The organism is Deltaproteobacteria bacterium (genome assembly GCA_019308905.1).
Lineage (GTDB): Bacteria > Desulfobacterota > BSN033 > WVXP01 > WVXP01 > JAFDHF01.
Map to the genome: position 1 here is coordinate 1 of JAFDHF010000031.1, position 43,317 is coordinate 43,317.

At 56.9% G+C, this 43,317-nt stretch carries 36 protein-coding genes and 1 pseudogene; 18 read left to right on the forward strand and 19 right to left on the reverse strand.

Translation table 11 applies throughout. The features are described 5' to 3' along the window. The first annotated feature begins 774 nt into the window (after positions 1-774). On the forward strand, positions 775-939 hold the full coding sequence (locus JRJ26_11260; GenBank protein MBW2058063.1) for a hypothetical protein: 165 nt from the start codon (positions 775-777) through the stop codon (positions 937-939). 922 nt (positions 940-1,861) lie between these two features. Here JRJ26_11260 and JRJ26_11265 read toward each other — a convergent pair. The 6 genes from JRJ26_11265 to JRJ26_11290 form a co-directional block, all read right to left on the reverse strand. After that, a complete protein-coding gene (locus tag JRJ26_11265; protein ID MBW2058064.1) occupies positions 1,862-3,019 on the reverse strand; it encodes a cysteine desulfurase in 1,158 nt (385 codons plus the stop codon). Between the two features lie 243 nt (positions 3,020-3,262). Then, positions 3,263-4,105, reverse strand: a complete 843-nt coding sequence (locus JRJ26_11270; protein ID MBW2058065.1) for a sterol desaturase family protein — start codon at positions 4,103-4,105, stop codon at positions 3,263-3,265. Positions 4,106-4,129: 24 nt separating this feature from the next. After that, positions 4,130-6,439 carry a cadmium-translocating P-type ATPase gene (gene cadA / locus JRJ26_11275; protein MBW2058066.1) on the reverse strand — a complete coding sequence of 770 codons (2,310 nt, stop codon included), beginning with the start codon at positions 6,437-6,439 and terminating at the stop codon, positions 4,130-4,132. Positions 6,440-7,013: 574 nt separating this feature from the next. Further along, complete coding sequence (locus JRJ26_11280; protein MBW2058067.1) at positions 7,014-7,421, reverse strand: DUF302 domain-containing protein; 408 nt, start codon at positions 7,419-7,421, stop codon at positions 7,014-7,016. A gap of 14 nt (positions 7,422-7,435) precedes the next feature. Beyond that, positions 7,436-7,669 (reverse strand): SHOCT domain-containing protein, encoded by a 234-nt coding sequence (locus tag JRJ26_11285; GenBank protein MBW2058068.1) that lies wholly within the window; start codon positions 7,667-7,669, stop codon positions 7,436-7,438. Between the two features lie 206 nt (positions 7,670-7,875). Continuing rightward, positions 7,876-8,064, reverse strand: a complete 189-nt coding sequence (locus tag JRJ26_11290) for an SHOCT domain-containing protein (protein MBW2058069.1) — start codon at positions 8,062-8,064, stop codon at positions 7,876-7,878. 306 nt (positions 8,065-8,370) lie between these two features. Here JRJ26_11290 and JRJ26_11295 point away from each other — a divergent pair, with 306 nt between their 5' ends. The 10 genes from JRJ26_11295 to JRJ26_11340 all read left to right on the forward strand — a co-directional run bounded on the left by JRJ26_11295 (position 8,371) and on the right by JRJ26_11340 (position 21,937). Continuing rightward, a complete protein-coding gene (locus JRJ26_11295; GenBank protein ID MBW2058070.1) occupies positions 8,371-11,166 on the forward strand; it encodes a heavy metal translocating P-type ATPase in 2,796 nt (931 codons plus the stop codon). Positions 11,167-11,191: 25 nt separating this feature from the next. Then, positions 11,192-12,133, forward strand: coding sequence for a cysteine synthase A (cysK, locus tag JRJ26_11300; GenBank protein ID MBW2058071.1), 942 nt, complete (start codon positions 11,192-11,194; stop codon positions 12,131-12,133). Positions 12,134-12,235: 102 nt separating this feature from the next. Then, positions 12,236-12,400, forward strand: coding sequence for a YHS domain-containing protein (locus tag JRJ26_11305; protein ID MBW2058072.1), 165 nt, complete (start codon positions 12,236-12,238; stop codon positions 12,398-12,400). 90 nt (positions 12,401-12,490) lie between these two features. Continuing rightward, a complete protein-coding gene (locus JRJ26_11310) occupies positions 12,491-13,132 on the forward strand; it encodes a hypothetical protein (protein MBW2058073.1) in 642 nt (213 codons plus the stop codon). Between the two features lie 274 nt (positions 13,133-13,406). Next, on the forward strand, positions 13,407-13,856 hold the full coding sequence (locus tag JRJ26_11315) for a carboxymuconolactone decarboxylase family protein (GenBank protein ID MBW2058074.1): 450 nt from the start codon (positions 13,407-13,409) through the stop codon (positions 13,854-13,856). A 270-nt stretch (positions 13,857-14,126) separates the two neighbouring features. Continuing rightward, positions 14,127-15,473: a TolC family protein gene (locus tag JRJ26_11320; protein MBW2058075.1), complete on the forward strand. Its 1,347-nt coding sequence runs from the start codon at positions 14,127-14,129 to the stop codon at positions 15,471-15,473. Next, positions 15,448-16,758, forward strand: a complete 1,311-nt coding sequence (locus JRJ26_11325; GenBank protein MBW2058076.1) for an efflux RND transporter periplasmic adaptor subunit — start codon at positions 15,448-15,450, stop codon at positions 16,756-16,758. The genes JRJ26_11320 and JRJ26_11325 overlap by 26 nt, the downstream gene beginning before the upstream one ends. 99 nt (positions 16,759-16,857) lie before the next feature. Beyond that, a complete protein-coding gene (locus JRJ26_11330) occupies positions 16,858-20,127 on the forward strand; it encodes an efflux RND transporter permease subunit (protein ID MBW2058077.1) in 3,270 nt (1,089 codons plus the stop codon). Between the two features lie 184 nt (positions 20,128-20,311). Further along, on the forward strand, positions 20,312-21,352 hold the full coding sequence (locus tag JRJ26_11335) for a formylglycine-generating enzyme family protein (protein MBW2058078.1): 1,041 nt from the start codon (positions 20,312-20,314) through the stop codon (positions 21,350-21,352). Positions 21,353-21,424: 72 nt separating this feature from the next. Then, on the forward strand, positions 21,425-21,937 hold the full coding sequence (locus JRJ26_11340) for a cytochrome c (protein MBW2058079.1): 513 nt from the start codon (positions 21,425-21,427) through the stop codon (positions 21,935-21,937). Between the two features lie 55 nt (positions 21,938-21,992). Here JRJ26_11340 and JRJ26_11345 read toward each other — a convergent pair whose 3' ends face one another. From JRJ26_11345 to JRJ26_11365, 5 genes are read right to left on the reverse strand one after another with little or no spacing between them, the layout of a single operon-like run. Next, complete coding sequence (locus JRJ26_11345; protein MBW2058080.1) at positions 21,993-23,726, reverse strand: ABC transporter ATP-binding protein; 1,734 nt, start codon at positions 23,724-23,726, stop codon at positions 21,993-21,995. Further along, the gene (locus JRJ26_11350; protein ID MBW2058081.1) at positions 23,719-24,564 is read right to left on the reverse strand and encodes an ABC transporter permease; all 846 of its coding nucleotides are present in this window, start codon (positions 24,562-24,564) and stop codon (positions 23,719-23,721) included. Before JRJ26_11350 ends, JRJ26_11345 begins: the two co-directional genes overlap by 8 nt. Beyond that, the gene (locus JRJ26_11355) at positions 24,548-25,522 is read right to left on the reverse strand and encodes an ABC transporter permease (GenBank protein MBW2058082.1); all 975 of its coding nucleotides are present in this window, start codon (positions 25,520-25,522) and stop codon (positions 24,548-24,550) included. The genes JRJ26_11350 and JRJ26_11355 overlap by 17 nt, the downstream gene beginning before the upstream one ends. Positions 25,523-25,548: 26 nt before the next feature. Continuing rightward, entirely contained in the window at positions 25,549-27,108 is a 1,560-nt protein-coding gene (locus tag JRJ26_11360; GenBank protein MBW2058083.1) for an ABC transporter substrate-binding protein, read from the reverse strand. Further along, complete coding sequence (locus JRJ26_11365; protein MBW2058084.1) at positions 27,101-27,760, reverse strand: formylmethanofuran dehydrogenase; 660 nt, start codon at positions 27,758-27,760, stop codon at positions 27,101-27,103. The genes JRJ26_11360 and JRJ26_11365 overlap by 8 nt, the downstream gene beginning before the upstream one ends. A 305-nt stretch (positions 27,761-28,065) precedes the next feature. On the opposite strand from JRJ26_11365, the pseudogene mtbB reads away from it, so the two are divergent. After that, a pseudogene (gene mtbB / locus JRJ26_11370) lies at positions 28,066-29,457 on the forward strand ([dimethylamine--corrinoid protein] Co-methyltransferase). Here the strand turns inward: mtbB and ribD are convergent. From ribD to JRJ26_11385, 3 genes are all read right to left on the reverse strand, one after another. Then, entirely contained in the window at positions 29,454-30,578 is a 1,125-nt protein-coding gene (gene ribD, locus JRJ26_11375; protein MBW2058085.1) for a bifunctional diaminohydroxyphosphoribosylaminopyrimidine deaminase/5-amino-6-(5-phosphoribosylamino)uracil reductase RibD, read from the reverse strand. The pseudogene mtbB and the gene ribD overlap by 4 nt on opposite strands. 247 nt (positions 30,579-30,825) lie before the next feature. Further along, positions 30,826-31,962, reverse strand: coding sequence for an MFS transporter (locus JRJ26_11380; protein ID MBW2058086.1), 1,137 nt, complete (start codon positions 31,960-31,962; stop codon positions 30,826-30,828). A gap of 256 nt (positions 31,963-32,218) precedes the next feature. Beyond that, positions 32,219-32,512, reverse strand: a complete 294-nt coding sequence (locus tag JRJ26_11385) for a PxxKW family cysteine-rich protein (protein ID MBW2058087.1) — start codon at positions 32,510-32,512, stop codon at positions 32,219-32,221. A 570-nt stretch (positions 32,513-33,082) separates the two neighbouring features. Between JRJ26_11385 and JRJ26_11390 the strand changes: the two genes are divergently transcribed. From JRJ26_11390 to JRJ26_11415, 6 genes are all read left to right on the forward strand, one after another. Continuing rightward, complete coding sequence (locus JRJ26_11390; GenBank protein MBW2058088.1) at positions 33,083-33,676, forward strand: helix-turn-helix domain-containing protein; 594 nt, start codon at positions 33,083-33,085, stop codon at positions 33,674-33,676. A 64-nt stretch (positions 33,677-33,740) separates the two neighbouring features. Continuing rightward, positions 33,741-36,080 carry a xanthine dehydrogenase family protein molybdopterin-binding subunit gene (locus JRJ26_11395; GenBank protein ID MBW2058089.1) on the forward strand — a complete coding sequence of 780 codons (2,340 nt, stop codon included), beginning with the start codon at positions 33,741-33,743 and terminating at the stop codon, positions 36,078-36,080. Positions 36,081-36,094: 14 nt separating this feature from the next. Then, entirely contained in the window at positions 36,095-36,991 is an 897-nt protein-coding gene (locus JRJ26_11400) for a xanthine dehydrogenase family protein subunit M (GenBank protein ID MBW2058090.1), read from the forward strand. Next, positions 36,958-37,470, forward strand: a complete 513-nt coding sequence (locus tag JRJ26_11405; protein MBW2058091.1) for a (2Fe-2S)-binding protein — start codon at positions 36,958-36,960, stop codon at positions 37,468-37,470. Before JRJ26_11400 ends, JRJ26_11405 begins: the two co-directional genes overlap by 34 nt. Positions 37,471-37,840: 370 nt before the next feature. After that, positions 37,841-39,181, forward strand: a complete 1,341-nt coding sequence (locus JRJ26_11410; protein MBW2058092.1) for an aspartate aminotransferase family protein — start codon at positions 37,841-37,843, stop codon at positions 39,179-39,181. 2 nt (positions 39,182-39,183) lie between these two features. Beyond that, positions 39,184-39,432 (forward strand): hypothetical protein, encoded by a 249-nt coding sequence (locus tag JRJ26_11415; GenBank protein ID MBW2058093.1) that lies wholly within the window; start codon positions 39,184-39,186, stop codon positions 39,430-39,432. Between the two features lie 79 nt (positions 39,433-39,511). On the opposite strand, the gene JRJ26_11420 is transcribed toward JRJ26_11415, so the two are convergent. From JRJ26_11420 to JRJ26_11440, 5 genes are all read right to left on the reverse strand, one after another. After that, on the reverse strand, positions 39,512-40,243 hold the full coding sequence (locus tag JRJ26_11420; GenBank protein MBW2058094.1) for an ABC transporter ATP-binding protein: 732 nt from the start codon (positions 40,241-40,243) through the stop codon (positions 39,512-39,514). Then, positions 40,236-41,009, reverse strand: a complete 774-nt coding sequence (locus JRJ26_11425; protein ID MBW2058095.1) for an ABC transporter ATP-binding protein — start codon at positions 41,007-41,009, stop codon at positions 40,236-40,238. The genes JRJ26_11420 and JRJ26_11425 overlap by 8 nt, the downstream gene beginning before the upstream one ends. Positions 41,010-41,037: 28 nt before the next feature. After that, entirely contained in the window at positions 41,038-41,985 is a 948-nt protein-coding gene (locus JRJ26_11430; protein ID MBW2058096.1) for a branched-chain amino acid ABC transporter permease, read from the reverse strand. 7 nt (positions 41,986-41,992) lie between these two features. Continuing rightward, complete coding sequence (locus JRJ26_11435) at positions 41,993-42,871, reverse strand: branched-chain amino acid ABC transporter permease (protein ID MBW2058097.1); 879 nt, start codon at positions 42,869-42,871, stop codon at positions 41,993-41,995. A 54-nt stretch (positions 42,872-42,925) separates the two neighbouring features. After that, positions 42,926-43,317, reverse strand: a 392-nt coding sequence (locus JRJ26_11440; GenBank protein ID MBW2058098.1) for a 4Fe-4S dicluster domain-containing protein, incomplete at its 5' end; no start/stop codon positions are given.

Below are 43,317 nucleotides of genomic sequence, written 5' to 3' on the forward strand. Positions count from 1 at the left end.
GACCGCATCGCTGACCTGATGGTAAAATTCAGTAGACGGGCGCTGATCGAATATCTGAACGGAACTACGGGCGAAGTCATGTTGACGGTGACGGGTGAAGTGGATGGGGCCCTTTTTGAGGCCGGCGATACGATCAGGGTCAAGGCGAGAGGCAGAAAAAGGAGATGCAGGAAAACGGAAAGAAGTGAACCAAACCCGGCGAAGAACCTGAAAATATGCATCAGTCAACGACAAAGAGCATAGGCAACGCAGCGGATAGTCGTGGCTTTTGTGAATACAATATGCTGCAGGTACCCGAATTGATTGAGATAAGAAATGGGACTGAGGTTCTAGAGCGGCTTGGTATTTCGTCCTAGAATCACGGTGTATCTTAGGAAAATTGAAGGGTCATATCTCTTTTTGCATCCCCGGGATTTGGTCCCACAGATCCATGCTCTGCAGTTTGGCTGTCTTACGGACTCCTGCCGGCTGCCTCTGGTGGAATCTTCTCTTCAAAATGGGCTAGACTAAGATCAGGGATCCAGGAACCGGAGGCAGACTCTGTCTTCGTTGTTTTCTCGATTGGTCAGTGCCCGGTGTTTCTCTTGGGGCTTATTTTCGTCATGGCTCCGGGATTATTGGTCAGTACCGGTCCCGGGATGAGAGGCTCTCTCTGGCTGTTAACCGGATCGAGTGGGGAGATGTTACGAAACGGCATTAGTCAATAGGCTTTTGGAGACTAAGCTCGGTCCATTCGAAAAAAACCGCGGCAAATAAGGTTAAATGGAGGGCCTCGTGGAGGAGATAAGGAAAGAAGATGGGACCAAGGAGTATGTCTGTGGAAGATGCGGATTTGTTTACAGGGAAAAGGAATGGGCCGAAAAATGCGAGGCTTGGTGCTCCGCGCATCAGGCATGCAACCTCGACATTACAGGGCACGCAGTCAAGGCCGATTCGTGACGTAAGCTCCAGACAGGATAGCTCAACCGGATTGGATTCAGAGCCGAAGCCGTTGAGCAGTTACCCGGGCGGGGCATTGTGGGGAGTAGTTGGGGGGCTCGGGTGAAACAGAGAATCGAAGTTGCTGAAAGGGGTAATCCCATGGCAGAGGAGTATGATCTCATAGTGATCGGGACAGGGTCGGCCGGGTGGCAGGAGGGAACGAGGTAGGCCGGATCCGGATTCCTTATTGATTCGAGATTGCCGTCAACGCCCGCCTGATCCGCTCCCGGGTCTCCGGGGAAAGTATAGGGTGGGAAAATGGCTCTGGAGGTTCGATTACCTCAGTGTGATAACGTACCGCCTCTCTCATCAGAAGCATCCGGCAAGGAGCCGGTGCCTGTTTTGGGTGGGTGGTTTCTTGCCGTCTCTAGAAGTGGTAACAGACGGCATCTTAACAAAAAGATCGTGGCCGAAGGGATTACCAGCCATTGAAGGACGGGAGTGAGGCCCACCCTGACCAATGGGATAACGGGCATCGATTCATTATAGCCCCAGGATCTAAAAATCTGAACATTCGTCAACTCGCTGAACAGTGTGTAAATCACTCCGATCATCACAAAGCCGGCAAAATTCCTCATGTTCAATTCAAGGAACCATCTACGGTTCCGAGCCATCAAGGAGACAAGCCAGAAAGATGCGAGAGTGATCATGACATCTCCAAAGGTGCAATGAAGCCATCCGTATAGCATGGCATTAAAATCAGAATCCTTCAATGTATAGAAATACGTATGGACAACCTCCCAAGAGAAATTCAGGAAAAAGGACAAGAACAAGAGACCTGTCTCTGGTACGCGAGAAAACCGGAATCGTCTCAAAGTAAGCCCTCTGGCTCCCTTTCCGATGCGATAGCTATGCCATGTAGCAGATCCGGTTCAATTGTTCAGAACACCGCCGAAGGTGTCTTCTTTTTTTCCAGGAGCGATGCCACATAATCGATTTCTTCTTCGGTTGTGTCCCGTCCCAGGCTGAAACGGATGGCCCCCATGCCGACTCGAGGGTCGAGCCCCATGGCTTTCAGCACAGGAGAGAGTTCAACTGAGCCCTCGTGACAGGCGGAACCCGTGGAGGCGGCCACCCCGGTAAGCCCGGCCAGAATTTCTGCACCGACCCGACCGGCGAAGCCTACGTTGAGCGTGTTTGGAAGTCGTTCGGTCGGGTGACCATTGAGAACCACACCCGCCCCGAACATTTCCTGAATACGGCTCCAAAAAAGGTCTCTAAGAGATCTTACGGAACCCATTCCGACCCAATTTTCGGCAAGCTCACAGGCCCTTCCGAGCCCCACAATCAGAAGCACGTTCTCGGTTCCCGCGCGCCGTCCTCCCTCGTGGCCTGCCCCGTGGATCAGAGGTTCAATCTGCGTCCCTTTGCGGACATAGAGCGCCCCGACTCCTTTTGGCCCGTAAACCTTGTGCCCCGCCACCGAAAGGAGGTCAACACCGAGATCATCCACGTTCACCGGTATCTTGCCCACGGATTGGGCCGCGTCTGTGTGGAAGAGGATGCCATGGCTCCGGACGATTTCCGAAATCTCACGGATCGGCTGAACCGTGCCCACCTCGTTGTTGGCATGCATGACGCTCACAAGAATCGTCTGAGGCGTTAGGGCGCGCCTGACATGTTGGGGGTCAACACGCCCAAAACGATCGACTGGCAGGTATGTTGCTCTTGCACCAAGCTTCTCCAGAAACCGGCACGGATTTATGACGGCCGGATGTTCCACCTGGGTTGTGATGATGTGGTTCCCTCGACTCTGGTTGGCGTAAAAGACCCCCTTGATGGCGTGGTTGTTGGATTCACTTCCCCCACTGGTAAAGACCACCTCTGTGAGATCGCACCCCAAAAGCCGCGCTACTTGCATACGAGCATTTTCGACGGCCTCTTTTGCGCGCTCCGAGGCCCAGTGTTGGCTCGAAGGGTTCCCGAAGTCGTTCACAAGAAACGGCCGCATGGCATCGCCCACTTCCGGGGCAATGGGGGTGCTGGCATTGCAATCCAAATATACCTTTGCAGTATGAATTTGACCTGGTGGGTTCATCAATCCCTCGCTTTTACTCTTTTCGGGTGAGAAGCTCCTTAACTACGTGTTGAAAACAAGCCCCTTGTGGTTGGATTCTTTGCCGTCCCATTTTAGTGTACCTGAAGGAATATTCACCTGTTTTTTTTCATAGGGCCGAGGGAAAAACACCCATAGGCTCGTCACGGCTGGGCAACGGCGTTATCCTCTTGAAAAGCGGAACAATTGTAAGGTTAACAACATGCAAGACTGCTTTTCCATCCTCTATCTGCCTCCCCCGAGAGGCTCTCTGCCCTGGCGGTTGAGGGTATACTCGCCGGGTTTGCCGGTGAACGGGAGAGCCAGCATCCAGGGCAGGGTCAGGCGCCTGGCGTCGCGGAATTGAGAAAGGCCGATAGTCATGCCCTCGTGTCCCCGGGCAGGCTGGTCCCGGTACGTTCCCATCAGACGATCCCACCAGGGCAGGTTGAAACCGAAGTTACTGTTGGTTTCTCGTATCGCCACGGAATGATGGACCCGGTGCATGTCAGGGGTGACGACCAGGAGCCTGAGCCTTTGATCAACCCCTCGGGGAAGGCTGATATTACCGTGATTGAACATTGACGTTCCGTTCAGAAGTACCTCGAAGATGAGTACCGCCGCGGCAGGCGGACCCAATACGACTACTGTGGCGAGTTTGATCCCCAGGGATAGGATGATTTCGATTGGATGGAAGCGCAGCCCTGTAGTCACGTCAAAATCCAGGTCCGCATGATGCATCATGTGCAGGCGCCACAGCACCGGGACCGCATGAAACATCACGTGCTGGAGATAGATGACAAGATCCAGCACTGCCACTCCGGCGACTATTTCGAGCCAGTGGGGCAGGCCCGTATTGTTCAACGCTCCCCACCCTCTTTGCTCAGCCACCAGGGCCATGCCCACGGGCACTACTGGAAACAGTAGACGCACCACCAGAGAATTGAGAAAGGTAACGGCCAGGTTACCGGACCATCGCATGCCCTTGGAGGTGGTCAGGGTGCGCCGGGGTGCAAGCAATTCCCAGATAGCCACCCCAACAAAGATCCCGGAGAAAAAGGCAAGTCGTACCAAGACCTCGCTGTTCATGATCGTGTTCCTTCCTCGCAAAGTCTATACAGGCTTGATCCGGCGCTGTTTTGGAGCCATAAGCCGGAGTCCGTTGAAGATCACCAGAAGCGAAGCCCCCATATCCGCCCCAACTGCCATCCACAAGGTGGCCAACCCGGGAATGGCAAGACCGATGAAAACCGCCTTTGTCAGAAGTGCGAGGGTGATGTTCTGTTTTATGATGCCCAGTGTCTTCCTGCTCAGCCGGATCACAAAGGGCAGCCTGGAGAGATCGTCGGTCATGAGCGCGATGTCTGCCGTCTCCAGGGCCGTGTCCGTTCCGATCGTTCCCATGGCGATCCCCACGCTTGCGACTGCCATGGAGGGTGCATCGTTGACCCCGTCGCCCACCATGGCGACCTTGCCGTACCTTTCCATCAGATCCCTCACGATCGACGCCTTGTCCTCGGGCAGCAGCTCCGCATGGTATTCGTCGATAGGAAGGGATGCCTTGATGGCTTCGGCCGTTGCCCTGCTGTCGCCGGTGAGCATGACGACTTTCTCCACCCCCTCGGCCTTGAGCTGCTCGATGGCCGAGGGGCTTTCGGCCCGGACCTGGTCGGCAATGGCGATGATCCCCAGCGCCCGGTCTTCGCTGGCCAGGATAACGGCTGTCTTCTTCTGCCTTTCGAGATCGAGTAACCTTGATTCGATCTCAAGACTGCATTTTCCGAGCTCCTCGCAGAGACGGTGGCTGCCTATGTAGAAGGTCTTTCCCCCCACTCTTGCCTTTGCTCCCTTGCCGGTAATGGATTGGAAGCCGGTGGCCTTCGGGTACTCTAGGCCCCTTCGCCCTGCTTCTTCGACAATGGCCAGGCCCAGAGGATGTTCGGACCGGTACTCGATTGCGGCTGCGGTACCGAGAATTCTCTCCAGGGGCTCCTTGTTCAGAGCGATCACATCCGTCACCCTTGGAACCCCCTCGGTGAGGGTTCCTGTCTTGTCGAAGGCGACGGCCTTCAATGCCCCGGCCTCCTCGAGATAGACACCTCCCTTTATGAGGATTCCCATGCGAGCCGCCGCGCTGAGGGCCGAGACGATGGAGACCGGTGTGGAGATCACCAGGGCGCAGGGACAGGCGATGACCAGAAGAACCAGTGACCTGTAGAACCAGACATCGAAGGGATATCCAAAGGCAAGGGGAGGGATCACCGCCACCAGAGCAGCCCCTGCGATTACAATAGGGGTATAGTACCTGGCAAACTCGTCTACAAAGCTCTGGGAAGGGGCTTTCTGGGCCTGGGCCTCCTCCACCATATGGATGATCCTTGAGAGGGTGGTATCCTGATAGACATGCGTGACCTCCACTTCCAGGGAGCCCTTTTGATTGATGGTTCCGGCAAACACGGGATCCCCAGGCTGTTTGGCCACAGGCATGGATTCTCCGGTGATCGGGGCCTGGTTGACCCAGGAGTTTCCGTCCGCGACGCGACCATCCAGCCCGATTTTTTCCCCGGGCCTGATGATGATCGTCTCACCGAGTCGAACCTCTTCGGGAGAGATTTTCTCTTCGCGGTCCTTCCTTTTGACCGTGACCTCCCTGGGAGACAAATCCATGAGGGATCGGATGGCGTTTCTGGCCCTGTCCATCGTGTAGTTCTGAAGGAGGTTGGCCACTGAAAAAAGAAACATGACCGTGGCCCCCTCCAGCCACTGCTCGATGACGGCCGCTCCGGCCACTGCAACCGTCATGAGGAAATTCATGTCCAGGCTGAGGTTCATCAGGGCCGTGAATCCCCTTCTGGCGATAAAGTACCCTCCCATAACAATTGCCGCGACATAGAGGGGATCGGTAATCCTGTGGGGATACCCGGCCCAGGAGAAGCCGAGAGCAGCCAGGATGAAGCCCCCTGAAAGAGCGGTCAGAACCAACTGCTTTCGACGCTGCCAGAAGGATTCGACCGGCCTTTTCCGCCCTTTCAGCCTGCCTTTCATTCCGGCCCGGCTGACCGCCTGAATCATCTGGTCGGGCCCGGTACGGACCGAGTCGTACCGTACTCTTACTTCCTGGGCTATTAGATTGAACTGCACGTCCTCTATACCGGGGAGCTTTCTCAGTTGTTTTTCGATTATCGTCGATTCCTCAGGGCAGTCCATTCCCTCCACGGCAAGCACCACATGGCTGTACCGGCCCGACTGGACGAGCTTGTAGCCTGATCGTCCGATCTTGCTGGCTATCTGCCTCTCCCCGGTGAGACCGGGGTCGTATTCGATCCTCAGCTTGGATGTGGCAAAGCTTAGGGACACGGATTTCACTCCTCTGAGCTTCTCGATCTCCTTTGCCAAGGTGGCGGCGCAGTCTGCACAGTCCAATCCCTCAACGGTTCCCTCCCAAATGTTTGCTTTAGATCCATCCATCATCCTGGTTCTCCCGGTTCTCGTACGGGCGGATCTTGCCGTCTTCTCGGACGACCGTGATCAACCGGCCCTTGTCGGCATCGAGGGCGCCCGGACTACGGGCTTGGCCCGGCCTTTGCCCCAAGACGGCCGCATCCCGCTCTCTAGGCCGCGACTTGGTTGCTCTCAGGGATTTGGGAACAAAGCCTGGGAGGTCTGAAAAGAGAGGGGCCGTATCCTTCTGCGGGCGAAATGGACTGCCCGAGCAGGGATACCCCCACCTGTGGTAAGACAAAAATAACCGGTAACCCGGCTTCCGTGAGGATCGGTGAATGGCTTAAGATGAGACAGCCGCCGTGTTTCGAAGATGAGAAAACCCCGTGATCTGGTGGCCCGAACGAGGTATACACTGAACCAAAGGCCAGGGCCACCAGGAGAACAACGAACAGTGGAGATCTCTTTCTCGTGAAAGCCATCTGCACTCTGCCCCCTCGGTCCAGGATGCGGTCCCGTAACTGTCTTTTCCAGGAGCCTATGAGTATCCAGTCTATTAGCCTTTAGAAACTCTGTCAACGACCCTTCTCAGCTTTTCCGAGACTTCTCGGGCGATCTTTTTCAGCTCTTCGCTCTCGATGACTTGCAAGCCTGACACAGGGTTGAGAGCCGAGACATACGTCTTCCGGTCATCGGTCTCGTAAACGATCACATTGCAGGGAAGAAGAAGCCCTACATCGAGATCAACCTGAAGAGTCCGGTACGCATATGGCGGGTTGCAGGCCCCCAGGATCACATACCTTCTGAAATCGACGTCGAGCTTCTTTTTCAGGGTCGCCTTCACGTCGATCTCAGTCAATACCCCGAAGCCCTCCTCTTTCAAAGCTTCCCTTGTCCTGGCAACCGCCTCTTCATAGGGCTCGTCCAGAGTCGTGGTAAAGGCATACTTCTTGACTCGTTCCATGGACCCCTCGCTCATCAAATTAAATCCCTCTTCTTTTCCTCAAACTCCTCCTTGTTGATCTCGCCCCGAGCGTACCTCTTCTTGAGGATTTCCAGGGGCGACTCTCCTGAGCTCCCGGTGTGGCTTGTTCCACGGGCCGACAGGACGAGCCACCGGATGAGGAAGACGATACCCACTATCACGGCTATCCAAAAAGCGGCCATGAGGATCATTCCAAACCACCCCATACCGTATCCCCAACCCATCATTCCCGGGCCCATACCCCATCCGCCATATCCCCGCCATTGGGCGAGGGCTTCGCCTTCTAAGACAAAGGGAAGAAAAATCGTAGACCACAAGAGCAAACGCAATGCGAACTTCATGGTACACCTCCAGTCTGGAACTCAATTCGGTCTTGGAAGATTTCCCCAAGGCCGTGCCAGCTAGGTCCTTCCTGACCGGTTTCGTGGGATCCCTAGATCAAATCCCTTCTTTTTTCCTCGAATTCCTCTTTGCCGATCTCTCCCCTGGCGTATCTTTTCTTCAGGATATCGAGGGGTGATTCCCCTGGATTTCGTTCCCCTGTGTCATGTGTGAGGCGCGGCCAGGCCAGGACGAGTATCACGACGACAAGGGCGACCCAGAAAACACCCATAAATCCCATTTGTGAGTCCTCCTATGAGACTGCCGTTTCATCCAGGGGCACGGTGGAAATAAACAGATTACAGAATCAGCGAAACACCTCCACTCGATATTCTGACCCGAGAGGCCTCGGAAAATCAACCCCCCACAATAGGCAGGCCGGTGGAGAGGGGAGATGAGAGAAGAAGAGCGTTTTTCGGAGGGGGTGAATTCGAGACCCTTGACGTAATATAATCCAGAATAGGACTCCTGGTCTCGGCCGGCATGGGAAAGGCCGAGCAACCGAATAAGGGGGATGAGTCGTATGGCCATCGATCTTGTGTGTGGAATGATCGTGGATGAGAAGGCGGCGCCCGCCAGGGCGGCCTATCAGGGGACCGACTACTATTTTTGCGCCGACTACTGTAGGGAGGTATTTGAGAAGAATCCGGACAAATACCTCGCCGGGTCCAGGGAGTGGGGGGAGGCCGTGGACCCTGTCTGCGGTATGACCGTGGAGATACCCCATGCTGCCGCCATGAGTGTTCATGAGGGTCGGCTGATCTATTTTTGCAGCCCCGCCTGTAAGGAGAAGTTCGATGCCTCGCCGGACAGGTACCTGAGGGAAGAAGACGAGGTCGGACCCGGGCAGAAGGGGCCCGCCGGACCGGCAGGGGAGAAGCTGAAGAAGGCCGAACTTCCCATCACGGGGATGAGCTGTGCGAGTTGCGTGGCAAAGATCGAGAAGGGGCTTTCCGGGATGAGCGGTATCGTGGATGTCAAGGTCAACTTCGCCACGGAGCGGGCCTCTATCACCTTTGATCCGTCTCGGGTCAGCATAGGGGACCTTGTAGCCACGGTCAAGGACCTGGGGTACGAGGCGGGACTGGAGAAGATCACCTTCCCGGTTCATGGTATGTCTTGTGCCTCCTGTGTCGAGAAGGTGGAGAAGGCCCTGGGGAGGCTCGAGGGTGTTGTGGAGGCTACCGTCAACTTCGCCACGGAGCGGGCCACGGTCCGGTACATTCCTGGTGCTGTCTCTATCGAGGATTTCCGGAGGGTTGTCGGCGAGGCGGGTTACGAGGTACTCGAGGTTGAGGCGGCCGGGGGCGAGGATGTTGTGGATCGGGAAAAGGCGGCCAGGGAGGCTGCTTACGCCAGATTGAAACAGAAGTTTGTCACGGGTCTTGTTCTGGTTATCCCCGTCTTCCTTCTGGCCTACTGGAGGCCCCTGGGTCTATCCCGTCTATACGATCTCAGCAGGGAGGCCGATTTCTACCTTCAGCTCCTGTTTGAGACCCCCATCCAGTTCTGGGTGGGCTGGCAGTTCTACGTCGGGGCGTGGAAGGCTGCCAGACACGGGTCTACGGACATGAATACCTTGATTGCCGTGGGCACCTCGGCCGCCTACCTGTACAGTGTCCTGGTTGTCTTTTTCCCGTGGCTCTTTGCGGCTCAGGGACTCGCAGGCGAGGTGTATTTCGACACGGCCGGGGCCATTATCGTGCTGATTCTCTTGGGCAGGCTCCTTGAGGCGAGGGCCAGGGGTCAGACCTCGGAGGCCATCAAGAAGCTCATAGGACTACAGGCAAAAACGGCCCGGGTAGTGAGGGACGGCAAGGAGGTGGATATTCCGGTTGAAGAGGTCGCAATCGGCGATTCTGTGATCGTTCGGCCCGGTGAGAAGATCCCTGTCGATGGGATTGTCAGGGAGGGCCATTCCTCGGTCGATGAATCGATGATCACGGGCGAATCCATCCCGGTGGAGAAGAATCCAGGAGACGGAGTGATTGGAGCCACGATCAACAAGACGGGAAGCTTCAGGCTCGAGGCGACCAAGGTGGGCAAGGATACGATGCTTGCCCAGATCGTCAAGATGGTTGAGGAGGCCCAGGGCTCAAAGCCTCCTATCGCACGGCTCGCCGATGTGATTGCCGGCTATTTCGTTCCGGCCGTGATCGGCATCGCGGTTCTGACTTTCTTTGTCTGGTACTTTTTCGGACCGGCTCCTGCCCTCACTTATGCCGTGCTCAATTTTGTGGCCGTGCTCATCATTGCCTGTCCCTGCGCCCTTGGTCTGGCCACGCCCACATCCATCATGGTGGGAACCGGAAGAGGGGCTGAAAACGGGGTGCTCATCCGCGGGGGGGAGGCCCTTGAGACGGCTCACAAGCTCACGACCGTTGTCATGGACAAGACCGGGACCCTGACCAGAGGCGAGCCCTCGGTGACAGATATTGTGGCCTTTGGGAGTCAAAACGAATCGGAGATACTCCGCTACTGCGCCTCTGCGGAGAAGGGGTCAGAGCATCCCCTCGGGGAGGCCATCGTCAACAAGGCCAGAGAGGAAAACATAACTCTGGCCGAGGCGGAGGATTTTCACGCCGTTGCGGGCCACGGGATCGAGGCGACCATCGATGGAAAGACCGTTGTGATGGGGAACGAGAAGCTTATGGGGGAGCGCGGGATACGGCTGAACGGGCTGGACAGGGCCGCAGCCGAGCTTTCCGGCCAGGGGAAAACACCCATGTTCGTGGCCATCGACCAAAAGGCGGCCGGCATAGTAGCGGTGGCCGACACGCTCAAGGAGAGCTCAAAGGAGACTGTGGAGGCTCTTCATAGGATGGGGATCGAGGTCGTGATGATGACCGGTGACAATCGGAGGACGGCTGAGGCTATCGCGCGGGAGATCGGGGTCGACCGGGTGCTTGCCGAGGTCTTGCCCGAGGAAAAGGCCAAGGAAGTCAAGAAACTACAGGCCGAGGGCAAGAAGGTCGGCATGGTGGGGGACGGGATCAACGACGCTCCTGCCTTGGTCCAGGCGGACGTGGGTATCGCCATCGGGACGGGCACGGATGTGGCCATGGAGTCGTCGGATATAACCCTGATCAGCGGAGACCTGCGAGGTGTAGTGACGGCCATCGCCCTGAGCAAGGCCACGATCAGAAACATCAAGCAGAACCTCTTCTGGGCCTTTGCCTATAATACCACTCTTATACCGGTGGCGGCGGGCATTCTTTTCCCCTTTTTCGGGGTTCTGCTCAATCCCATCTTTGCCGCAGCTGCCATGGGTCTTTCATCGGTAACCGTGGTGACCAACGCCTTGCGCTTGAGGCGGTTCAAGCCGCCCATGCTTTCGACCTGAGAGACCCTGTAAAGGAGGACAGAGCATGGCAAACATATATGACGACATCACCCGGACAGTCGGAAACACCCCCCTGGTCAAGTTGAACAGGATTGCCGCGGGAAGTGGGGCGGTGATGGCGGCAAAGCTCGAGTCATTTAACCCTCTTTCGAGCGTTAAGGATCGGATCGGGGTGAGCATGATAGAGGCTGCAGAAAGAGAGGGACTCATCGGGAGGGGGACGGTCATCATCGAGCCCACCTCCGGAAACACCGGTATTGCCCTCGCCTTTGTGGCGGCGGCCAAGGGATATCGGTTGATTCTCACGATGCCCGAGACCATGAGCATCGAGCGGCGGAATCTGCTCGAGATACTCGGGGCGGAACTGGTCTTGACCCCGGGTCCCGAGGGAATGCCTGGGGCCATCAGAAAGGCCGAAGCTCTTGTCAAAGAGACGGCCAATGCGTTTATGCCCCAACAGTTCAAGAATCCGGCCAATCCAGAGGTTCACCGCAAGACCACTGCCGAAGAGATCTGGAGAGACACCGACGGCAAGGTGGACATCCTCGTGGCTGGAATCGGAACGGGCGGGACCATCACCGGGGTTGCCGAGGTTATCAAGCCCCGGAGGCCCGGGTTCAAGGCGGTCGGTGTGGAACCGGCGGGCTCTCCGGTACTGTCGGGCGGGAAGGCCGGTCCTCACAAGATCCAGGGGATCGGGGCGGGCTTTGTTCCTGACGTGCTCAATACCGGTATCATCGACGAGGTCATCCAGGTGAGCAACGGCGACGCCTTTGAGACAGCCCAGAGACTGGCAAGGGAGGAGGGGATACTGTGCGGCATCTCGTCAGGCGCGGCCGTCTGGGCGGCTCTTGAGGTTTCAAAGAGGGAGGAGAACAGGGGAAAGCTGATCGTCGTGGTTCTGCCGGACACAGGGGAGAGATACTTGAGTACCCCGTTGGCCCAGGCCGGGAAAGGCGGCCTGTAAAGGAAGAATTCGGATAAAGCCTTCTCCGTGACCGGGAGGACCCCTGGACCGGCCGGGAAAAGGGCTGGAGACGGAAACAGGATGGAGAAGGAGGTGATAACGATGGCGATCGATCCTGTCTGCGGTATGCAAGTCGACGAAAGCAAGGCCGCAGCGACTTACGAGTATGAAGGCAAGACCTATTATTTCTGTGCTGTCGGTTGCAGGAACAGGTTTTCCGAAGACCCTGAAAACTTTGCTGGAGAGGATACGAAAGATACGGGGTAGGCCTGTGTCCGTGGATCCTGAACGGGTGGTGTGGGACCGCGGTCCAGACCCATTTTTCCAACAGCGAGAATCCGAGAAAGGAGATTCAAGATGAGAGACGCAAAGAGGATGAAAAAGGGCCTGTTTGTTCTGGCCCTGGTTGTGGGGCTGGCCTTTTTTGCAGTTCAGGCAGAGGCCCAGATGGGCCCCGGCATGATGGGACCGGGATATGGAACGGGTCCCGGAATGATGGGTCCCCGAGGCGGCTATGGAGGGTGGTGGTACTGTCCCTGGTGCGGACGCCCCATCGGACCGGGAGGTTACGGCATGGGCCCAGGTATGATGGGCAGGGGGATGGGTCCAGGCATGATGGGACCTGGATATGGGATGGGCCCCGGCATGATGGGACGCCGTGGATATGGAATGGGTCCCGGAATGATGGGGCGTGGTTACGGCATGGGCCCGGGAATGATGGGTCCGGGATACGGGATGGGACCTGGGATGATGGGTCCTGGAATGATGGGCAGAGGCTATGGTCCCGAAGGGCGACAACCCGAGAAACCCATGGGCGAGAAGGATGCCAAGCGGATCCTGGAGAACTATCTGAACTCCTTGAGAAACCCGAACCTGAAACTGGGAAGGGTAGAGGACAAGGGTAACGTCTTTGAGGCCGAGATCGTGACCAAGGACGGTTCTCTTGTAGACAAAATCCTGGTGGACAAGAACACGGGCTGGATGCGCTCGGCCTATTAATATTCCTGGCTTCCCGGATGTGAAACTTCCGGGAAGCCTTCCAGGCTCCCTGCGGTTTTCCACTCTCTGCCAAGGCATGGATTGCTCTCGAATCGGGAGGCGGGGAAGGATTCGTTCGCTTCGGTTTCCGGCTCCTTGGCCTGGAAAGTACGGTTTCGATATTCTAATGGAGATCATTTGACCTTGATCAAGGAATCTTTTTCTCACCAATTGTATGTTAGTAGGAAAAAGGTTCGACGAATGGAGAAGCCACCGAGAGGAAAGGAGATTGGCCATGAAAGCCCAAGGCAAGCCCCCCCTCCATCCCACAGGCCTTGTGGGCCTGAAGCGGATCGATTCCGATTTGGCCCGTGTCGGTTCCCAGTTCTGGCAGATCGTCTGGAAACGAGAGAGCGATGCCCTTGATCAGAAATGGCGTTACCTTGTGGCTTTGGGCGTAGGTGTCGGGGCTGGCCGGCTCCGGCAGGCCACCCGAGAATTGGTAAAGGCCTATGCGGCCGGGGTGACCGTAGAACAGCTCGACGAGGTATTCGCCCTCCTGGTCTGGATGCAGGGGATTCCCACCTTCTCATCCGAGATCGGTCCTTCTTCCCTGTTTTCCGCCTATCAACTCGTCAAAGCGATGGAAAAGGAGGGGCTGGCCAGAGAAGAGATCGTAGCACGCCTCCTTGAGAATTACGGTGAATCAAATCCGGAGGTTGCAACCCTTCCTGAAACCGGTTGAGCCTCAGAGAAACCTGATGCCCATCCCTTCTCAAAACTCTTGCAGGTCGAGACCCAGGCCTCTATCCTGCGGTTCTGTTCGACTCCGCAACATCGCAGGGAACGTGGACACGGCTCCGAAGGGAGGGGGCAAATTAGCAGTGACTGCATGAGAGGCTCGAGAGCACTCTTTGTGGAGTGGATCCCAGTTCCTTCAATGCCTGGAGATTGTCGACATGTGCTATACTCATAAGTACATGGTCTTCATTTCTGATCCAACAAGGGGGGGGACATGAAGAGATTCGCTGTAGTTTTTTCGGGGATCTTGTTGCTTTTTTTTCTATCTTCCACGGCGATGGAGGCCTGTGCTCAAGGCAGCGCCAGTCAAAGACTCGAGTTGTCCGGGCTCATAGCTGAGGCTTTGCAGAACAACCCCGATGTCATTGCTGCCAGGAAAAGGTGGGAGAGCGCACGGGCGGTCATAAGGGCCCGCAGGGCGCTTCCAGACCCCGAGTTTTCATACACGTACTATGCAGACAGTGTTGAGACCCGTGTGGGACCGATAGAGCAGGGATTCGGGTTGAAGCAGACCTTTCCGTTTTTCGGGAAGAGACGCCTTCGCGGCGAGATGGCCGTCAAGGAAGCCGAGGCACTCAAGGAATCCTATGAAGCCCTGAAGATGGAGGTTATCCGCCAGGTAAAAAGGGCCTTCTACGATCTCTTCTATATTTCGACGATCATCGACATCACCCATCGCGAAAAGAGCCTTTTGAAGAGGTTTGAGAGAACCGCAAGTGCCAAATACCAGACAGGGAAAGGGTTGCAGCAGGACATACTGAAGGTACACGTAGAGACCAGCAAACTCATGGACAGGCTCCTTGCTCTGAACAACCAGAAGCAGACCGCCGAGGCGAGGCTGAATACTCTGCTCAATCAACCGCCGGACCGGCCGCTGGGGAAGCCGGAGCAGCCGGAACTGAAGGATTTTCCATTTCAACAGCAGGAGCTGTTCGAACTGCTCAGAAAGCACCGCCAGGAGCTGAGGGCTGCAAAGGCCTTGATCGAGGAGAGTGAACGGGCGTATGACCTGGCTAAGAGGGAATACTTTCCGGATCTGACCATCGGGGCCAACTACCTGCAGGTGGGCAAGAGGACAGCGGATGTCGAGGATAACGGGAAGGACGCGTTGAGCATCATGGTGGGCATCAATATCCCGATATGGCAGAGGAAGCTCTCGTCTCAGGCCAAAAGTGCCCTTGAAATGATCCAGGCCCGGAGCAGTCAGTATCGTACCACACTGAATCAGACCCTCTTTGAAGTGAAAGACAACTACTTCAGAATCCAAACGGCCAGAGAAACGATGGACCTGTACGAGAACGTGTTGATCCCACAGGCCGAACAGTCCATGAAATCGGCAGAGGCCGGCTACATCACTGGAACCGTGAGCTTCCTTGACCTCTTGGATGCTGAAAGAATACTCCTCCAGATTCAGTTCGGCTACTGGCAGGCCTACACCGATTATCTGAAGCGCATTGCCGATCTCGAGAGGGCCGTGGGTATCGAACTGGCCGAATACCGTCCTGGAAAGGCAGGCGTTACAGGGGGGAATAATCATGGGGGAGAAAAGAAAACCAGATAGAAGGAGGACACTCGTTTTTTCCTCCTTGGCCGTGATTCTGCTCCTCTTGGCCGTTGGGGCGTGGCGGCTTATGGAGGCCTCCCGGTCGACAGGGAGGGTGCCGAGGGCCCCGGCAGAGGAGAAGGCCCAGGCCGCCGAGGCTTCCGTTCAGACAGGCCCCCAGGAAGTCGAGGGGGAGGCCGTGCATCCGGGCTCCGAGGCCGGAGCCGACACGGGCCGTGTGAAGGCTGTACCCAAAGATACGGTAAGCCTGAATCCTCAAACGGTGAAACTCAGCGACATCAGAACCGAGCCGGTCCAGTACAGGCGTTTGGCTAAGGAGATACAGACGGTGGGTGAGATCACTTACGACGAGAGGCGCGTGAAGGTTGTCTCTGCGTGGATCGGCGGCAGAATAGACCGCCTCTATGTGGATTTCACAGGGGTCGTTGTTAGGAAAGGGGATCCCCTGGCAGACATCTACAGCCCTCAATTGGTATCCACTCAACAGGAGTATCTCCTGGCCCTCGAAACCAAGGAGAGGATGGAGGCCGGGGGTAACGAGGAGGCAATTCAATCGGCCAGCGACCTCCTCAATGCAACCAGACTGAGACTTCTCCTCTGGGGCATTTCGGAGCGGCAGATCGATGAGATGGAAAAGACCTGGCGGATCAATCCCCAGATGACCATACATGCTCCCATCGGAGGGACGGTGATCGAGAAGCGGGTCAGCGAGGGCCAGTATGTAAAGACAGGGGATCCCCTCTACACCATTGTCGATCTCTCGGTGGTCTGGGCTTTGGCGGATGTTTATGAATTCGAGATGGCCTGGGTGAAAAGAGGCCAGAAGGTTTCCATCGCTACGCCGGCCTATCCTGGAAAGCGGTTTACGGGAAAGGTTTCGTTCATCGATCCGTTCCTCGACACCAAGACCCGCTCGGTCAAGGTGCGGATGGATGTGGCCAATGCCAGGCTCAAGCTCAAACCGGGGATGTTCGTGGAAGTCAAGCTGAAAATCCCCTTGGAGAAGCAGAAGCCGGTTCTCTCGATCCCTTACACGGCCGTCCTGGACACGGGCGTCAGGAAGCTCGTCTACGTCGAGCTGGAAAAGGGCAGGTACAAACCCGTGGAAGTCAGGGTTGGCCCGAGGGCCGGCGGCTATGTTCCCGTGCTCTCAGGGCTCAAGGAAGGCGAGGAAATAGTGGTTTCCGCCAATTACCTGATCGACTCTCAGAGCACGATCGGCGGAGGGACGACCGGGGGATTCGGCGGAAGTCTCGGGGGTGGACACAAGGGTATGAACTGAAAGCCCGTGTTTCCCTAGTCCCGGCCTGGAAAAGAAGTCCGCCTCGCGGATTGGACTTCTTTTGCAAAAGGACAGGCCGACGGCCTGGAGTGAAAAGTCGTGATCGACAGGATCATCGCCTGGTGCATGGCAAACCGGTTTATCGTGATCGTCTTTCTGTTGGCGATAGTCGGAACCGGTCTGTGGGCGGCCAGGAATGCTCCCATCGATGCCATCCCGGATATCGGCGTCAACCAGCAGATCGTCTTTGTAGATTGGCCGGGCAGGAGTCCGAAGGATGTCGAAGACCAGGTGATCTATCCTTTGACCATCAACATGCTGGGGATTCCCGGTGTGGAGGTGATCCGGTCCAACTCCATGTTCGGCTTCGGCATGGTCAACATCGTATTTGAGGACAAGATCGATTTCTACTGGTCCCGGACCAGGGTGCTGGAGAGAATCAACCTCGCCCTCAAGGACCTTCCTGCCGGCGTGGTCCCGGTCTTGGGCCCTGATGCCACGGCCCTCGGCCAAATCTACTGGTACACGATCGAAAACGGGTACTACTGCCCGGATCACCCCAACGAGACCTATAGCAGCCCCGGAAGGTGCCGCAAGGACGGCCGGCCCTTGGTCCGCTCCCAGTATAACCTGGCGGAGTTGCGATCGATCCAGGACTGGTTTGTCAAGTTCCAGCTCACAGCCGTCAAGGGAGTGAGCGAGGTGGCCAGCGTGGGAGGCTATGTAAAGCAGTACCAGATCGATGTGGATCCGAACAGGATGCTCTCCTACCGGATCGGTATGGCGAAACTCATCAGAGCGGTCAAAGAGAGCAACATCGACGTGGGGGCCAAGGTCATCGAGGAGGGGGGGACGGAACTGATCGTCCGGGGCCTGGGGTTCATAAAGGACACCGAGGACATAGAGAATATCGTGATCGGAGCCCACGGGGGAGTCCCTATTTACATAAAAAACATCGGTCAGGTTTCGCTGGGACCCGAGTTCCGTCGTGGAGCCCTCATCAAGGACGGCACCGAAACGGTGGGTGGGATCGTGCTGATGCGTTATGGAGAGAATCCCCTCAAGGTGATCGATGGTGTCAAGGCGAAGATCGAAGATATCAAGACCGGTTTGCCCCCGGGAGTCCGTGTTCTCGGCTATTACGACAGGTCCGGCCTGATAAAGAGGGCGGTCGATACCCTCAAGACCGCTCTGATACAGGCCTTGCTCATCGCGGTGGCGGTGATTCTCCTCTTCATGGGCCAGATCCGGAGCAGCTTCATCATCTCGGTCATCCTGCCCGTGGGCATCCTCATGTCATTCCTCGTGATGTACGTGCTGAAGGTCCCTTCCAACATCATGTCTCTTGGTGGGCTCGCCCTTTCCATCGGCGTCATGGTGGATGCGGGAATCGTGATGACCGAGAACATAGCGAGGCAACTCGGCACGGTCGGCCGCAAAAAGGCGAAATCGGAGGTCGTTCTCGATGCGGCCAGAGAGGTGGGAGGCCCCATCTTTTTCTCCATGCTCATCATTATCGTCGCATTTGTCACCATCTTCACCCTGACCGGTCAATCCGGCAAACTCTTCAAACCCCTCGCCTTGACGACGATTTCGGCCATGGGAAGCGCGGCGGTTCTCTCGGTCACCATCATCCCGCTTCTGTGCGTGCTGGTGCTCGGGAAGCGGATGAAGCCGCCCGAGGGCCACCCTGTGACCCGGTTGCTGCAATGGGTCTATCGCCCTGTGCTTCGATTCAGTCTGACCCACAGATTCCTGGTCGTGGTCTTTTCGGTCTCCTTCGTAGCTGTCAGCCTGTTGCCCATGATGGGAGCAAAGGTTGTGGTAGGTCCCCTTTCCAAGGTCCTCCCCCTGGACGGAATCCCGGGGGCCCACAGGGTGTTCGGCAGAATGGAGGCCGCCCTGCCGGGAATCAAAAGCGAGTTCATGCCTCCACTCAATGAGGGCGATCTCCTGTACATGCCGCTGTTTCTTCCAGGGGCCTCCCTCACCCAGGTGAAGGAGATCCTGACAAAACAGACCTCGATCATACAGGCCCTGCCCGAAGTGGTGACGGCTGTGGGAAAGCTGGGCCGCGCCGAGACCGCGACCGACCCGGCGCCCGTCGGGATGGTCGAGGCGATCATCATCCTCAAGCCTCAGTCTGAATGGCGTCCAGGGATGACCAAGGCCCGACTGGTCAAGGAGATCATTGAGAGGACACAGGTGGCCGGTGTGAGCCCCATCATGACCCAACCGATCCGGAACCGGATCGACATGCTCTCTACGGGAATTCAGACACCTGTAGGAATCAAGATTTTCGGCTCGGACCTCAAGAAGATCGAGAAGATCGCCGTGGAAATCGAGAGGGTGGTCCGTACGATTCCCGGCGCCCTCAACCCATACGCCGAGCGTGTGGGGAACAAGCCCTACCTGGAGATCGAGATAGACCGCAAGGAAATTGCCAGGCACGGTATCAGGGTAGGGGATGTCCAGTTGCTCATCATGACCGCCCTGGGAGGCATGAACATCACCACCACGGTGGAGGGGAGGGAACGCTATCCGGTTCGCGTGAGATATATGCGCGAACTCAGGGACAGCGTTGAAGCAACAAAAAGGGTGATGGTTCCTTCGCCTTTCGGATATCAGGTCCCGCTGGGTCAGCTGGCCCGCATCACCAGGGTGCCCGGGCCTGCAAAGATCGCCAGTGAGGACACCCTCCTCTATGTCAGGATCTTCATCGATGTGGACACGGAAAAGACCGGAATTGTGGACTTCGTGAAAGAGGCCGATCGGGTTATCAGGGAAAGAGTGCGGTTCCCGCCGGGCTATTTCATAACGTGGAGCGGACAGTACGAATACGAAGTCCAGTCGAGGAAGAGGCTGATGATCGTTCTTCCCATCTGCATCATCGCCATATTCATGCTCCTTTACATGAAGTTCCACTCCGTCTCTGCGGCGGTCATTCTGCTTCTTGCAGTGCCGTTTGCCTTTGTAGGAGGCATATGGCTCCAGTTTGTTCTGGGCTTCAAGTTCTCCACGGCCGTATGGGTCGGCTATATTGCCCTTTTTGGTGTGGCAGTCGAAGCAGGAGTGGTGATGGTGGAATACCTTGCACAACGCAGGAAATCCGAGGAGAACAACAGGCCTCTGAAAGAGGTCGTGGTCGAGGCCGCCCTGTTAAGGGTGAGACCGATCGTAATGACCACGGCTACCACGATTCTGGCCCTTATGGCCGTGATGTTCTCGACCGGGACCGGTTCCGAGGTCATGAAACCGATTGCGGTTCCCACAGTGGGCGGGATGATCACGGCAACGTTGGCAAACCTGATTCTGATCCCGGTCCTGTTCTATTGGATGAACAAACCTCGCGAGGGTCGCGGTAGGTAGTTGAAAAGCCCGGATTTCGGGTCCGGTCGTGGTCAGAGGCCCCCTTTGGCAGACCGGTTTACGGCTGTTCGACGAGGGAGAGCCAGGATTGACCCTACAAGGAGAGCCCTTCACCATGAGCGCGGAGCATGGACGTGGTAATAAGCAGATGGAACTTGCACCGATCCGGAACAGGGGGAGGGGAATGAGGAAAGATCGCATGCTGCTGTGCCGTGTGGGATGGTTGTGGATCCTGGTCTTACTCGTTTCTATGTACCCTGAGCCTCGGGCAAGACCCGAGACAGCTCGGGGCGGTGTTTTGAAGAGAATAGAAGCCAACATGGTGAGGATCCCCGGTGGGAGATACATGATGTGGCCGACCCCATACAAAACGGAGGAACCCGGCCATTGGGTGGAGGTCGAGCCTTTCCTGATCGGCAGGTACGAAGTGACCCAGAGGGAATACCAGGCAGTGATGGGAAAGAATCCGAGCCACTTCAGGGGTGATCCCGACCTTCCGGTGGAACAGGTTTCCTGGCACGACTGCCAGGAGTTCATCAGGCGGCTGAACCGCCTGGAAGGGGAGGAAGTTTTTCGACTTCCCACAGAGGCGGAATGGGAGTACATCTGCCTTGCGGGGTCTGGAAACGACTATGGATTCTGCGACGAAGAGGACGGGCTCAGCCAGTACGCGTGGTACAAGGAAAACTCGAGGGGAAGGACCCATCCCGTGGGGGAGCTCAAGCAGAATCCCTGGGGCCTATACGACGTCCATGGGAACGTCTGGGAATGGTGCCAGGATTGGCATGGCGACTATCCTCCCGGTGCGCTTACGACCGCCGAGGGACGCTCCAGGGTCTCATTCCGGGTACTTCGTGGCGGCGGGTATGACAGCCCCACCGGGGACTGCCGGTCACATTCGCGCCGCAGCTATTCCCCCGCGGGAACCCGGCGCCGAAATGTGGGCTTCCGCCTGGCAAGGGCGATATCCCCGAAACTTCTCTTCGAGAAGGCTGCAGGCGATCATCCCTACCTGGGACGGATGGTGGATGAGGAGGGGTTCAACGGGCTCAGCCACGAGGCTCAGCGGGAATTGATCGGCATGATCGATCGGTACGCCTTTCTCCTCGACCAGGCCGAGTACTACAAACAAGAGTCCAATGCCACATCCATGGCCTATTTCCGGAGAGCAAAGTCACTGAAAAGGCGGATCGAGGCCAGATTCGGTGGGATCATGAAGGAATAACCGGACGTTCCCCGGGCGAGGACGAAAGGGTCTTTTCTGGAGAGAATCAGCCCGGAGGGACTGGAGGTAGTAATGAGAAAAACGATACTCGTGGCGCTGGTTTCGATTTCGTGGATGGTGACGCCCTGGGCCGTCGTCCACCCTCAGGGTCGATTCAGGAGCAACGGTGAAATGATCTACTATACGCGTACCAATGATCAAGGCCTCGAGATCGCCTTCGACAAGGGACCCAAATGGCTGAGGCGCCGGAGACTAGGGTGCGTGGCCTGCCACGGTTCCGGGGGCAGGGGGAAGTTCATAATCTGGCCGACTCTGAAAATCGCCCCTGATATCCGCTATGATGTCCTGGTAAAGGGAAAACATGACTACGGCGGCAATGGGGAGGGACAAGCCCACAAGAGGTACACGGACGAGTCGATCAGGAGGGCTGTGACCCAGGGGATCGGTGTGGACGGGAAATCCTTTGACCGGGTAATGCCCAGATGGAAGCTCTCTGGCAGGGATCTTGGCGACGTGGTCGACTATCTGAAACTGTTGAGCAGGGGGATTTCTCCTCCACCAGAACCTTTTCCTCGAGAGCCGTGAGGAAGAACCTTGTTCCGAGATCCTTTCGTCGTGTCCTGGAAAGGTGCTTCCGGGTTCAGGGAGTGGCCGCTGATCGGGAAGCAGAGAGCGCATCCAGGCCGGTTTCTTGGATGTCACCGTACCTCGGCCGCTTTTCTGTGAGGCGAGGGGCCGAGGCAACCAGTCCTTCCGTGCACGGGTGCTTCGGCGATTGCAGGATTCCAGCCGCAGGGCCCTGTTCGACTATTCTGCCTTCGTACATTACGGCGATTCGATCACTGATCTTCCTTGCCACCGCAATATCGTGGGTGATGAAAAGGAGGCTGAGCCCCCTGTCTTCTTGAAGCTGGAGGAGCAGCTTCAAGATCTTCGCTTGGACACTCGGGTCGAGGGCAGAGGTCGGCTCGTCGGCGATGAGAAGGTCCGGGTCCAGGACCAAGGCCCTCGCGATCGCAACTCGCTGTAGTTCTCCTCCGCTCAGACTGTGGGGGTATCTGCGAAGAAACTCCTCGTCCCCCGGTAGTTGGGCCTCTCCGATGGCCTCCAAGGCCCTTTTGTGGCATTCAGCACGGGAAACAGCATGCTGGACCACCAGGGGTTCTTTGACCAGATCGAGAACGGTCAGACGGTGGCTCAGAGAGTCTCCGGGGTTTTGGAATACCATCTGGACTCTGCGGTAGAATGCCTTGCCTGGTTGCGCTTCCCGGTCCTCGAGATATATCCTTCCCCGAGTAGGACGGATGAGTCCTACGAGCATTCTGGCCAGTGTACTCTTTCCGGAACCGCTCGGTCCGACCAGGGCGAGGGTTTCTCCCCCGTAGATTGTGAGATCGACCGATTCGACTGCCACGAGATTCCTGAAGCGCTTGGTGAGGCCGACCGTCCTCATGAGGGGAATTATTCCTTTTCGATGGCATGCCAGCATTCTTCCTCGCTGGTTCGTCAAGGGGGGTGTCTGGCGGGAGCAGATTTCGACGGCCTGGGTGCATCGGGGATGGAACGGGCAGCCCTCAACCGGTCTGGTGAGTCTACCTTTGATCCCCTGGAGATCTTTTGGGGTCACAATATCGGGGTAGGCCCGGATCAGGGCCCTTGTATAGGGGTGCCTCGGCAGAGAGATCACCGACTCAGAAGGCCCAAGCTCCATGATGCGCCCGGCATAAAGCGAGGCCATCCGGTCGGAGATCCGCAGCGCGGTTTCCATATCGTGGGTGAAGACGAGAAGAGCAGTCCCTCTTCCCAGATTCAGTCCCTGCAGGAGAGCGATCATCTTCAACCGGCTCGACCCATCAAGGCCGGCAAGGGGTTCGTCCAGGATCAGGAGTTCAGGTTGGTTGGCGGTTGCCATGGCCAGAAGGACCCGTTGTTGTTCCCCACCGCTCAGCTGGTGCGGGTACAGGCATAGCCGGTCTCTTGAAAGCCCCATCTCAAGGAGGGTCTCCTCGGCTCGCTCCCTCGCCTCCCTCTTGTCTTTGAAACCATGCTCCACCATGGGTTCGGCCACCTGGTCGATCACTCTATGGACCGGGTTGAGAACCTGGTTGATATTCTGGAAGACCATGGCTATCCTGTTCCAGCGGATTCTCCTCATGGCCTCCTTATCGAGGCTGAGGAGATCCTGCCCATGGAAAAAGACCTCTCCCCCCACGGTTCCACTACAGAGCCCCATGATGGCACGGCCCACCGTGGTCTTCCCCGCCCCTGACTCTCCCACAATAGCGAGGGATCCGCCTGCCTCAAGCCTAAAATCGATTCCGTTCAGAATCCCCTGGCCGCCGAAATTGACGGTCAGATTCCTGATGTCAAGCACGGGCCTGCTCCCTTAGCCTGGGTTCCATGACTGGTTCGAGGGTGTGTCCGATCAGGGTCAGAGAAAGGATGGCGAATGACAGCGCCAATCCTGCCGGGATCAGCCAGCAGGCCCAGACCTTCATATAACTGTAGTCGACGGCGTTTTTCATTATGGTCCCCCAACTGACTACCATGGGGTCGCCGATTCCCAGAAAAGCCAACCCTGCTTCCATAAAGACGCCCCTCTTGAAGGCATGGATGAATTCGACAACCAGCACCGGGCCGAGATCCGGGATGATGTGCCGGTGCAGGATATACCGAGTACTCGCGCCGAAAGACCTGGCCGCCCAGATGTGAGGGCGCTCCTTCAGGCTAAGTGTCTGGCTTCTTACGATTCGGGCGCCTCCTGGCCAGCTCAGAGAGGAGATGAGAATGATGAGAAGGTAGATCCTCGGCTTCACGTAGGCGGAGATAGTTATGAGGATGACGACAGCCGGCAGAATCAGAAGAGCGTCAGCGAGTCGCATCATGACGGCGTCGTAGAGTCCCCCCTTGAGCCCACATGTACCTCCCACGGTGGCGCTGATAGTCGTGGCAAGCAAGGCTACCCCGAATCCGACCAGCAGGGAGGTCCTGGCACCGTAGACAAGACGGCTCCAGTTGTCCTGGCCGACGTGGTTGGTTCCAAGGATATGGCACCATGAGGGCGGTTCAAAGGAGAGACGGGTCTGATGATTGGGACCATAGGGAGCGACAACTGGTGCGAAAACCGCCAGGGCCATCAGGGCTGCCAGGAGAAAGAGGCCTGTCCTGCCGTAGCTACTTTTTCCGAACTCGCCTTTAATGGTGATGTGCATCTCGAATCCTTGGATCCACCCGGATATACAGCAGGTCCGCGGAAAAATTGGCAAACAGGACCAGCACCGCCACCACGAGGAAAATCCCCTGCAGCACGGCGTAATCCCGGGCCAGAAGGGCCTGGTATGTGAGTGTTCCAAGGCCCGGGTAGGCGAATATCACCTCGATGAAGAGGGTGCCGGTTACTATCCTGCCGAGTCGCACGCCGGTGCGTGTAACCACCGGGAGAAGAGAGTTTCTCCCGGCGTGCCGGTAGCAGATGACCCTCTCGCGGAGGCCCTTGGCTCTAGCAGAGAGAATGTATGGTTCCTTGAGAACCGTCACCATGGTACTCCGGGTCAGGAGATAGTCTCCCGCAACATGGCCCAGAGTGAGGGCGGAGATTGGAAGAACCAGATGCTTCACGACATCGGCATACAGGGCCGGGCCGGACAGGCCGGAGTAAACAGTGGTCGCTCCACCCAGCGGAAGCAGCCTCAGGGTCACGGCGAATACGAGGAGCAATACCATGCCGAGAAAAAAGCCGGGAAACCCGCTCAGCGCCATGAAACCGGAAAGCATGGACCGATCCAGGGCGGTCCCCCGTCTCCAGCCCGACTCTATTCCCAGAAGGACACCCAATGTGGTGGAGAGGATGATCGCCGAACCCACGAGAAGGAGCGTCCAGGGGAGCCGCCCGAGAATAACTTCCAGCGTGGGTGCCCCGTAGTAGTAGGAGTACCCGAGGTCTCCATGGACGAGCTGGCGGAGATAGGCGATAAACTGCTCCCACAAGGGTTTGTCAAGGGCGAAGGATCGCAGGAGGGAGTCCTTCAATTCCGGTGTCATGGCAACAAGCGCTTCTACCCCATAGATGGCCATGAGTGGGTCTCCCGGCATCATCCTGGGAAGAAAGAAATTGATTCCCACAATGAGGAGTATGACCACCAGGTACGTGGGTAGGTTTTGACGGAACATGTTTTTCATTTCCGGATCCCTGGATCCTATTTTCGATCGATGAATGCCAGTTTGTTCAATGGAAGCGGGATGCCGATGGCGATACCGTTTCTTGTATAGAAAAGGCTCAATCGCCCGTTGTGGGCCCAGTACCAGTTGGGATAATAGAGCGGCAGGTTGGGCAGATCCTCGGCATAGAGTTCTTGGATGCGGAAGACGATTCTCCTTCTCTGTTCAGGATCCATCTCCTCAAGCTGTGCCATGACGAGTCGTTTCAGCTCCTCATTCCGGTGATACCGAACGCTGTTGAACCCCTCGTCCAGGATCGCCCTTTTTAGAAACGACGGATCGTACAGCCCCCCGTGGCCGCTGAGCGCGAGTCGAAACTGCCAGTGCAGAATCCTGGAGTCGACGGTTTTGGATTCAAGGGTTCGAATATCGACCTCAAAGCCCAGGCTTTCGAGTTCTTCTTTCAGAAACAGGCCGACTTCTTTAAATCGAGGCTGGGAAAGGATCTCCAGCCTGAGAGGGACTCCGTCGCGAATGATCCTTCCTCCCGTGAGCTTATAACCCAGGTTCTGGAGTAAGGCTCTCGCCCTGGCAGGATCGAAGGGATATCTCTTCACATGGGGATTGCACCAGGGGCTGTCAGGAGGAACAAAACCCGGGTGTCCAACCATGGCGTGCCCTCGTTGTGTGATCTCTACCAGAGCCTTCCGGTCGATTGCATATGCCAAGGCCTGCCTGAACTCCTTCTGATCGAGGGGTGGTTCCCTGTGGTTCATAACCAGTTTCAGGTGCCATCCATAGGGAGCCCTTATGACATGGTAGCCTAGTCGCCTCATATCCTTTGCCAGGTCGGGGGGTATGGATCCAGCGTCAACTAGGCCCTGCCTGAGAGCGGGCCCGATCATTTCTCTTGCGATCTTTGTGAACTTGATCCGGGAGACGCTGGGTTTGCCCCCGTAGTAGAGGGGATTGGCTTCGTAGAGATAGCTGCCCTGAGCCCTGTTGTAGTCGAGCAGTTTGAAAGGCCCGGTACCGACGAGCGCCTTTTTGGCCCCGAAGCGCCTGGGGGTCGAGACTTCCTGCCAGATATGGCGGGGAAGGATCGGCATGGTCCCTGCCACATTGATCAGGAACGGGGCATACCTTCTGCCCAAAATGACCTTGACCCTGTGTGGATCGATTGCAATGGCCCCTTGGAGGAGCTTCGGGTCTATCCACGGCATCGGGTGTTTCTTGGCATACTGGAAGGTGAAGACCACATCTTCTGCCGTAAATGGCAGGCCATCGTGCCATTTTGCGCCTCTGTCGAGGTCGAAGACATAGGCGTTTTCATGGTCGAGGTACTCCCAATGTTTGGCTAAAGCTGGGATCACCTTTCCGGCCCGGTTCTTCCAGGTGAGGGTATCGAAGATGAAGCTCATCCGCACGTACCCTGGCCCACGTGGATACCGCCGGTAAGGCGACGGATATCCCCAATCACCGGTCGTGTCAGCGATGGCGTACGTGGTGGGGCTCGCCCAAGCCGCCGCCCAGGAGAGAGAAAGAAGCAGCGGGAGGATGAAAAATACAACCAGACGGTGACTGCTTCGGTCATTCATTGCCTGTCTCCTTCGTAGAGGTCGTGTCCTTGGTCTTTGCTGAGGAAAACCGTCGGCGCGCGCAGGCGATGCAAAGCCTCTGCCCGTGAACCTGGCTGAGCATGTCGATCCTTGCCGGCTCCCCGCAGCCGTCACAGATTTCTGATCCCACGATTCTCGCCCTGGGCGGGGCCTCGGTTGATACCTCCTCGATTTTGAAGAGAGAGTGTGGGTCTGCCTCGAGAATTCTCCTGGCCTGTTCCCCGTGGAGACGGGTGAATTGTTTGGTCTCTTCAGGAGATGCGTCTCCATCCTGAACCTTTTCGAAAAGGGCGAGGTGGGAGCGATCCCGGTCGAGAACACCCGGCCTGAGGCACGCGCGGACCGCCCTCCTCCGGTTTCTTGCGATAAGGGTGAAGGCCTGCTTTCCATAGTTCTTGAAAATGAAGTTGCCCTTGCCGAATGTGCACCCCGTCATGACCTGAATGGCATCGACTCCGCAGGCATCGTTCTCCACAATGGCCACCAACTCCTCATCCGATGCCCTGCGAACACCCAGTTCTTTCATGAGAACCCGGGCCGCCTGGAAGCCTATGGCCAACCCAGGGCAGACGTGCCCGTGAAAACCGACGCATTCCTTGAAATCCCCCTGCTCGTTGCCGATCTCTACCATTTCAGCCTCCGATGAATACCGAAACCCAGGTTGCATGGACCTCATGCAGTTTCTCGGTAACACTAACATAAAAAAAGTAGCACGTCAAGAACCTCGATTCTGAAATTTTCGACCTGTTGGAGCAGGGAATTTTCCTGTTAGGGAGCGAAAGAACCGTAAGGTTAATGAGGCGCAACAATCCTCGATCGAAAACAGAGGAAAGTCCGGCATGGATTCGGCAATATGGGCTGCTATGGTCTTCTCGATGCCTCTGTCTCTTTTTCTGGTATACTTGGGTATCCGAGAAAACGGGGGAGAGAGGAACAATGGAGAAGATCTACACGCGGCTGGGAGACGGGACCGTCGTAGAACTGGGTGAAAAAGAACTGAGAACCGAGATCGAAAGGGGAATGGCGGATGCCTCTGAGCGGAGCGGTGTCTCGCCGCTGACCGAGGATGAGATGCGCCGGCTTTTCGAGATCTGCGTCTCCTCGAGGGGACTTTCGAGGGTCGCCAGGGGAAACGAGGTGGTTCTGAGCAACGACGGGATGACTGCCAAGGTGAGGCGGATGGGGATAGAGGTGGATAGGATCCAGGGACTACAGATCCACGAGAGGGCTCTTGGCGCCGACATACTTGAAATGGATCATATTGATTACAGTTACAAGGCGATAAAGCCGATTGTAGGGGAGGAGGTCCCTGTGCTGGAGCAGGCTCTGGCTTCTACCATTGCGCCACTGTTCTATGGAGCCATGCCGAACCTGGGCTACTACAGCCAGCCTGACGGCCCGGTACCGAATCCGTCCGACCTCATGGTGGCTGGAAAGATCGAGGCGGCAAGGCGGGCGGGCGAGGAGGCGGTTGAACACGCGGTGAGAGACATCGTGTTCGTGGCGAGCAGGATGTACGAGGCAGGGGCTGACGGGGTGGATATCGACACGGTGGGTGCGGCCGGAGACACCGACTTTGCGGCTGCCCTCCGGGCCACCGAGATCCTGAGAAAGAAGTACCCGGACATGTGCATCGAGATGGGCATGGCGGGGGAGTTTATCCTTGGAATGCACGGGGACATAGCATATCGAGGAGTCAGGCTGGCTGGTCTCTACCCCCACGAGCAGGTGAGACTGGCCGAGAAGGCAGGAGCCACCATATTCGGTCCGGTCGTCAATACCGTACCCGGTAAATCTGTTCCAGAGAACATCGCTCGGGCCGTGACGTTGATAAAGGCCTGCGTGGAGGCGAGCGGGATTCCGGTTCATGCCGATATGGGGATGGGGGTCTGTGGGGTTCCCCTCTGCGAAATCCTGCCCGTAGATGCGGTATCCATGGCGTCTCGAGCCATGGTGGAGATCACAAGGTTGGACGGTTTGTAGGTTGGGATAGGGGATCTTATGGGCATGGCCGTGACCCACGCTCTGACTTCTGGAATGGGAGGGATCCGGACCGCCGGAGATCTGGTGGCGAGGATGGAAATCTCCAGGGGCATGAAGATCGATGCGGCAAAGGCCTATGTGGCCGGAAGGCTCGGTGTTTCCGAGGCGGACCTGTCAGATGTCACAAGAATGGGTGAGATCCGCGAGGATCTCAATCTCGGAACCGTGATGTCCCGGTCCGGAAAAGCCCAGGCCATGGAGGCGAAGTTCCACATAGCCGAACTTCTGGGAATCAAGATCAACTCGGTGGAAAGGTTCAAGGAGCGATCCGGCTCGACGCACTAGAGTGGGGAGCCGGCAAAAGGGGCGGCAGCATGCCTACTCTCGCCGGCGGCTCGGGTATTGGGTCTTGCCACCACAACTAGGTCCGGACCGACCCTGCTGGTCTTCTCGATGGTAAAGCCGAGGGCCTGGGTGAGGTTCGCCGTTCCCAGATCTCCCACCGCGTCGATCCCCTCTCCGATGATTTTCGGGCCGATGACTATCAGGAGTCTGTCGACGAGTCTTTCCCTAAAGAGAGAAGTGGCAAGGGCGGCTCCCCCCTCGACGAGAACCGAGGTGATTCCTTCCTGAGACAGGATTGGGAGCGCTGTCCGGAGGTCGACCCTTCCCTGCGGATTCGGGCTCACCGGGATGACCCGTGCTCCCAGCCTTCTTAGATCCTCGATGCTCTTGGCATCGGCCCGCGGAGTGGTGAGAACCGTGGTGAGTGATGGGTTCCCATCCGACAGGACCCTGCTCGTCACGGGGATTCTAAGCCTGCTGTCGACGATTATCCGCCTGGGGTTCCTCCCCCTGACCAACCGCACGGTGAGGCTGGGATCGTCGCTGAGTACCGTGCCGATACCCACCATAACGGCGTCATGAGTCGCACGCCACCTGTGGGCCAGCCTCCTTGAGTCCGGAGAGCTGATCCACTGGGAGCTTCCGTTCTTTGTTGCGATACGGCCGTCAAGGGACTGGGCGATCTTCAGGCTGACCAGGGGAAGGCCGGTTTCGAAGTACTTGAAATGCGGCTCGTTCAAGGCGCGACATGGTCCTTCAAGCACCCCCACGGTCACCCTGACCCCGTGGTCGAGAAGCTTCCTGATCCCCTTGCCCGCGACCAGGGGGTTCGGATCCTCGGTGCCGATGACCACACGGCCGATTCCCTTTTCGATGATGAGGTCGACGCAGGGAGGGGTCTTTCCATAGTGACAACAGGGCTCGAGGGTCACATAGAGGGTGGCCCCCTTGAGTTTTCCTTCCACGGAGCTCAAGGCCTCGGCCTCGGCATGGGGACCCCCGAACCTCCTGTGGTACCCCCGTGCTATGACCTTCTCTCCCCTCACGATCACGGCTCCCACCATCGGGTTCGGGCTTACCCATCCCATTCCCCTGCGGGCCAGGCGAAGAGCCGCCTTCATATACGATTGGTCGTCCAATAGAATCTCCCGGTCGAGCTAGATGAATCGCGACGGTCTTGAAGGACTCTGCCAGATGCCCCCTAACAGTATATACGTGAACCGTGTGGAGATACAAACCGTACGGGTTGAGCGCCGTGGGTGACGCGCCACCGATCGGGTCCCCATACGGGACCATCGTTCGGGGGACTCCTTTTCCGGCAGGACCTGCCGGCCGTATTTCACAGTGCGAGGGCCTGAGGACCGGAGATCAGATCCCTTTCAATCCCCTGAGAGAGAGGGTCGAGATGACCGTTAGGATCCCAAGAGCCAGGATGCCGGTTTCGAAGTTCCATAGGTCCGCCGCCGAGCCGAGAAGAACGGGGGTTACCCCGAGACCGAAGACGACACCCAGGGCAAGCGATCCGCCGGTGAAGGCACTTCTCTCCTCGAAAGTGGTCAGTTTTGAGATACCGAGGAGAGCTACGGGGAAAAAGCCGAGAGAGACGCTAGCCTGGAGGAAAAGCATCCCCACGAGGAGGGGGAAGTTCCAGGCGAGAGCCACTCCGATGGTCGAGGCTCCTGTAATCAGGAAAGCGAGTGCCAGGATCCTCCTTGCCCCGTATCGGTCGGCCATGAAACCCGCCAGAATTGAGACGAAGATACCACCTACTCTCGATGCGCCGAATACCGTGTTGGCCAGTTCTATGGGTATCCCCCTTTCCCTGACGAGGAAGAGGGGTATGATGCTGTAAAGCCCCATGTTGGAGGCGGCGGCGAAAATCCAGAGGACTGCCATCCTCCAGAAGACCGGACGGCGGAAGACGTGGAGAAAACCGGAGCCCGCTCTGTCCCGGGCCCGGGGATCCGGGGAAAACGACCAGAAGAGAAGGGCGCCTGCAAGGCAGGCACCACTCAGGACAGGAAACAGCGCCCTCCACGAAAAATACCGGATACAGACGGCCGCAAGGATCGGTATGAGGAAGATGCTGGTAGAGGCCGCGGTGTCATGGAGGGCGATGACCTTGCCCCATTTTGCCCGGTCAAAGGTGGCGGTAATGATGGGAATGATACTGGGCATATAGATCCCCGTGGAGATTCCGACAAGGAAAAAGAAGCTTGCAAGAGACCAGTAAGAACGCGCCTGGCCCAAAAAAAGGTGAGCTATGGTGACTGCCAGGAATCCTGCCGTGATTGTCCGTTTGTAGCCTACCCGAGGGGCCAGAGATCCGGCCAGCAGGAGCGTCGATGTGTAACCCACGGACAGGAAGAGAAAAAGGCTTCCCGCTCTGGCGTGAGTCAGGTGGAGTTCTTGTTCAAGAATCGGAAGGATCGGAGAGAAGACCGTACGACTTGAGAAGTTGAGAAACCAGAGACCCCAGAATATCAGGAGAAGGAATGTCCTCATGAAACAAGCCGCTCCGTTCACATCAAAGGAAGGCGAATCCCTCAGCCGGGAAGTGCTCTGACAGTATCCTCGGGGTCTTCCGAGGGGATCGGCTCCGCCTCCACGCAGCGGGGATCATGGAAATCGTGAGCCCCCGTCACACCGGGCAACAGGGGCTCTGCATGTCTCGATCGGTCTCTTTTTCAAAGGGAATCCTCCCCACTGCCTGGGTCTGTGAGGATGCCTCTGGTACGAGCCGGGGAGGTCCTGGCGAAAACTATTTGCCGGTAGCCCTCCTCTTGGATGCTTTCAGGGGATTCAACCTCTTGGCCGATCCATTGCCGTTGTTCCTTTTGACATGGGTCGCCAGATTGCACACCCCGAGCCTCCATTTCAGCTCAGGCTCGCAGAAACTGGTACAGTACTGACCAGACGGGTATTCCTTGATACGCTCACACCCGATACAGGCTTCCACCACAGGATAGCACGTTCCACCATTGTAGGAACACCCTGTTTTTTTCCAGAAGACACAGGGGTCCCCTGCCTTGACCGTCTGGCATACTCCACTCATGGCTATCGCCTCCCTTCTGTATTGATCTTGACCGTTCCGAACGGCCGTGCCTGTTTGCAAGAGACAACAAAAAAAATCGAGCCACCCATATGTGGTTATTGAGGCCGGGTAACTCGACCTGAAAGCGGCACCCGTGTCTTGAGGCGAATACCGCTGTGCCCCAACGTATAACAACTCCGCTGGCCTTTGTCAAGGCCGGCAAAGCAGGGTTTTGATGTTTTTCAAGGCGATTTCCCACAAAAATATTCTAGCAGGTGCCGCCCCCGCATATCAACCCACAGCTCAGGGGGAACAGGGGACGGCCGTGCAGGGAATTCTCGCCCTTCCCCACGAACACGAACCACGTCCCACGAACACGAACCACGAACACGAACCACGAACACGAATCACGAACACGAATCACGAACACGAATCACGAACCACGACGTCCCCCCCGCAGTGTCGCTCCGAGACAGAGGTGTACTCCAAGGGTCAGGAGGCTCCACCTGACTTTCTTCTTGACAATTATTAGGAGGTGAAATATATATTCACTATTAGTAAAGCTGAATTAACCATGGATAATACAATGCCATGGAAGGGAAGATTCATCAGAGAATCCGGGACTACAGGAAGCTCAAGGGCCTGACCCTGAAGGAGCTTGCAGAGAGGGCCGGTTGCACCCAGTCCTACATTTCTCAGCTCGAGAAGAGGACCACCATGCCTTCGCTTTCCATGGTGGGTAAGCTCGCCAGAGCTCTGGACGTTAACGTGGTGGATCTGTTTGCAGACCCACCCGAGGAATCCCAGAAGGATTGGCACCTGCCAAAGGAAGAAAGGAGGATCATAGAGTACCCCGGAGGCAAGGTCTTGAGCCAGATGTTGGTTTCAAGAATCACGACGAAGAAGATGGAACCCCTTATCAGCGTCGTCGAACCTGGTGGAGGGTCTGACAGGGTTGAGCCCGGTGAGAGGTCCGGACACCCGGAGAAGATCTCCCATCCCCGGGGCACCGAGGAGTTCGTCCTTGTTCTCAAGGGGGGAATCGACTTTCAGATCAACGGAAAGACCTTGATTCTCCGGGAAGGCGATACACTCTACTTCGATGGGAATCGACCCCATTGCTGGGTCAACAACGGGACGGAGGCCGCTGAAGTCCTCTTTGTGTTCAGCCCCCCCACATGGTAGGGGCCGGAGAGGGAGAGACTCGTAAGTTTGAGCCTGCCAAAGGCGCAAGAAAGGATGCTGGGAAATGGAAGAGGGAAAATACCACGTTTTGGGAAGGGATTTTCCAAGGAAAGACGGTATTGCCCGGGTTACGGGGAGAGAGATCTACCCCTCTGACATGTACCTCGAGGGAATGCTTTACGGGCGGATACTCCGGAGCCCCTACCCGCATGCCCGGGTCAAGAGCATCGACTTTTCCGAGGCCGAGAAGATGGGGGCGGTATGCCTGAGTTTCCAGGATGTGCCGAAGAAGTATTACAACGTCCGCCAGGTTTCCATCCCCAGGAGCACCTTCAAGGACTGGCAGGTCCTGACGGACCACATGAGGCAGATCGACGATGCTTTCGGTGCCGTGGCCGCGGAGACACAGGAACTGGCCGCCAAGGCGGCCGAGGCGGTACGGGTGGAGTGGGAGGTGCTGCCCTCGTACATGACTATGGATGAAGCCCTGGCGGCCGAGGAAGACCTGATCCACGAGAAGGTTTATCTGGAAGACAGGGAGATCATCATAGAGCACAACATAGCCTGCACGAGGGAGGTCGTAGAGGGGGACGTCAACGAGGGTTTCAAAGAAGCGGATGTCATCGTGGAGAATGAATTCGTCACTTCCCGGGTGTACCATGCCCAACTCGAACCCAAGTCCTGTGTGTGTCGGCCCGAGCCGGACGGGGGTGTTACCGTCTGGCCTTCAACCCAGACAATCCACAACACCCGGCTGCTCATAGGCGAGATCTTCGATATCCCCTTGAACAAGGTAAACGTGGTACGTATTCCTGTGGGAGGACATTTCGGCTCTGGAATCCATACCAATCCGGTGAATCTCATCACCGTTGCCCTGGCCTTGAAGGCGGGCCGCCCGGTAAAGATAATCCATTCCAGGGAAGAGGATATGTATGACCATGCCAAGTATCCCACCCGCTATACCCTGAAAATCGGTGCAAAGAGGGATGGGACCCTCGTGGCAGGTGAGATGAAGGCCTATGTGGACATAGGCTCTCACCACGTTCAGGCCCTGGCTTTTCTGGGGGTTCTGGCAGGCTGGTGGCATTCCCTGTACAGGTTGCCGAACATGAAGTACGAGGGCATGGCGATCTATACCAACAAGGCGCCTGCCTGTGCCATGCAGGGATATGGTGCCCCGCAGGTGACCTTCGGGGTTGAGACCACGATGACCATGCTTGCGGAAAAGCTCGGTATGGACCCGATCGAGTTGCGGGTGAAGAACTACGTAGGGCTGGGAGAGGTCTTCTGGGGCCAGGGTCCCACCATTCGCTCGGTCATTCATTCCGACGGGGTCAAGGAGCTTCTTTTCAAAGGAGCAGAGCTAATCGGGTACAAGGATCGGGGAGACCCGAAGACCAAGACCGGGCGGTTCAGGAGGGGGATCGGTTTTGCCAGGGGTTTTCATACCTCCGGCACGGGTGCCCCGGTTCCGGGTGAGGTCAAGGACTATTCCACCGCTCAGGTCAAGGTCAACGAAGACGGTTCGATCGACGTCCTGACGGCTCTGATGGATCACGGGGGAGGGACCCTGGATGCATTGGCCAAGCTGGTGGCCGAGGAGTTCGGAGTACCCTTTGAAAAGGTGGGGGTCTCTCCGGCCGATACGCGTTCAACCGGCTACGACGTGTGTACCCATGCCACCCGCGGGGTTTACTGCGGAGGTGGGGCTGTCCTCGAAGTCGCCAGGGACGCAAAGAACGTCCTCCTGGGCTATGCCTCAAGGATTCTGGATGCGCCGGTGGCCTCCCTGAAGATCCGGCCCGATGAGGAGCAAAAACAGGGAGTGATCTATGTGGAGGGAATGCCGGAAAAGCATCTGACCATACGAGAGGTGGCACAGACCGCCATGAACAAGAACTGGGGGACTGCGATCGCATCCAAGAGCGTGCGTATGGTCAACTGCCCCCCATGTTTCACCACTTACTATGTCCAGGTTTTGGTCGACATGGAGACGGGTCGGGTGAAGATCGAAAAGGTGGTGGCCGGGAGCGACGCTGGGACGGTTATCAATCCCACCCTGGCCCGGGGACAACTCCACGGCGGATTCTACCGGGGTGCGGGGATGGCCTTGGTGGAGGACGCCGAATACGACGAGAAGACGGGGAAACTCCGGTGCAACGGCCTTCTGACCGAGTACAAGATGCTGGGAGCCGCGGACCTTCCGGATCCTGAAGACGTCCAGACCTTCTTTGCAGGTACTCGGGAGCCCACCGGCCCGATGGGAGCCAAGGGCATCGGCGAATCCGCTTTGAATCCGGTGGCGGCTGCGGTGGCTTTGGCCATACAGAACGCCACGGGCATCTACTTCACCAAGTTGCCGATCCGACCGGAGGATATCTTTGAGGCCGTATTGGGAGATTGAGGAGGGAAGGAACCATGTCTAATTCCCAGGTTATAACCCATGACTTCGATTACTACAGCCCTAAGAGTGTCACAGAGGCTCTCGATATTCTCAAGATGCCCGGGACAAGGGCTCTTGCGGGGGGAACCGACGTATTGAACGAGATCAAGACCGGCGGAGACAAACCCGGGGCTCTGGTGTACATCATGGGCATAAAGGAACTGGACTTCCTCGTATGGGAAGGAGGGCTGAAGATCGGGGCGACCACCCTGTTTTCCACTCTTGAGGAGGACCAGGGCATAAGGGAGAAATACCCGGCTCTCCACGACGCAGTGAAGAGTATGGGGGCCGTGCAGATAAAGAACCTGGCCACCCCGGCCGGAAACCTATGCACGGCTTCTCCAGGGGCGGACTCTGCTCCACCGCTGATGGCATTGAACGCCCAGGTGGAGATAAGTACGAAGAACGAAAAAGGCGAGATCGAGCGCAGGAACGTTCGCGTGGAGGATTTCTTCACCGGACCTAGGAAGACGGTGCTTCAGCCCGGGGAGCTGATAACCGCCATCTCTATTCCCGAGCCTTCTCCGGAATCGGGCTCGGCTTTCAGGAAGATCGCGCGGGTCACGCTGAGCATAGCCAAGATAAACTGCGCCGTCTACGTGGTCCGGGACGGCGATACCTGTGCGGAGGTGCGGGCCGCCCTTGGAGGTGTGGCACCAAAACCGGTCCGTGCCTCCAACTTCGAGAAGGCCCTTGCTGGTCAAAAGCTCAGCGAGTCTTCCCTGGCACGGGCTGCAGAGGCATTGAGCGAAGACATTTCTCCGAGGAATGCCCGGTCCACGGCGGCTTACAAGAGACATGCCGCTTCCTTCCTGATCCGGGATGTCTTCGAGGCTGCATGGGAAAGGTCTGGAGGGGAGGTGGCAAAGTGAAGATACCCATCGTTCTCAAGGTCAACGGGAAAGAGTATCGACTGGAGGTGAAGCCGAACGAGATCCTGCTCAATGTGCTGCGGGACAGACTCCACCTGACAGGAACCAAGTACGGGTGCGGTATCGGAGAGTGCGGCGCCTGTATCGTCCTCAGGAACGGCAAGGCCATCGCCTCCTGCCAGACCCTGGCGGTTTCGCAAGACGGCCAGGAGATAACCACCATCGAGGGGCTGGCAAAAGACGGGAAGCTTCATCCCCTCCAGGAGACCTTTGTCGAGGAAGGGGCTGTTCAGTGCGGTTTCTGCACTTCAGGGATGATTCTCTCGGCCAAGGCCCTGCTCGACAGCAATCCGAGCCCCACCACGGAAGAGGTCAAGGATGCCATCCGAGGCAATCTCTGCCGTTGTACGGGATACGTAAACATCGTTCGGGCCATAAAGGTAGCTGCCGAGAAGATGAGAAAACCCGACAGTGAGTGAACCCTGCCCTGCCTTCAGCGCTTTCACTCCGACCGGGAGACCTACGGAATTTTCCGGAGTTTTCCGGCTCTTCGATCGAGATTCTTGGAGTTTGTTGGCTTTACCGTCGGTTCTTTTCTTGGCAGGATGATGCCGCTGATTCTTTCCGGCCGCCCTCTGCGGGCGCTCCGCTGATTTTACAGTTCTGTTCGGGGAGACAGGCGCGGCCGAAAGGTGGGAAGACTCCAGAAGTTTTTCGTTGACAAGGGCCGGCGAAATTCTATATAAAGCTCTTCATCTTTTTTCGGGCTTCGCCTTCGCGGTTTTAATAGGGTTGCCCCTCTTTAGGGGTGCCCATCCAGATTCGTTGGTCTCAGAAAGGAGATATTCCATGGGAGACTTCTATGAAGAGTATGTGAAAAGAACCCCGACTTCCGGCAAGGAGGCAGCCAGGGCTCAGGCGATCATTCCTGGAGGGGTTGGAAGCGCGATCCAGTTCTGGGCACCCTATCCTATCTTTGTCAGGGATAGCAAGGGAGCCTATGTGTGGGATCTCGACGGGAACCGTTACATCGACTACTGCATGTGTTATGCTGCCATGGTTCCAGGACATGCCAACCCGGTCATTGCAGAGGCCATCAACGAGCAGACCCGGAAGGGGACTCTTTACGGGCTCTGCGGCACCACGGCGACAGACCTTGCCGAGGAGATACACCGGCGCTACCCGGTTATGGAGATGATCCGGTTCACCCAGTCCGGTGTGGAGGCGACCATGTATGCGGTCCGCCTGGCGCGGGCTGCAACCAACAAGATGGGAGTGATCAAGGTGGAGGGAGCGTACCACGGTGCCAGTGATGTGCTCATGGTGAGCTGTGCGGTGCCCTCCAACACGCCCGCCGGTCCCGACTGGATGCCGTCGGCCATCGTCGAGAGTGCCGGGATCCCGTCCGGTGCTACGGATCACACCCATATCGTTCAGTTCAATCACCTGGAAAGCTTGGAGTATCAACTGAAAAAGCACGAGGGAGAGATCGCCTGTTTTATTCTCGAGCCCTGTATGACCAACGGAGGTGTGATCCCTCCTGAACCCGGCTATCTCGAAGGTGTCCGTGACCTGACCAGGAAATACAACGTGCTCCTCATCTTCGACGAGGTGAAGGTGGGATGCCGGATCGCGGAAGGCGGGGCTTGTCAAAAGTATGGGATCGAACCCGATCTGGTAACCCTTGCAAAGGCGATCGGAGGGGGCACGCCTCTTGGTGCCTTTGGGGGCAGGCGTGACCTCATGAACCTTATTTCGCCCTTGGGACCGGCGGTCCACTTCGGCACGTACAATGCGAATCCCCTCACCACGGCGGCAGGCCTCGCCTGTCTGAAGAAGGTGATGACCCCTGAGGCCTACAAGAGGATGGACAGATTGGGAGACAAGTACGCTAAAGGTCTGGACGGAATAGTCAACCGCCTTGGTCTGCCCGCCTCTGTCACCCACGAAGGGCCTCTGGGAGGCATCCAGTTTGTTCCTGAGAAGCCCCGCACCTATCGCCAGGCGAACCAGTGCAACAAAGAGATGTGGCGGCAGTACTGGTACGGCATGTTGAGCAAGGGGGTCATCCCCATGGGCAGCGGGTGGTTTGAGGAGTATTCGATCTCGGTTGCCCATACCGACGAGGATATCGATGAGACCCTCAACATCACGGAGGACGTGCTGAAGGTCATAAAAGAGAAAATGTGAAAATGGAAACAGTTGGCGGCGGTACACAGAACCGGGCTTGGACAGACTATCTTCGGGAGATCTATACCATCCAGGCGGTGTGTCTCAAGCCCTGCAACGGCCCTGGGAAAGATGGAATCCCACACCTCAATATTCTATTGTCCTCTCTTATCCTTTCCAGAGAGCAGATCGACAGGATTGTCGAGATACTGAGGGAGAGCATCACCGCGACCATGGATGATCTCGTACGGGAAGGCTTGTGGAACGGCTGAGACAGGCTGCGGCCCTTGGCTCTGACTCGTTCAAGAACTCTGAAGATACGAGGTCGGCTCTTTGGAGGTTGCTCGGCCTTCACTGTTTTTTCCCCAGATAGGCACTTCTTAGCTCTTCGTCGTTCAAGAGCTCCCGCGACGGTCCCTGGGCGACGGTTCTGCCGGTATGCAGGACAAAGCCGTAGTCTGAGACCTTCAGGGCGAGCCGTGCATTCTGCTCCACGAGGACGATGGTTATACCTTGCTTTCTCAATTCCACCAGGGCCTTCAGGATCTCCCGAACAAACAGAGGGGCCAGGCCCAGGGAGGGTTCGTCCAGGAGAAGCAGTTGCGGTCTGGCCATGAGGGCCCGACCGATTGCGAGCATCTGTTGCTCTCCGCCGCTCAGGGTAGCTGCCTTCTGCCTGGCTCTTTCCCTGAGGATCGGGAAGAGCCGGTAGACCGTGTCGAGGTTTTCCTGGATCAGGTTGTTTCTTTCCCGTTGGGAATACCTGTAGGTTCCCAGCTTCAAGTTGTCCAGAACCGGGAGGGGGCCAAAAAGCTGCCTTCCCTCAGGGACGAGGCCGATGCCGCTCTTTACGATCTGGTGGGTCGGCAATCTCGTTATGTCTTTTCCATGGTAAGTTATTTTGCCCGAGCGGGCCTGGACCAATCCCATGACCGTCTTGAGAAACGTGGACTTGCCGGCCCCGTTGGCACCGATGATGCTGACCAGGCTCCCCTCTTCAACCTTTATTGAGACGTTTTTCAGGGCATAGATGTGGCCGTAGTACGTGTTCAGATCGGTCACGTCGAGCAGCACGTCAGACATCGATCTCTTCTCCCAGGTATGCCTCGATCACCATGGAGTTTTCTTGAATCTCCTCAGGGGGCCCTTCGGCGATCTTGACCCCGTGGTTCAGAACCAGAATATCGTCTGAGATGTTCATCACGAGACTCATATCATGCTCCACGAGTAGTATGGTTATTCCGGTTTTCTGAATCGTTCTGATAATGCCGGCCATGCCCTCTGTTTCCTCCTCATTCAGACCGGCCGCCGGTTCATCGAGCATCAGGAGTTCGGGTTCGGTTGCCATCGCCCTGGCGACCTCCAGGAGTTTCTGTTCGCCGAAGGGGAGGTTGTCCGCCAGATCGCCTGCCTTGTCCTCAAGGCCGACCAGCTCAAGAATCTTCGAGGCCGCCTCTTGAATCGCCCGCTCCTGTCTCCTTATCCCAGAGAAACCCAGGCCGCATCTGAGAAAATCCCCTGTGGATCGAGTGTGCCTTCCAACCATCACGTTTTGGAGCACGGTAAGGTTGCCGAAGACGAGCACGTTCTGGAAAGTTCTGGCGATACCCATCCGTGCTATCTCATGAGCCCTGAGATGGTTGAATGGTTTTCCCTTGAACCTCTTCTCACCCCTGTCAGGACGCTGCAGTCCGGAGATCAGGTTGAATACGGTTGTTTTTCCGGCTCCGTTCGGACCGATCAGAGCCTTTATCTCGCCCTGTTTCACCGTAAGAGACAGATCCGAGACGGCCTCCAACCCGCCGAAAGTCTTACTGAAATTCCTGAGTTCCAGTAGAGGTTCTTCCACGCCTATCCCCGCACTGAGCCCGTCCGTTTCAAGAGAAGGGCCTTTTCAATCGATCGGTACACACGCCAACGATCCCCGCAATGCCCTGGGGCATGAACATGAGGATAAAGAGAAGGATAAAACCGTATATGACAATGCTGTAGTCCTCAAAGGCCTGAAGCACCTCAGGCAGGATGGTGAACAGGGATGCCCCGATGACAGCACCCCAGACAGAGGTCAGTCCACCCGCCACGACCATGGTCACGACCACGATGGAAAAAAAGACATCAAAGGATTCGGGACTGATGACTGTTACGTAGTGAGCATAGAAGGACCCGCCCAGGGAGGCCAGGGCTGCGCACAGCATGAAGACCTTGATCTTGTACATGGCCACCGGAACACCCACGGCCGCCGCGGCATCTTCACTCCTTTTCAGTGCAAGGAGGGCCCGTCCGACTCGAGAGTTGGTGAGATTCAGTAGAAAGGCGATAACCAGGAGAACCACGAGCCATACGAACAAGAAATACCGCAGGTCGGTATCGAGTGATATGCTTCCCAAACTCAGCCTCGGAATGCCGACCAGCCCAGATGGGCCTCCCGTGAGGTCCCCCCACTCCTTGAACACGATGTTGATGATCTCGCCGAAGCCCAGGGTCGCCATGGCAAGGTAATGGCCTCTCAGTTTCAACGCCGGCAGGCCCAAGACAAATGCGAGGCAACAGGCCAGAAGAATCGCCAGGACGATCGAAATCCAGGGGTTCATTCCAAATTTTGCAGAGAGAACGCCTGTCGTGTAGGCCCCGATTCCGTAAAACGCCGCCTGGCACAGGGAGAGCTGGCCGGCGAATCCTATCAGAAGGGTCAAACCCAGTGCGACAAGAACATGGATGCCCACGAATATCATGACGGCCAGAAAGTACTCGTTCGTGACCACCAAGGGAAACAAGAGGATGACCAAGGCAAAACTGATATACGCAGGGAGGTTGCTCTTTGACATCTGTTTCCTATTCTATCTCGTACTTTCCAAGCAGACCGCCAGGCCTCACAAAGAGAACCAGGAGCATGATCAAGAAGGCGAAGGCGTCTTTGTATCCAGAAGAGATAAACCCGGCGCAAAAGGACTCGAGTATCCCGATAACGAGGCCGGCGGCGACGGCCCCGAAAGGATTTCCCACACCTCCCAGAATGGCCGCAGAGAAGCCTTTGATCCCGAGCATGGCACCCCTGTCGTACTCCATGAGCGTTATGGGAGTTATGATGTTCCCCGCAACAGCACCGATGGCAGCGCTCATGGCGAAGCTCAAGGTGACCATCGCCTTGGCATTGATACCCATCAGCTTAGCTGCATCCCGGTTGATTGCGCAGGCCCTCAGGGCCTTTCCTATCATTGTGAATTGAAACATGTACGCCAGAAAGAGGACCACGAGCACTGTAATCCCTATGACCCACAGTATCTGGGGCAGTATCGCTGCTCCTCCTATTTGAATTGGCTTCGCGCTTGAGAAGGGTTCCAGCGGGTGGGAATCCTTGCCCCAGACTACCATGGCAAGGCCTTTCAGAATGATGGAGACCGCAATGGTTATCAGGATCAGTGTTACCAGGGAGGGATTCTTCAGGGGATGGATGGTGAATCTCTCAAAGGCTATTCCGACAAGGGTGACAAGAGCGATAGCCATGAAGAACGAGATCACCAGGCTGAAGTGGAATGCTTCATGAAACATGATCATCGACATGCCGCCGAGAACAACAAACTCGCCCTGGGCAAAATTCAAAATATCGGTTGCATTGTAAATGATGTTGAAACCGATCGCCACCATTGCGTAGATGCTGCCGATAGTAATGCCTGTCAAGAATAGCTGAAATATCTGGGACGATAATGTCAAATTCGGTCCTCGTTTTCTGTGTGCTATGCAGGATCGGTTAGATCCCCGATCTAGTCATCCAGTGTCTTCTACCTTCACTACTGAAGGATCCTGGATTCGGCTGTACAGTTCACTCTTGACCTGTCTGCCATAACCGAACAATTCGTCCATGGATACCAGAAAACGGGTCAATATGTCTCGTTCAGCCAGTGTTCTGACCAACCTGTGGACGAACGTGTTGGGCTTGTTCCATGGACAGACCCTGATGCAAACAGAACAGTGTGTTCCATTTGCAACCCACCAGTCAAAGCAGTCCATTGCGTGAATCGGCCATTTCAGGACGCCTTCCGCATTGGATTTATCCCAGGCCTTGTCTGTTCTCGGGCGGGGCATAATTGCGCGGCTGGGGCAGTACTCGGCGCAGAGGCCGCATTTCTCACAGAATCTCTGGACGCCTATGTCTATTG

Excerpts from the sequence above, each read along its gene's own strand:
- JRJ26_11405 (MBW2058091.1), top strand. The coding sequence starts at position 36,958 with ATGGGAAAGGTCTGGAGGGGAGGTGGCAAAGTGAAGATACCCATCGTT.
- ribD (MBW2058085.1), bottom strand. The coding sequence starts at position 30,578 with ATGAAGGCGGCTCTTCGCCTGGCCCGCAGGGGAATGGGATGGGTAAGC.
- JRJ26_11410 (MBW2058092.1), top strand. The coding sequence starts at position 37,841 with ATGGGAGACTTCTATGAAGAGTATGTGAAAAGAACCCCGACTTCCGGC.
- JRJ26_11305 (MBW2058072.1), top strand. The coding sequence starts at position 12,236 with ATGGCGATCGATCCTGTCTGCGGTATGCAAGTCGACGAAAGCAAGGCC.
- JRJ26_11290 (MBW2058069.1), bottom strand. The coding sequence starts at position 8,064 with ATGGGATTTATGGGTGTTTTCTGGGTCGCCCTTGTCGTCGTGATACTC.
- JRJ26_11310 (MBW2058073.1), top strand. The coding sequence starts at position 12,491 with ATGAGAGACGCAAAGAGGATGAAAAAGGGCCTGTTTGTTCTGGCCCTG.
- JRJ26_11335 (MBW2058078.1), top strand. The coding sequence starts at position 20,312 with ATGAGGAAAGATCGCATGCTGCTGTGCCGTGTGGGATGGTTGTGGATC.
- JRJ26_11400 (MBW2058090.1), top strand. The coding sequence starts at position 36,095 with ATGTCTAATTCCCAGGTTATAACCCATGACTTCGATTACTACAGCCCT.
- cysK (MBW2058071.1), top strand. The coding sequence starts at position 11,192 with ATGGCAAACATATATGACGACATCACCCGGACAGTCGGAAACACCCCC.
- JRJ26_11390 (MBW2058088.1), top strand. The coding sequence starts at position 33,083 with ATGGAAGGGAAGATTCATCAGAGAATCCGGGACTACAGGAAGCTCAAG.
- JRJ26_11355 (MBW2058082.1), bottom strand. The coding sequence starts at position 25,522 with ATGTTCCGTCAAAACCTACCCACGTACCTGGTGGTCATACTCCTCATT.
- JRJ26_11430 (MBW2058096.1), bottom strand. The coding sequence starts at position 41,985 with ATGTCAAAGAGCAACCTCCCTGCGTATATCAGTTTTGCCTTGGTCATC.
- JRJ26_11415 (MBW2058093.1), top strand. The coding sequence starts at position 39,184 with ATGGAAACAGTTGGCGGCGGTACACAGAACCGGGCTTGGACAGACTAT.
- JRJ26_11340 (MBW2058079.1), top strand. The coding sequence starts at position 21,425 with ATGAGAAAAACGATACTCGTGGCGCTGGTTTCGATTTCGTGGATGGTG.
- JRJ26_11270 (MBW2058065.1), bottom strand. The coding sequence starts at position 4,105 with ATGAACAGCGAGGTCTTGGTACGACTTGCCTTTTTCTCCGGGATCTTT.
- JRJ26_11320 (MBW2058075.1), top strand. The coding sequence starts at position 14,127 with ATGAAGAGATTCGCTGTAGTTTTTTCGGGGATCTTGTTGCTTTTTTTT.
- JRJ26_11280 (MBW2058067.1), bottom strand. The coding sequence starts at position 7,421 with ATGGAACGAGTCAAGAAGTATGCCTTTACCACGACTCTGGACGAGCCC.
- JRJ26_11325 (MBW2058076.1), top strand. The coding sequence starts at position 15,448 with ATGGGGGAGAAAAGAAAACCAGATAGAAGGAGGACACTCGTTTTTTCC.
- JRJ26_11420 (MBW2058094.1), bottom strand. The coding sequence starts at position 40,243 with ATGTCTGACGTGCTGCTCGACGTGACCGATCTGAACACGTACTACGGC.
- JRJ26_11385 (MBW2058087.1), bottom strand. The coding sequence starts at position 32,512 with ATGAGTGGAGTATGCCAGACGGTCAAGGCAGGGGACCCCTGTGTCTTC.
- JRJ26_11350 (MBW2058081.1), bottom strand. The coding sequence starts at position 24,564 with ATGCACATCACCATTAAAGGCGAGTTCGGAAAAAGTAGCTACGGCAGG.
- JRJ26_11395 (MBW2058089.1), top strand. The coding sequence starts at position 33,741 with ATGGAAGAGGGAAAATACCACGTTTTGGGAAGGGATTTTCCAAGGAAA.
- JRJ26_11315 (MBW2058074.1), top strand. The coding sequence starts at position 13,407 with ATGAAAGCCCAAGGCAAGCCCCCCCTCCATCCCACAGGCCTTGTGGGC.
- JRJ26_11360 (MBW2058083.1), bottom strand. The coding sequence starts at position 27,108 with ATGAATGACCGAAGCAGTCACCGTCTGGTTGTATTTTTCATCCTCCCG.
- JRJ26_11365 (MBW2058084.1), bottom strand. The coding sequence starts at position 27,760 with ATGGTAGAGATCGGCAACGAGCAGGGGGATTTCAAGGAATGCGTCGGT.
- JRJ26_11380 (MBW2058086.1), bottom strand. The coding sequence starts at position 31,962 with ATGAGGACATTCCTTCTCCTGATATTCTGGGGTCTCTGGTTTCTCAAC.
- JRJ26_11295 (MBW2058070.1), top strand. The coding sequence starts at position 8,371 with ATGATCGTGGATGAGAAGGCGGCGCCCGCCAGGGCGGCCTATCAGGGG.
- JRJ26_11285 (MBW2058068.1), bottom strand. The coding sequence starts at position 7,669 with ATGATGGGTTGGGGATACGGTATGGGGTGGTTTGGAATGATCCTCATG.
- JRJ26_11265 (MBW2058064.1), bottom strand. The coding sequence starts at position 3,019 with ATGAACCCACCAGGTCAAATTCATACTGCAAAGGTATATTTGGATTGC.